General features: G+C 68.5%; 43 protein-coding genes (1 of these 43 only partly in view). 21 read left to right on the top strand and 22 right to left on the bottom strand.

Annotated features, from left to right (window positions below; all coding sequences use genetic code 11):
- Positions 1–4 precede the first annotated feature (4 nt).
- Positions 5–115: a transposase gene (locus Q9G87_RS61120; RefSeq protein WP_371825863.1), complete on the top strand. Its 111-nt coding sequence runs from the start codon at positions 5–7 to the stop codon at positions 113–115.
- A 17-nt stretch (positions 116–132) separates the two neighbouring features.
- On the opposite strand, the gene Q9G87_RS53010 is transcribed toward Q9G87_RS61120, so the two are convergent.
- The 9 genes from Q9G87_RS53010 to Q9G87_RS52970 all read right to left on the bottom strand — a co-directional run bounded on the left by Q9G87_RS53010 (position 133) and on the right by Q9G87_RS52970 (position 9,506).
- Positions 133–924, bottom strand: a complete 792-nt coding sequence (locus Q9G87_RS53010; RefSeq protein WP_305924312.1) for a PQQ-dependent sugar dehydrogenase — start codon at positions 922–924, stop codon at positions 133–135.
- Between the two features lie 46 nt (positions 925–970).
- Positions 971–1,708 (bottom strand): SDR family oxidoreductase, encoded by a 738-nt coding sequence (locus Q9G87_RS53005; protein WP_305924311.1) that lies wholly within the window; start codon positions 1,706–1,708, stop codon positions 971–973.
- Between the two features lie 168 nt (positions 1,709–1,876).
- Complete coding sequence (locus Q9G87_RS53000) at positions 1,877–2,002, bottom strand: hypothetical protein (RefSeq protein WP_305924310.1); 126 nt, start codon at positions 2,000–2,002, stop codon at positions 1,877–1,879.
- Positions 2,003–2,042: 40 nt separating this feature from the next.
- Positions 2,043–2,882: an Atu4866 domain-containing protein gene (locus Q9G87_RS52995; protein ID WP_305924309.1), complete on the bottom strand. Its 840-nt coding sequence runs from the start codon at positions 2,880–2,882 to the stop codon at positions 2,043–2,045.
- A 134-nt stretch (positions 2,883–3,016) separates the two neighbouring features.
- Positions 3,017–5,203, bottom strand: a complete 2,187-nt coding sequence (locus Q9G87_RS52990) for a xanthine dehydrogenase family protein molybdopterin-binding subunit (protein ID WP_305924308.1) — start codon at positions 5,201–5,203, stop codon at positions 3,017–3,019.
- Positions 5,200–6,183, bottom strand: a complete 984-nt coding sequence (locus Q9G87_RS52985; RefSeq protein ID WP_305924307.1) for an FAD binding domain-containing protein — start codon at positions 6,181–6,183, stop codon at positions 5,200–5,202. Before Q9G87_RS52985 ends, Q9G87_RS52990 begins: the two co-directional genes overlap by 4 nt.
- Complete coding sequence (locus Q9G87_RS52980) at positions 6,180–6,854, bottom strand: (2Fe-2S)-binding protein (RefSeq protein ID WP_371825972.1); 675 nt, start codon at positions 6,852–6,854, stop codon at positions 6,180–6,182. Before Q9G87_RS52980 ends, Q9G87_RS52985 begins: the two co-directional genes overlap by 4 nt.
- Before the next feature lie 160 nt (positions 6,855–7,014).
- Positions 7,015–8,112, bottom strand: a complete 1,098-nt coding sequence (locus tag Q9G87_RS52975; protein ID WP_305924306.1) for an NAD(P)/FAD-dependent oxidoreductase — start codon at positions 8,110–8,112, stop codon at positions 7,015–7,017.
- A gap of 2 nt (positions 8,113–8,114) precedes the next feature.
- The gene (locus Q9G87_RS52970; RefSeq protein WP_305924305.1) at positions 8,115–9,506 is read right to left on the bottom strand and encodes a cytochrome b; all 1,392 of its coding nucleotides are present in this window, start codon (positions 9,504–9,506) and stop codon (positions 8,115–8,117) included.
- A gap of 155 nt (positions 9,507–9,661) precedes the next feature.
- Here Q9G87_RS52970 and Q9G87_RS52965 point away from each other — a divergent pair, with 155 nt between their 5' ends.
- Both Q9G87_RS52965 and Q9G87_RS52960 read left to right on the top strand, forming a co-directional pair.
- On the top strand, positions 9,662–10,336 hold the full coding sequence (locus tag Q9G87_RS52965; protein ID WP_305924304.1) for a hypothetical protein: 675 nt from the start codon (positions 9,662–9,664) through the stop codon (positions 10,334–10,336).
- Positions 10,337–10,679: 343 nt separating this feature from the next.
- Entirely contained in the window at positions 10,680–11,993 is a 1,314-nt protein-coding gene (locus tag Q9G87_RS52960) for a family 43 glycosylhydrolase (protein WP_305924303.1), read from the top strand.
- Here Q9G87_RS52960 and Q9G87_RS52955 read toward each other — a convergent pair.
- A complete protein-coding gene (locus Q9G87_RS52955) occupies positions 11,975–13,972 on the bottom strand; it encodes a hypothetical protein (RefSeq protein WP_305924302.1) in 1,998 nt (665 codons plus the stop codon). The genes Q9G87_RS52960 and Q9G87_RS52955 overlap by 19 nt on opposite strands.
- Before the next feature lie 216 nt (positions 13,973–14,188).
- On the opposite strand from Q9G87_RS52955, the gene Q9G87_RS52950 reads away from it, so the two are divergent.
- Together Q9G87_RS52950 and Q9G87_RS52945 are read left to right on the top strand one after the other, a co-directional pair.
- Positions 14,189–14,743 carry a hypothetical protein gene (locus Q9G87_RS52950; RefSeq protein WP_305924301.1) on the top strand — a complete coding sequence of 185 codons (555 nt, stop codon included), beginning with the start codon at positions 14,189–14,191 and terminating at the stop codon, positions 14,741–14,743.
- A 146-nt stretch (positions 14,744–14,889) separates the two neighbouring features.
- Positions 14,890–16,290: a PepSY-associated TM helix domain-containing protein gene (locus tag Q9G87_RS52945; protein WP_305924300.1), complete on the top strand. Its 1,401-nt coding sequence runs from the start codon at positions 14,890–14,892 to the stop codon at positions 16,288–16,290.
- Positions 16,291–16,313: 23 nt separating this feature from the next.
- Here the strand turns inward: Q9G87_RS52945 and Q9G87_RS52940 are convergent, their stop codons facing one another.
- Positions 16,314–17,096, bottom strand: a complete 783-nt coding sequence (locus tag Q9G87_RS52940; protein ID WP_305924299.1) for a DUF899 domain-containing protein — start codon at positions 17,094–17,096, stop codon at positions 16,314–16,316.
- Positions 17,097–17,914: 818 nt separating this feature from the next.
- Between Q9G87_RS52940 and Q9G87_RS52935 the strand changes: the two genes are divergently transcribed.
- From Q9G87_RS52935 to Q9G87_RS52925, 3 genes are all read left to right on the top strand, one after another.
- Entirely contained in the window at positions 17,915–18,220 is a 306-nt protein-coding gene (locus tag Q9G87_RS52935; protein ID WP_305924298.1) for a hypothetical protein, read from the top strand.
- A gap of 240 nt (positions 18,221–18,460) precedes the next feature.
- Positions 18,461–19,000 (top strand): DUF4365 domain-containing protein, encoded by a 540-nt coding sequence (locus tag Q9G87_RS52930; protein WP_305924297.1) that lies wholly within the window; start codon positions 18,461–18,463, stop codon positions 18,998–19,000.
- Entirely contained in the window at positions 18,997–20,199 is a 1,203-nt protein-coding gene (locus Q9G87_RS52925; RefSeq protein ID WP_305924296.1) for a hypothetical protein, read from the top strand. The genes Q9G87_RS52930 and Q9G87_RS52925 overlap by 4 nt, the downstream gene beginning before the upstream one ends.
- Before the next feature lie 561 nt (positions 20,200–20,760).
- On the opposite strand, the gene Q9G87_RS52920 is transcribed toward Q9G87_RS52925, so the two are convergent.
- Complete coding sequence (locus Q9G87_RS52920) at positions 20,761–21,906, bottom strand: FAD-dependent monooxygenase (protein ID WP_305924295.1); 1,146 nt, start codon at positions 21,904–21,906, stop codon at positions 20,761–20,763.
- A gap of 59 nt (positions 21,907–21,965) precedes the next feature.
- Here Q9G87_RS52920 and Q9G87_RS52915 point away from each other — a divergent pair, with 59 nt between their 5' ends.
- A complete protein-coding gene (locus tag Q9G87_RS52915) occupies positions 21,966–22,568 on the top strand; it encodes a TetR/AcrR family transcriptional regulator (RefSeq protein WP_305924294.1) in 603 nt (200 codons plus the stop codon).
- Positions 22,569–22,879: 311 nt separating this feature from the next.
- On the opposite strand, the gene Q9G87_RS52910 is transcribed toward Q9G87_RS52915, so the two are convergent.
- The 3 genes from Q9G87_RS52910 to Q9G87_RS52900 are packed head-to-tail and all read right to left on the bottom strand — an operon-like array spanning position 22,880 to position 25,711.
- Positions 22,880–23,608, bottom strand: coding sequence for a MerR family transcriptional regulator (locus Q9G87_RS52910; protein ID WP_305924293.1), 729 nt, complete (start codon positions 23,606–23,608; stop codon positions 22,880–22,882).
- Between the two features lie 16 nt (positions 23,609–23,624).
- Positions 23,625–25,049, bottom strand: coding sequence for a serine hydrolase domain-containing protein (locus Q9G87_RS52905; RefSeq protein ID WP_305924292.1), 1,425 nt, complete (start codon positions 25,047–25,049; stop codon positions 23,625–23,627).
- Positions 25,050–25,084: 35 nt separating this feature from the next.
- On the bottom strand, positions 25,085–25,711 hold the full coding sequence (locus Q9G87_RS52900) for a TetR/AcrR family transcriptional regulator (protein ID WP_305924291.1): 627 nt from the start codon (positions 25,709–25,711) through the stop codon (positions 25,085–25,087).
- Positions 25,712–25,794: 83 nt separating this feature from the next.
- Between Q9G87_RS52900 and Q9G87_RS52895 the strand changes: the two genes are divergently transcribed.
- Both Q9G87_RS52895 and Q9G87_RS52890 read left to right on the top strand, forming a co-directional pair.
- Complete coding sequence (locus Q9G87_RS52895) at positions 25,795–26,742, top strand: aldo/keto reductase (protein ID WP_305924290.1); 948 nt, start codon at positions 25,795–25,797, stop codon at positions 26,740–26,742.
- A gap of 101 nt (positions 26,743–26,843) precedes the next feature.
- Positions 26,844–27,860, top strand: a complete 1,017-nt coding sequence (locus Q9G87_RS52890; RefSeq protein ID WP_305924289.1) for an NADPH:quinone reductase — start codon at positions 26,844–26,846, stop codon at positions 27,858–27,860.
- A gap of 101 nt (positions 27,861–27,961) precedes the next feature.
- Here Q9G87_RS52890 and Q9G87_RS52885 read toward each other — a convergent pair whose 3' ends face one another.
- Positions 27,962–28,390: a hypothetical protein gene (locus tag Q9G87_RS52885; RefSeq protein ID WP_305924288.1), complete on the bottom strand. Its 429-nt coding sequence runs from the start codon at positions 28,388–28,390 to the stop codon at positions 27,962–27,964.
- A gap of 109 nt (positions 28,391–28,499) precedes the next feature.
- Here Q9G87_RS52885 and Q9G87_RS52880 point away from each other — a divergent pair, with 109 nt between their 5' ends.
- Together Q9G87_RS52880 and Q9G87_RS52875 are read left to right on the top strand one after the other, a co-directional pair.
- A complete protein-coding gene (locus Q9G87_RS52880) occupies positions 28,500–28,997 on the top strand; it encodes a MarR family winged helix-turn-helix transcriptional regulator (protein WP_305924287.1) in 498 nt (165 codons plus the stop codon).
- Positions 28,998–29,080: 83 nt separating this feature from the next.
- A complete protein-coding gene (locus Q9G87_RS52875) occupies positions 29,081–29,452 on the top strand; it encodes an MmcQ/YjbR family DNA-binding protein (RefSeq protein WP_305924286.1) in 372 nt (123 codons plus the stop codon).
- 274 nt (positions 29,453–29,726) lie between these two features.
- On the opposite strand, the gene Q9G87_RS52870 is transcribed toward Q9G87_RS52875, so the two are convergent.
- Positions 29,727–30,191 (bottom strand): MarR family winged helix-turn-helix transcriptional regulator, encoded by a 465-nt coding sequence (locus Q9G87_RS52870; protein WP_305924285.1) that lies wholly within the window; start codon positions 30,189–30,191, stop codon positions 29,727–29,729.
- A 58-nt stretch (positions 30,192–30,249) separates the two neighbouring features.
- On the opposite strand from Q9G87_RS52870, the gene Q9G87_RS52865 reads away from it, so the two are divergent.
- Together Q9G87_RS52865 and Q9G87_RS52860 are read left to right on the top strand one after the other, a co-directional pair.
- Complete coding sequence (locus tag Q9G87_RS52865; protein WP_305924284.1) at positions 30,250–30,594, top strand: VOC family protein; 345 nt, start codon at positions 30,250–30,252, stop codon at positions 30,592–30,594.
- A complete protein-coding gene (locus tag Q9G87_RS52860; RefSeq protein WP_305924283.1) occupies positions 30,591–31,811 on the top strand; it encodes an MFS transporter in 1,221 nt (406 codons plus the stop codon). Before Q9G87_RS52865 ends, Q9G87_RS52860 begins: the two co-directional genes overlap by 4 nt.
- A gap of 395 nt (positions 31,812–32,206) precedes the next feature.
- Here the strand turns inward: Q9G87_RS52860 and Q9G87_RS52855 are convergent, their stop codons facing one another.
- Together Q9G87_RS52855 and Q9G87_RS52850 are read right to left on the bottom strand one after the other, a co-directional pair.
- Positions 32,207–33,187, bottom strand: coding sequence for a helix-turn-helix transcriptional regulator (locus Q9G87_RS52855; protein WP_305924282.1), 981 nt, complete (start codon positions 33,185–33,187; stop codon positions 32,207–32,209).
- A 28-nt stretch (positions 33,188–33,215) separates the two neighbouring features.
- The gene (locus tag Q9G87_RS52850; RefSeq protein WP_305924281.1) at positions 33,216–33,368 is read right to left on the bottom strand and encodes a hypothetical protein; all 153 of its coding nucleotides are present in this window, start codon (positions 33,366–33,368) and stop codon (positions 33,216–33,218) included.
- On the opposite strand from Q9G87_RS52850, the gene Q9G87_RS52845 reads away from it, so the two are divergent.
- Both Q9G87_RS52845 and Q9G87_RS52840 read left to right on the top strand, forming a co-directional pair.
- Positions 33,367–34,731 (top strand): MFS transporter, encoded by a 1,365-nt coding sequence (locus tag Q9G87_RS52845; RefSeq protein WP_305924280.1) that lies wholly within the window; start codon positions 33,367–33,369, stop codon positions 34,729–34,731. The genes Q9G87_RS52850 and Q9G87_RS52845 overlap by 2 nt on opposite strands.
- A gap of 825 nt (positions 34,732–35,556) precedes the next feature.
- A complete protein-coding gene (locus Q9G87_RS52840; protein ID WP_305924279.1) occupies positions 35,557–36,276 on the top strand; it encodes a DUF998 domain-containing protein in 720 nt (239 codons plus the stop codon).
- 166 nt (positions 36,277–36,442) lie between these two features.
- On the opposite strand, the gene Q9G87_RS52835 is transcribed toward Q9G87_RS52840, so the two are convergent.
- The gene (locus Q9G87_RS52835; RefSeq protein ID WP_305924278.1) at positions 36,443–37,207 is read right to left on the bottom strand and encodes a TetR/AcrR family transcriptional regulator; all 765 of its coding nucleotides are present in this window, start codon (positions 37,205–37,207) and stop codon (positions 36,443–36,445) included.
- A 133-nt stretch (positions 37,208–37,340) separates the two neighbouring features.
- On the opposite strand from Q9G87_RS52835, the gene Q9G87_RS52830 reads away from it, so the two are divergent.
- Complete coding sequence (locus Q9G87_RS52830; protein WP_305924277.1) at positions 37,341–38,570, top strand: FAD-dependent monooxygenase; 1,230 nt, start codon at positions 37,341–37,343, stop codon at positions 38,568–38,570.
- Positions 38,571–38,645: 75 nt separating this feature from the next.
- On the top strand, positions 38,646–39,407 hold the full coding sequence (locus tag Q9G87_RS52825; protein ID WP_305924276.1) for a dienelactone hydrolase family protein: 762 nt from the start codon (positions 38,646–38,648) through the stop codon (positions 39,405–39,407).
- Positions 39,408–39,494: 87 nt separating this feature from the next.
- Here the strand turns inward: Q9G87_RS52825 and Q9G87_RS52820 are convergent, their stop codons facing one another.
- Entirely contained in the window at positions 39,495–40,352 is an 858-nt protein-coding gene (locus Q9G87_RS52820; RefSeq protein WP_305924275.1) for a helix-turn-helix transcriptional regulator, read from the bottom strand.
- An 86-nt stretch (positions 40,353–40,438) separates the two neighbouring features.
- Between Q9G87_RS52820 and Q9G87_RS52815 the strand changes: the two genes are divergently transcribed.
- Together Q9G87_RS52815 and Q9G87_RS52810 are read left to right on the top strand one after the other, a co-directional pair.
- On the top strand, positions 40,439–41,221 hold the full coding sequence (locus Q9G87_RS52815; protein ID WP_305924274.1) for an SDR family NAD(P)-dependent oxidoreductase: 783 nt from the start codon (positions 40,439–40,441) through the stop codon (positions 41,219–41,221).
- A gap of 67 nt (positions 41,222–41,288) precedes the next feature.
- Complete coding sequence (locus Q9G87_RS52810; RefSeq protein ID WP_305924273.1) at positions 41,289–42,104, top strand: SAM-dependent methyltransferase; 816 nt, start codon at positions 41,289–41,291, stop codon at positions 42,102–42,104.
- Positions 42,105–42,234: 130 nt separating this feature from the next.
- On the opposite strand, the gene Q9G87_RS52805 is transcribed toward Q9G87_RS52810, so the two are convergent.
- A protein-coding gene (locus Q9G87_RS52805; protein ID WP_305924272.1) for an AraC-like ligand-binding domain-containing protein crosses the window boundary here: on the bottom strand, positions 42,235–42,284 show its 3' portion. The gene runs 883 nt beyond the window's last position; 50 of the gene's 933 nt are visible here — the last part of the coding sequence; the start codon falls outside the window, past its right edge; it ends in the stop codon at positions 42,235–42,237.

The raw sequence follows: 42,284 nt of genomic DNA, 5'->3' as shown, positions 1-42,284 counted from the left end.
ACACCTGTGGGGCGGCCACTTCTGGTCCCGCTCCTACTACGCAGGATCGACCGGCAGCACGAGCGCGGCCACCGTCCGCACCTACCTCCAGTCCCAGGACCGGCCCCAGAAATGAGACAAGACCAGACGTGGTCACGACCGGTTCCAAAGCGAGGGATAGGGCACGCTCAGGCCCTTGGGGGCCTTCCCGCGCGGGCCTTCACCTCCCGCCTGAAGCTTCAGGTCTAGAGGCAGTGGCTCTACCTGTTCTCGGTAGATCGGGGAGTCGGGCGAGGGGTTGTCTCGCGGGATGGAGCCGTCCGGGCGGATCCGCAGGATCTTGCCGTTGAGCGCGGCGTCGTCGGCGGCGTTCTGCGGCTCGAACGCGTCGCCGGTGCCGATCCACAGGTTGCTGTCCGGGCCGATCACGATGCGTCCGCCGTGGTGGCGGTCGGCGGTCTGGATGCCGTCGAGCAGCACGCGGTCCTGCCGCAGTGATCGGAAATCGTCGGCGATGCGCAGGGCGACGATGGCGTTTTCCCGCGCCCCGGACACATACGCGTAGACCGTGCGATCGGTGGCGAAGTCGCGTGAGGCGACGATGCCGAGCAGGCCGCCCTCGGAGCTGGCCACCACACCGGGCACCGTACCGACTGTCTGCGGCGTGCCGCCGCCGGCCGGGACTCGGACGATGTCACCGGTGATCCGCTGTGACACCAGCGCGGACCCGTCGGGAAGGAACGTCAGCCCCCACGGTGCCTTGAGGCCGTTGACGATCTCGGTGGGTACGCCCAGCGTCGCGACCTGGCCGCCACTGCGCGTGGCGCCCGGCTGCACGTTGCCGGCGTTGATGATCGGCTCTTGAAAGGCCGAGCAGGCTGTCAGGGCGAGCGCGGCGATCAGGCTCACGCCCGTCGCGGCGCGCCGAAAGGGTCGATGTGACATGGCTTCGCCTCCTTCGAGAGGTCTTTGTCGCCCGACCTGCGGTTCGTCACGCGGCGCCGCCGTTGACGAAGATGGTCTGCCCGTTGATCCACCGGCCGTCGCCGGCGAGCAGGGACACCACTTGGGCGATGTCGTCCGGGTGGCCGAGCCGTTCCATCGGGTTCTGCTTGGCGATGCTCTGGATGAGGTCGTCGCTCTTGCCCTCGAGGAACAGCGCGGTCGCCGTGGGTCCAGGAGCTACGGCGTTGACGGTGATGTCCCGGCCGCGCAGCTCCTTGGCCAGGATCGGGCCGAGGGCCTCGACGGCCGCCTTGCTCGCGGCGTACGCGGCGTAGCTGGGCAGATTGAGCCGGGTGATCGAGGTGGAAAAGTTGATGATCGCGCCGCCTTCACGCAGCCGGCCGACCGCTTCGCGGGCGACGACGAAGGTGCCTCGGACGTTGGTGCGGTGCATTCGGTCGAACTCGTCGAGGTCCAGCTGGGCGACCGGCTTGAGGATCAGGATGCCGGCGGCGTTCACGACAACGTCCACGCCGCCGAACGACTGCTCGGCGGTGTCGAACAGGGTCGTGACCGCGTTCTCGTCGGCCACGTCTGCCTGGACGGCTACGGCCCGGCCGCCGGTCTCCTCGATCGCCGCGACCGTGGATTTCGCCTCGGTCTCGTTACCGGCGTAGGCGACGACCACGTCCTGGCCGTCGGCGGCGAGCCTCAGCGCGACGGCGCGGCCGATCCCGCGGGATCCTCCGGTCACGACGGCAACCCGGTTTTGGTTGGAGGGCACCGTGTTCTCCTTCTCTGGTTTCTGTAGGTCAGGAACGCGCCGGGGTGAGCAGCTCGGCGCACGGTGGCGGCTCCGGTCATGAGGACGACAGACATCAGTGCTGCTCCTTCACATCACGGTAGCGCCGATACCAATGTATTGGGTAAAGGCGATGTGGTCAAGCTGCTATCAGAGCAGTGTTACTTTCGCTACCGTGCTCAGGGCATCAGGGCCCACGATCTCGGCGACGCGGTTGCGGGGTCCGACGATGCTGACGGCGTAGTAGTCGATGTCCTCGGCTCGGGTCTCTTTCACGGTGGCGCGCGACGCAACATCGAAGGCTTCCGCAACTGGGTCAGCCGGCGATCGGTCGCTTGCGCATGACGAACCCGGCGTGATGGAGCACTCCGTCGAGCAGTTCCCCGAAGGCCCAGAACCCGGTGTCGTCGAGGTAGGTGATGCGGTCGTCGTGGACCCAGTATCGGCCTGTGTAAGCATCAGCCCGGCCGTTGCGCGTCTCGGTGTACCGGCCGTCGGGGAGCAGGTGCTGCTCGAGCGCCCTTGACTCGTCAACCCAGACACCGTGCCATCCCTGGAGCTCGTCACCCGGGACGGCGGTCCCGGCCGGACGGGTGGGTTCGCCCTGCCACGCCTCGAGGTGTCCTGACACGACGACGGCGAGCAGGTCGGGCGGCTGGATGATCAGCATCTGCCCGATCCGGGACTCGCTCACGCGCTCTCGTGTGACGGCGAAGGTCGCCGGGTTGCCGGGGATCAGGTCGTAGACGCCGCGCCGGCCCTCGGGACGGGCGTGCACCGCGCTGTCCACGAGCAGCGGAACGACGAACGCGCCGGCCGCCTGGATCACTCGGGCCTCGGACGGAGGGGACTCCTTCCCGCGCGGACCGACGTGCGTGATCCTTCCGTCCTCGGCCCACAGGTCTCCACGTACGGTCTGTGACGGTGTGACATGGATGGTGGCGCCGAGGACCACCAGGGCATCGGAGGCATCGCTTCCTGGCATCGGCTGTGCTCCTCGTGAGACCGTGCCGACCGCGGGATCGCCGGTCGGGGCCGGGTGCGGACGTACCGCATGGATCGCGAGGACGACGGTGAACACGACGGCCAACACGGGCGGCAGGAGGCGGCGGCCGGACGTCCGTGCGGCGGCGAGCACCTTGGGCGCGTCTCTCATGCGTCCTACCCTCGACGGGATCGTGGCGCGGAAGAAGGCTGCCGTTCTCCTGGGCGTGCCGCACCCAGGCTCGCGTCGATCGGCCCCGCGCTCCCTGGCTCAGGAGCGCGGGGGCCGGGTGCCCACCTCGCTGATCAGAGCAACTTGTCCTGGGTGAAGGGAACGTCCCGGAGGCGGCGGCCGATGGCGTGGTAGATCGCGTTGCCGATGGCTGCGGGCACGCCGGTTCCCGGCGTCTCGCCGAAGCCGCGGACCCCGCGCAGCTTGCCGTCCGGGTCCGGCTCCGACCGATCCACGAACAACGCCTCCACCGACGGCGTGTCCGCGCAGACCGGAACCAGGTAGGTGGACAGGTTGGGGTTGACGACCCGCGCCGTGTTCGGGTCCACCATCGTGTGCTCCATCAGGGCGAAGCCGATCCCCCACGTCACGCCGCCGATGACCTGCCCGCGCGCGGTCCGGCGGTTGAGCACGCGTCCCAGGTCGTGCGCGGTCACGACCCGCGTCACGCGCAACCTGCCCAGCCTCGGCTGGATCCGTACCTCCAGGAACACCGCGCCGAACGAGTGCCCCGGCGTGTTGGCCTGGCCTCCGATCACCTCGACGGCACTGCCGTGGCGGGTCACGACGTCGCGGTAGGTGTCCCTGCGGTCGCGGTCGCCCCGGGCGAACAGGCGCCCGTCCTCGGTCACGACCTCCTCGGCGGGCACGCCGTGCAGCAGGGAGCGCGGGTCGGCGACGGCGAGCGCGATCACGGCGTTCCGTGCGCGCTGCGCCGCGTCGGCCGCCGAGCCGGCCACGCTGGGCATCGTGGACGACCCCGCCGACAGGGACGCGGCGGGGTACGTGGTGTCGCCGAGCAGCGTCGTGACGTGGCCGAGCGGCAGGCCGAGCCCCTCGGCGACAACCTGGCTGAGCACGGTGTACGTGCCGGTGCCGATCTCCTGGGTGGCGGCCCGCAGGGTCGCCCGCCCGTCGGGGCCGATCGCGAGGTGGGCCTGGGACGGGATGAAGCCGTAGGTGTGGGTCTCGGTGGCCATGCCCCAGCCGACGTACTCGTCGCCGTCCCTGGTCGTGCCCGGCCTGGGGTTGCGCTCGGCCCAGCCGAACGCCTCGGCCGCGGCCCGGTAGCACTCCAGCAGTTGCTTGCCTGTGTAGGGCTGGCGGGTCTCGCTCTGCTGGTCGACCTCGGTGTGGTTGCGGATCCGGAGTTCCACCGGGTCGATGCCGAGCTCGTAGCTCAGCTCGTCCATGGCGGTCTCGAGGCCGAAGTGCGCGGTCGTCTCCGGCGAGCGCATGTAACTCGACGTCGGCAGGTCGAGCCGCACGCCCAGCTGCCGCACGTGGACGTTCGGGCAGGCGTACAGGCGGAGCGTGGAGTCGCTGCCGTTGTAGATGCCCTCGTCCGTGCGGGTCACCTGCGCCGTCGAGGTGTCGACGATGGCGGTCAGGTTGCCCTGCCGGGTGGCGCCGAGCCGGAGGTGGTGGCGGTATTCGGCGCGGTGACCGTTGGAGGTGTACATCTGCGCGCGTGACAGCACCAGCTTCACCGGCCGGCCGGCGAGCTGCGCCGCCGCCGCGGTGAGCAGCGTGTGCGGATAGGTGGGGCCCTTGGCGCCGAAACCACCGCCCAGGTAGGGCGAGATGACTCTGACACTCTCGGGATCCTCCTTGCCGAACGCGAACGCCACGGCGTTACGGGCGAAGACCACGCCCTGGGTGCTCTCGTACAGGGTGAGCGTGCCGCCCTCCCAGACGGCGGTGGTGGTGTGCGGCTCGATCGGGTTGTGGTGCTGCATCGGGCTGCTGTAGGTCTGGTCGATGCGCACCTCGGCCTGTTCGAGCGCCGCGGCGGCGTCGCCGCGGGCCGACTCGTTGGGCCTGTTGCGGAACTTCTCCGGCAGGAACGCCTCGTCGAGGACGTCCGCCATCCGCGCGACCGGATCCTCCGCCCGGTAGCGCACCTTCACCAGGTTCGCGGCCTCCTGCGCCTGCTCCAGGGTCTGGGCCAGGACGTACGCGACCGGCTGTCCGTGGTGGTACACCCGCGTGTCCTGCATGGGGACGAAACGCCTGTTGAATGGGAAATCCGGCAGCTTCAGCTTCGGCATGTCGGCGTGGGTGTAGACCGCGACGACGCCGGGATGCGCCAGCGCCGCCCTGGTGTCGATCTCCAGGACCTCGCCGCGGGCGATCGTGCTCATCACCAGGAAACCGTGCAGCACGCCGGTCACCTCGTTGTCCGCGGCGTAGCGGGCCGCGCCGGTGACCTTCGCCCGGCCGTCCACCCGCGCCACGCCCTGCCCCACCAGCCCGCTCATCGAAGCCCTCCCAGATCGCTGAGGATGCTCACCAGCGCCCGCTGGACGAGCTCGACCTTGAACCTGTTCCCCTCGTACGGCTCGGCGTCCCGGACCAGGAGCCGGCCCGCCTCGGCGATCGCCTGCCCGGTCAGCGGCCGGCCCCGCAGCGCCGCCTCGACGCGCGCGTCCCGCCACGGGCGGGTGCCCACGCCGCCGAACGCCAGCCGCACGTCCCGCACCACGCGGCCGCTGGTCCGCAGCGCCGCCGCCACCGACACCACCGCGAACTCGAAAGTGGCCCGATCACGCAGCTTCAAGTAACGCGAATGCGCGGCCAGGGATGTGCGCGGCACATCCACCCAGGTGATCAGCTCTCCCGGGCGCATCGCGGTCTCCTGGTCCGGTGTGGACCCGGGAAGGAGGTAGAAGTCGGCGATGGGCACGGCCCGATCGCCGCCGGGGCCGATCAGGTGGACGGTCGCGTCCAGGGCGGTCAGCGCCACCGCCAGATCCGAGGGGTGCGTCGCGATGCAGTGGTCACTGCCGCCCAGGATCGCGTGTCCCCGGTTGTGCCCGCTGATCGCCGGGCAACCGCTGCCTGGGACCCGCTTGTTGCACACCGAGGCCGAGTCCCTGAAGTACCCGCACCTGGTGCGCTGCAACAGGTTCCCGCCGATCGAGGCCATGTTGCGGATCTGCGGGGACGCCGAGGCCAGCAGTGCCTCCGACAGCACGGGGAACTCCCGCCGCACCCTCGGGTGCTCGGCGACCTGGCGCATCCGGGCCAGAGCTCCGACGCGGAGCCTTCTGGAGTCGAAGGCGACACCGTCGATGCCGAGGCGGTTGACGTCAACGAGGTGGTCGTGGGTCTCCGCGCCGTCCCGCATCAGGTTCAGCAGGTCGGTGCCGCCCGCCACGAACGTCGAGTTCGGTGTCCCGGCGGCGATCCGTACCGCCTCGGCCGGGCTGCCGGCGACCGTGTAGCCGAAGGCCCTCACCGCCGCACCTCCTTCGCGGCGTCGGCGACAGCGGCGACGATGTTCTGGTACGCCGCGCACCGGCACAGGTTCCCGCTCATCCACTCGCGGATCTCCGCCTCCGAACCCGTGTGCCCCTCGTTGATGCAGGCCACGGCGGACATGATCTGACCAGGAGTGCAGGCACCGCACTGGAACGCGTCGTGCCGGATGAACGCCTCCTGCACCGGGTGCAGTTCCTCGCCCCGCGCCAGTCCCTCCACAGTGGTGACCTCGGCCCCACCCCGCATCACCGCCAAAGTCAGGCAGGACTTGACCCGCTCACCATCGACCAGCACCGTGCACGCCCCGCACTCACCGCGGTCGCAGCCCTTCTTGGTGCCGGTCAGGCCGAGTCGCTCACGCAGCGCGTCGAGGAGGGTCACCCTCGGCTCCAGGACGAGCTTGCGCAGTTGCCCGTTGACCGATAAGGCGACCTCCACCGACGCCCCGGCGGCGACGGCGTACGCCGATCCGGCCGCGGTGCGCCCCGCTGCGGCGGCGGCCGGCGCTGCCCCCGCGCCCGTCCCGGCCGCTGCCGCGGCCACCGCGATGGACTTGAGGACCGTGCGGCGACTGTGCAGGAGTTTCTCGGTTTCGGGGTCGTGTTCCCCGTCGCCGTGGACGAAGTCGGCGTCGTCTGAACTATCCATGGTTGCAACCTTTCGGAGCCAGACCACGATGCTCGGTACCGATGACGCTCAGGCATCAGGGACTGCTCCCCCACATCGCGGTAGCGGTGATACCACCGTATTGAGTAAAGACGATGTGGTCAAGCTGCTATTAGATTGTTGTTACTGGCGCTACCACGATTCATGCCACACGCAGCGGCTGCTCCCACGTCCGGACCAGATCCACGATGGAGTCGTGGATCCTGTGCTGGTACGGCCGGCGCGAGCCGTACCCGATGGAGGCCGCGACGTTGCCGCCCGCCAGCCTGCCTTGGCGCAGGGCATGCTGCCCGCTCATCGGGGTGATCTTGCCGGGCCTGGTGAGGTCGGGGACGGCGGCCACGTCGCCGCAGACGTGGATCTCGGGATGGCCGGGCACGGCGAGGTGCTCGTCCACCCTGATCCTGCCCTGCTCGGCCGCCAGTCCGAGGTTGGTCACGAGCGGATCCGGGCGTACCCCGAAGGTCCACACGATCGTGCGGGTGGGGATGAACTCGCCGTCGGTGAGCCGCAGCCCCCGGGAAGTGACCTGGCCGAGCGAGGTCTGCGTACGGACCTCCACGCCCCGCGACCGCAGCATCCGTGCCGTGGTTCTGGACAGGCGGTGTCGCATGTCAGGCAGCAGCCACTCGGCCGGATCGGCCAGGATCCAGCGGATCGGCTGCTCGCGCAGCCGCAGGTCGCGGCACGCGATCGCCTGAGACAGCGACTGCCCGGCCGAGGCCGCCGCCGTGCCCGCGTATCCCGCGCCGAGCACGACGAACGTGCAGTGCGCCGCGCGTTCGAAGGGATCGGTGCTCGCGGCGGCCAGGGAAAGCTGCCGGTGGATGTGATCGCGCAGCTGGAGGGCCTGGCCGACGTTGTGGAAGCCGACGCTGTGCGCCGAGACCGCGGAGACCTGGGCGACTTCGCTCACGCCTCCCGCGGCGACGATCAGCCGGTCGTAGTCCAGCACGCCGCCGTCGTAAAGCACGCGGCGGGCGTGGGCGTCGATGTGGGTGACCGTGCCGAGCACCACCCGCACACCCGGCAGCGTCTCGGCCAGCGGCACGCTCACCCGGTCCGGGCTGAGGACGCCCGTCATCACCTGCGGGAGCAGCTCCGGATGCAGCGCGGCGCCGGTCGGGTTGACCAGCACGATCTCCGCGCCATCCCCCACCCTGCGCGACAGGGTGCGCGCCGCCTGGTATCCGGCGACCCCGGCTCCCACGATCGCCACCTGTGGCCTGGTCGATGCCACGGTCATCTCCCCGAGGTGATCGCCGGCTCGCGGCGCTCCTGCTGCGCCGGCGCCAGCCGCTCGTGGAATCCGCCGTCCGGGGACCGCGTGATGATCCCGGTCTCCACACCGTGCTCGACCACGTGGTGATCCGTCTGCTGAAGTGCGAGGCAGATCGACCGGGTGATGATGAAGGCGATGACCGGGCCGATGACCACGGCGAACCTGAAGAAGATCGTCACAGCGTCGACGGTGAGGTGGAACTGGTGGGCGATCTGGTCGTTGGCCGCGGCCGCCCACAGCAGGCCGTAGAACGTGACGCCGGCGGCCGCGATGGCCGTCTTCACCGGGGTCTCGCGTGGCCGATCGAGCAGGTCATGCGCGGGCCTCTCGCGGGCCATGCGGCTCGTGGTCTTGGGCCGGCCCAGCGCGTCGCGGCGGCCGCGTCGCGAGCGGAGGAAGCGCTCGGCCATCGGGTACGCGGCCAGGGCGGTGAAGAAGACCCCGGGCACGACCAGGGTGGGGACGAGGACCGCGAGGCTGAGCGTGTAGTCCCCGAGGGTGAGTTCCCACGCGGGCATGATCCGGAGGGCGCCGTCGAGGAACCCCATGTACCAGTCGGGCACCGAGCCTGCCGAAATCTGCGTCGGCTTGGCGGGGCCATACAGCCAGATCGGGGCGATCTGGAACCCGAACCCGAGGATGATCAGCATGCCGAACGTCGCGAGCGCCATCATCGGGCGTGCGCCGCGCCGCGCCGGCAGCGAGGCGACGAACCGGGAGTGGCCGTGCCGCCGCACCAGCAGCTCACGGGCGATCAGCAGTGCGGCCATGAGGACCGAGACCAGCAAGTGCCCCCCGTACATGACCGGTATGACCCTGTCACCGGGAAAGTCCGGGCCGAACAGCAGCGACATCGCCCAGGTTCCCACCACGGGGATGGACTGCACCACTGACATGATCAGCCACAGGCTCCCGCCCGACAGCATGTCGTCAGGCAGGGCGTTGCCGGTCTCGCCCGCGGCCATGCCCAGCGCCAGCAGCGTCACCCAGATCAGCCACTGCCCGGTGCGCGGGCGGCGGAACGCGCCGGTGAGGAACATCCGCAGCAGTTGCAGCACGACGGCCGCCACGAAGATGAGCGCCGCCCAGTGGTGGGCCTGGCGGATGAGCAGGCCACCGCGCACCTCCAGGCTCAGATGCATGGTCGAGTCGAAGGCCTCGCTGACGAAGAGACCACGCAGCGGGCCGTACGAGCCGTCATAGGTCACCTGGGACATGCTGGGCTCGTAGAACACCATCAGCACCGCCCCGGTCACCGCCAGAACGACGAACGACCAGACGGCGATTTCCGCGAACATGAACGACCAGTGGGAGAACTGAAACGAGCGGCGCTTGGCCAACAACGAAAGCATTGGAACCCCCTAACCTTGCCTACTCACAAGACGTAATCGGGCCGGGGGTTTGTGACAGCGATTCGGCGCCGGTGACGGTGATTCGCGTCACTGCGCGCGCTTGAGTATGGGGCTACTCAAGACGACCTGGCGATCGGAATCACACGCTTGATCCCATGAATCGTCGCTTCGCCGTCAGCGGGCTGTTGATCGCGATCCTGTCCTTCAGCTTCCTCACCGGGTGCGAGCACCAGGGCGATCAGGCCGGCGCCGATCAGCCGCCCCAGGCGCAGCCCAAGAACCCACCGCCGGCCAAGAAGGGCTTCTGCCCCAAGGCCGGGCCGATCACCCGCTCGCTGCTGCCCTCGCTCGAGGGCGTCGAGCGGATCGCCACGAACCCCTGCCTCGGGGTGAACGGCTTCCTCGGCCTCGTGCTCGACGCCATCCCGCAACAGGAGATGGATGCAAAGAGGGAACTGCGCAGGTTCCGCACGGGGCTGACGAGCTTCGCCAAGCAGGTCGTCCTGGTGGCGGATGCCGTGGACTGCGCGTACGAGAACGACCATCTGGCGATCTCGGTCTACCAGGATCCCGCGTACGCCTGGTCGCTGGGCGTCGTGGCCGTGGTGCGAGGCGACGTGGAGGCGTTGGCGGAGGATGCGGTCTGCCTGCTGGCCAAGCAGGTGGAATTCATTCCTGGCTTTGGCGTGCGGGCGGAGGGTCCCCCGACAGCCACGTTCTGCGCCGGCACCGTGCTCCGGGAGGCCCAGGGCTACCAGTTCAGGGTCATCTGGCTGGCCAGCTCCGACAAGATGTGCCGCAGTCTCTCGGGCAGCATCAAGGATGCCTAGTGCGGTACGAGTCCTGGCCGGGTCGCCCTTATCCGAAGCCGCGCACGCGGAACTTGGCGCCGGTGTGCGTCCACGTCGCGCCCGAGCTGGTGGAGCGCCACCATCCGCCCCCGACGCGGGGCTCCTCGAAGGTGTCGCCGAGCATGAACGGGATCCGCCCGTCCGGCGTGGCATTCGGCCAGGTAGCGGGCCATGCGCCTGAGCGCCAGGTGCGCGGACCTCGGTCACGGTTCACCGTCTGACAGCGATCTTCCGGCTCTCCTGACCGGGTTCAGAAAGAAGCCCCTTCCCTGCGGCGCCGTCATGGCCTATACCCGTGATTACGGATGATCGGAGGTCCCCCATGCGGCTGCTCGGCCGTCTCTTCCTGGTGTGCACCACCGCCGCGGCCTGGTTGCCGGCCGCCGGGGCGGCGTCGGCCGGACCCGCGGGGGCCGCCGTGGCCCCGACGGCCGTCATCCGGGCCGACTTCCCCGATCCGGACGTCATCCAGGTCGGCTCCACCTTCTACGCCTACTCCACCAGCAGCTCGGCCGGGCGCATACCGGTCGCGAGCGCGCCGTCCGCCACCGGCCCGTGGACCGTACGCGGGGACGCGCTGCCCGCCAAGCCGTCCTGGGCGGGCAACGGCGGCTTCTGGGCGCCCGACGTCTCACGCCTCCCCGACGGCCGCTACCTGATGTACTTCACCGCCCCCAGCACCGCGACCGGGCGCATGTGCATCGGCGCCGCGACCTCGGCGAACCCGCTCGGCCCCTTCCAGCCCGCCGGCAACGGACCGCTCGTCTGCAACGCGAGCGAGGGCGGCGACATCGACCCGTCGAGCTTCGTCGACACCGATGGCAAGCGATATCTGGTCTACAAGAACGACGGCAACGCCGTCGGCCGGCCCACCATCCTGTGGCTGCAACAGGTCGGCGCGGACGGCGTCACCTTCGTCGGCGGCCGCACCGAGCTCATCCGCAACGACCGGCCCGAGGAGGCCGGCGTGATCGAGGCTCCCGTGCTCGTCAAGCGGCCCTCCCACTACGTGCTCTTCTACTCGGCCGGCTCCTACACAGGCAACGGCTACTTCACCAGCTACGCCGTGTCCCCGTCGCTCACCGGTCCCTACACCAAGGCGTACCGGCCGCTGATGACGACCGCCACCTTCGACGGGGCCGTCCAAGGCCCCGGCGGGACCGACGTGCTCGGCAACCGCGTCTTCTTCCACGGCTGGGTGAGCAACGCACGCCACATGTACACCGCGGAGCTGGGCTGGGCCGACGACTACCCGGTGGTCCGCGGCAGCCGGGTCCGCTACGAGGCCGAGCGTGGCACGCTCAACCATGCCGAGGTCCGCACCGGCGCGGCGGGCGCGTCCCAGGGCGCCGTAGTCGCCAAGATCGACTACGCGGACAGCTGGGTCGACGTCCGGGTGTTCGCGCCGGTCGCCGGGGCCTACACCGCGTACGTGGCCTACGCCGCCGGGTACGGCGACGCGCAGCACCTGGTGACGGTGAACGGATCGGCGCAGTTCGCGCTGAGCTACCCCAACCGCGGCTGGGACAACTGGACGCAGGTGCCCGCCCAGCTCACGCTGACCACCGGCTGGAACACCCTGCGATTCCAACACCAGACGCGCTGGGCCGAGCTGGACTACATCGAGATCAGCTGACCGGGCGCTGTCCTCAGCAGGAGAGCCAGGGCCCAGTCCTGGTCGTTGGCGAGCGGGTCAGGCCGATGGGCCGGCCGGCCATCGACGCAGCTCGGCATGACAAAGGCGCACGTCGCACCACCGTCAGTGCCGAAGTCGACGAGATTGGCCGCGAAGATCGCGTCTGCGGCCCGCTGGTGCTCGTCGGTTCTCAGTGGTGCGGGGAGTTGGCGCAGCGCCACTGCGGTGAGGACACTCCAGTAGTGGGGAAAGGTGTCGCCCCATTGCCGGTCGATGCCGAACCAGTAGCCGTCCCAGTGGCGGATGCCGATGTCGCGGGTTCTGACGTGTGGCTGCGGCCCGCCGAAGGCGCGCAGCCACACAACCGCGGTGCGCAGTGCGGTCAGGAGACGGTCGTCGGGCTGGAGGGCATACGCCGTCGCGAGCAGGCTCACCAGCGGCGCGACCATGGACTGTTCGTACGTGACCTCGTGTGCCGGCAGGTCCGTCCCCAGGTCCGCGAAGCGACCGGCGTGGTCGACCAAGGCCTTGCGCAGGGAGTTGGCGCGCTCCGCGTCGCCATGGCTGTCCAGGCTTCGCGCGACCGAGTCGACGGCTTCGGCGTGGCCGATCGAGAGGTGGTCGGACACGCCCAGGGCGTAGCTGGCCTCCAGCAGCGATGCGGCGCGGTCCAATTCGGTGGTGTCGCCGTACAGCTCGAACTGGCCGAGGAAGAAGTGCGCCAGCCAGGGCGTGTTGTAGAGCCTCAACTGCTCGGGGCCGGGACGGCTGCTCCGGTGGACGGATCCGTCCGGCTGGACGAGCCGATCCCGGGCGAAGCGCGCGAATCCAAGCAGTGCGTCATCGATCGCCTCCTGATCTCCCCAACCGCGCAGCCGCGCCTGCTGGAGCAGCACGGCCATGCCTGTGCGCTCGGCGCCGTCGGTCCAGTCGGACCAGCCGTTCTCCGTCTGGCGGAGCCCGGTGCGGGTGTCGACGGGCACGAACGCGTACCGATAGGGGTCCGGGCGCTCGGTTGGACGGTGCTCGCCGAGAATGCGTTCTATCCGCGCCTCGACGAGGTGCCGGATCGGAGCCAGGAAGGCGACTGCCGTACGACTCCGCCGGCCGTTGCGCTCGAACTCGACCTGCCTGACGCCGTGGCTGCCTCCGATCACGGCGCTGTCCTCGCCGGGAAGGATCCTCGTTCCGGCGGCGAGGTCGATGTGCAGGGCGGTGCCAACGGGTGCGGTCAGAGCGGCTAACGTCGCAGGCGCGTTGGTGGCGTCGAGGAACGCCTCACGGCTGTCGTACCATCCGAGCTCCCACGACAACGTGTGACTCTCTCCGGGGGCCAGAGCCAGAATCGGCTGCCCACCGAACGCGTCCGGATTGCGGGCATGATCGGTGGGATGGACCAACAGATGTCCCCGATTGTCCGATGACGTATGTCTGTTGCGGCTTTCCACCGAGTACGCCCACAGGCTCCCCTCCCGCACGATCACGCCGAGCAGCGGCGGCGTCCCGGACATCGGCTCGGCGAGGATCCACGACCACGCGCCCCCGGTGAAGAGGTGCGCGTGGCAGCTCCGCGCCAACGCCGTCGCCGCCCCGTCATAGACGTCACGAACCGGCACGTTGACCGCCAACCCGGTGAGCTGGATGGCATGATCGCCGGTGTTGGTCCAGGTGTAGGACTCGATGAAGTGATCGCCGGTGACCCGCCGGCCGACCTCCAGCGCGACGTCCGGGCGTGGCCGATGCCACGCGGTTACGCCGCCAGCGTGCCAGTCGACGCCGTCCGGCTCCTGCCAGCGTCCGGACCCTTTGGGCGTGATGACGAAACCGGTGCCCCAACGGTGATCCGGCCCGTGCCAGACATCCAGCGCCTCGTCGAGGAGATAGACACGGCTGGGGTCCCGCGGATGCTCGAACGACACCGGCCCGCCGTCGGGCCCCAGCCGGGCGCTGCCGCCACCGAACTCAAACCTCTTCGTCACTTCCACTCCCGTCCGGCCTTCGCAACGCCGCTTTCGATCCGTAGCGATTCGAGTAGTGTCCCGCGAATTCGTCGATGACTACGCGAGCGCACTGGCGTCCGGCCCGTTCACCAAATTCCCGCCGACGTCGACGTCGACGTCACGGAGCGAATCAACGCGAATGGCCGAAACCTGGTCCTGCTCCTCCCGATCACATGGCACTATGACCGCGTGCCCATGAGCCGGCCCTCCTTGCGCGCACTGCGTGCCGCGGTCTTCGCGGCGGCCTGCGTGCTGGTCTCGGCCGGCTTGCACGGGCTGGCCGGCGGCGGACCGGTGCGCCTCGACGTGATGCTCGGTGCACTCGCCCTGGCCTGGACGGGCGCCTATCTGCTCGGGCGCCGCCAGCGCGGCATGGAGGTCCTGCTCGCGGCCTGCTTCGCCACGCAGTACGGCATGCACCACCTGTTCAGCACAGGTGCGGTCACGCCGGTTCCCCCCTCGCACGAGCACGGCAGCCCGGTGGGCATGATCCTGGTCCACGCCATGACGGCGCTCCTGTCGGCCTGGTGGCTGGAGCGAGGGGAATCGGCCCTGGCCGCCCTGCTGCATCTGGCCGTGACCACCGTCCACCGCTGGTGGCGGATCCTGTCGGTCCTGGCCGGCACGCTGGTCGAGCTGGACCCCCAGGCCCTCCGCCCGTCCCATGACGAGCGCGTCGACTGCCCGCAGTCCTGGGGCGCCACGGCCATCCCCCGGCGCGGCCCACCCCTGCGTTTCTCCCTTCTCTGATTCCGCCTTCCGGGTCGCGGCCTGTCACGCCGACGGCCCGCGTACCGCCGCGCGCCGTGACGAGCCTGCGGCGGACCTCGAACCCTGTCGGAAGCACGCGCGCCCATCTGCGTGCGCGCGTCGCCTTGCACGTGGAGAAACGCCTGATGACCTCAACCACCGACGTCGGCAGCGCCGCCGATCACGACCACCCGCCCTCCCCCGAACGTCCGTCGTCCTGGGCCGCGTTGCGCCCCCTGGTGTTGCGCCTGCACTTCTACGCGGGCATCCTCATCGCCCCCTTCCTGCTCGTGGCCGCCGGCACCGGCCTGTTGTACGCCACCTCCTTCCAGATCGAGCAGGTCGTCTACCAGCACGAGCTGACCGCCCCCGCCGGCCAGACGCGCCTGGCCCTCAGCGAGCAGATCGCAGTCGCCCGCGCCACCCAGCCGCAAGGCACGGTCACAGCCGTGCGGCCCGCCGCCGAGCCGGGACAGACGACGCGAGTGCTGCTGGACCGCCCGGGGCTGCCGGAAAGCACGCAGCTGGCGGTCTTCGTCGATCCGCACACCGGGCAGGTGCGCGGCACGCTGGAAAGCTACGGCAGCTCCGGAGCGCTGCCCGTCCGCGCCTGGATCTCGATGCTCCACCGCCACCTGCACCTGGGCGAGCCAGGGCGGATCTACAGCGAGCTGGCCGCGAGCTGGCTGTGGGTCGTCGCGCTCGGCGGCCTGGTGCTGTGGACCACCCGACGCCGCCGCAGCCGGCGCCATCTCCTCGTCCCCGACCGGACCGCACGCGGAGCCCGCCGCACGCTGTCCTGGCACGGCTCCGTCGGCCTCTGGGCCGTTCTCGGTCTGCTGTTCCTGTCAGCCACGGGTCTGACCTGGTCCAAGTACGCCGGCGCCAACGTCGACGAGCTGCGTGCGACCTTCAACTGGACGACACCGTCGATCAGCGCCTCCGGCGGTGACCACGGCGGCCACGCCTCCCCCGCAGGACATCACGGCACCACGACGGACATCGGCGTGGACCACGTCGCTCAGGTGGCCGCCGGCAAGGGGCTGTCCGGCCCTCTGGAGATCACCTGGCCCGGCGAACCCGGCGACCCCTACCTCGTCAAGGAGATCGACAAGACCGCGCCCACCCGCCTGGACCAGGTCGCCGTCGACGCGGCCACGGGCCAGGTGCAGGCCGAGCTGCGCTTCGCCGACTATCCGCTGGCGGCCAAACTGGCCCGGTGGGGCATCGACGGCCACATGGGGCTGCTGTTCGGCCTGGCCAACCAGATCCTCCTCGCTCTGCTGGCCATCGGGTTGATCTCCCTGATCGTGCTCGGCTACCGGATGTGGTGGCAACGGCGGCCCACCCGCGGCTTCGGCAAGCCGTACACCCGGGGCGGCTGGCGGAACGCGCCGTGGGTCGTACTGGCGCCGCTCGGCCTGCTCGCCATCGTTGTCGGAGTGTTCCTGCCGCTCATGGGCATCTCGCTGGCCGCGTTCCTGGTGATCGACGTCCTGCTCGGGCTGCGCTCCCGCGCCCAGGCGATCCCGCCGCGGACCAGATAGAAGGCGCCGCCGACGAGGACCTGTCAGTGGTGGTGGCCGCGCCGGCCGAGGGTCTCCACGGGGGTCGCGCCGGGGCGGGTCCACTGCGGCACGGGGCGGCCGGTCGGGCCCCAGGTGGCGTTCCCGTCCGCGTCCGAGCGCCAGGACCAGGACGGGCTACGCCCCTCGGGCCAGCCTTCGGGGTTGTCCTCCCACGTCTCGCCGCGGCCGTAGGGCGTCATGTCGAGCAGGCCGAGGGACCCGTTGACCCGCTCGTTGCCACGGCCCGTCGTGGCGTAGGTGAGGAACACGCGGTCGCCGTCGCGCACGAAACAGGTGAGGTAACCCATGCTGCCGCCGACCGGCTCGTCCACGTCGCGCACCGAATACCAGGGCTGGGTGTAGCCCATGAACTCGACGAAGGAGGCCACCTCGTCCCACGGGCCCGTGGTCAGGACGGCGAACGAGACGCCGCGGGCGTTGAGGTAGACAGCGTCCTTCAGGTGCCAGGCCGTGGTGGTGCAGCCCTCGCACTGCCCCTGGTGCGGCGCGCCGTCGTACCACATGTGCTTGTAAACCACGAGCTCGTCGCGGCCCTGGAACAGGTCCAGGAACGGGACCGGGCCATCGGGTCCGACGACCTCGACCGTCCCGTCGAACTCCACCATCGGCAACCGGCGGCGGGCCGCGGCGATCGCGTCGCCCTCGCGGGTGTGGGCCTTCTCGCGGACCAGAAGCTCATCACGGGCGGCCTGCCAGGTGGCCAGGTCGACGATGGGCGGCCGGCCGGGCAGCGCGGTGGTCGGGTCACTCGGCGTGGTCGTCATGGTGTCCTCCGTGGTATCCGGTGCCGGGCAGCGTCGTACGACGCCCTACAACGTCATCAGAACAGACCCGCGACCCGGCCGGAACTCATCGCGCCAGGCGGCGCCTTCGGCCGAGCCGGCATCGACCACGTCCGGCTGACAAAGTTCACAGGACCGCTTGCAGTCTCGGACCGTGTTCCATGGAAAAGCAAAAGACCACCCTCGGTCCTCTGCAGACTCGTTTTCGTACAGAGCCAGCGGATCTCAGCTGTTGAAAAGCTTGCGAGGTATCGTTCGGCGAGCCTTCTGGCCTGCTCAATGTCCATGTCCACGCTCCCAGCTTGTTCGTGCGACAAATTCCTGCCCCAAGACGTTTCCGGCTCTTCGGCTAATCACGCGATCGTCACCAGCATCAACTGGGCTTCTCGGGAGGGGGCGGGCGGTCCCACTCGTAGCGATAAGGTGCTTGCGCTACGCAAGAGGCTAAGAATGCTGAATGTCTTGCATGTGGAGGTATTGCCCATGCGCATGCCGTCCACAGACGCGCAGAAAAGGGCGCGCCCCCGTCACTGCCGGAAGGAACGAGACCGTTCAGGCTAACGATCTTCGACACACCGGCCCACCAGGGTGACTTTCCTCCCCCGCACAAGACATGCCAGATCCGGACGCGATCGGACCTCCCGCCGGGGCCGCGCACTCGGCGGTAGAGAAAACCACACCCACATCGCCCACGCCGATCATCGCGAGCGTGAACCGTCTGCCACCATGTGCTCACCAGCAGTGGGAACCGGCCATGACACAGGTCGGACCCCCGTCCCACGACTGCAAAGGCAGAGTACGTGAACGTAGAGGCGGAGATCCTCGGCTTGCAGCTACGCATGCAAGCGCTAGAAGCCCAACCGTGTCCCGGCAGTGTCATCACGGCCATCGGGGCCGCCGTTGTCGTGATGACAGCCAAGGTGACAGAAGGCAGATTCGAGATCGTCGAAACCCTGTCGGCTCTGGCCGCCGACGTCGAAGACCTTCGTCGGCGGACGCACGAGCACCTCCAACGCGACAAGCCGACCTGGTACGACACCCTCCAAAACGACCTGAACGCCCTGCGGCTCAAACTCGATCGCTTGCTTGAGAAAGACGGCGTTTAGGGACTGGCGTGAGCGTCCTTTCTGTACCAGGGCTCACGCTGGAGCGCCTGAAACGACCCATCTCCGCAACGGCGACGCCTATGCCTTTGTCCGAGCAATCGCATGTTGTCCTCGCAGGCCACAGGCACGTCTTGGGGATGCTGGCCTTTCACCTCACTTGCGTGAGTAACGTCAGCCTCCCGTGAATCGAGATGTTTATGAGCAACAAGAGAGGACGTTGCATGTGGGGGTGACGCCTGCGTGAGCAAGAAGCTACCGGGGGCTCCATTGGACGAGTTGCCGATGACGACAAAGAAGGAGCAGTTCAGTCTCGCTTACGTGCATATGCTGGCATCCGCAGCCGGATGTTCGATTAAAGACCACCGAACCGACGTCGACGGTGTCGACATCACGTTGGCCTCGTCTGCTGAGTATGAGGTTTTCTACTGTCCCCAGTTTGAGCTGCAACTGAAGTGCACCTCACAGGCGCGTGCGCTGTCCGACGAGCATGTTGCCTGGCAGATGAAGGCAGCACCGTTCCGCAGGTTGACGCATCCAAAACGTCACATTCCGGCTTTTCTAGGAGTTTTGTTCGTCCCGCAGGAGTCTCAAGCATGGCTGGATCAGGACGAAGACCGCCTCCTCATCGAGAGCCGCATGTACTGGGAGGCTGCCTGCAACTTAGGAAGCATCGAAGACTCACAGGACTCGAAGATCGTGCATCTACCCCGCAGTAATCTCTTTGATGTAGAGCAGCTTGTTGGCATCATGAAGGCGATCGGAGACGGAGGTAGCTGGTGAAGCGACCCACCCCAGACTCCTCTCTCCTGGAGTTGATCACGAGCCTCACACCTGCCGCCGTCTCTCAGTTCCTGGCGACGCAATCGTGGGAGCTGGAGTCACGGCTCGAGGACGTTCGTGAGATCTGGCGCCTGCCCAAAGATCACGGCGCATTGGCTGCTCGCATCATGCTGCCGCTCTCGAGTGACTTCGCCGACTACTCGCAGCGTTTCTATGACGCCCTGAACGCAATCCGCGTCATCAACGACTGGGACGTGGACAGCCTCTACGAACGCATCATCGCCACTCGTGCCGACCTGCTGTACATCCGACTCGATCAGGCCATGCCGGACGGAACTATCCCATTTCGCCAAGCAGAAGCCACCATCAAAGCGATCCACCGAATGATGAGAGCAGCGGCGACGACAGCCGCAGACCCCGCGCACTCCCACCGAGGGCGCAGGTCGGCACTCGTGACCGAGTTCCTGAACGAGGACGTGCGCCTAGGCCACACCAAGCGCGGCAGCTTCATCTTTACTGTCGTGGCAAGACTGGAAGACGACATCAGCGGCGATCATTCGGTCGATCCACCGCGGGCGGAGGACGATCTCATCAGCGAGCCCTTCCCACGCAAGGTCATGGCGACGCTGGCAAGGGGCCTCCAGACGACGCACCGACTGGCTCGCGGGCGCGATCGGGAGGCTCTAGAAAATCCTGCGGCATGGGGACTGAGCGCTAATCTCATTGAGTCTCTGGAAGAGATGGCTGAGCCCGAAGGGCTGCGATCTCTGGACCTGTCCTTCGAATGGGCGGCTGCCGAGCAAGCCCCCGCGGTTGGCACGGAGCCGATCAGGCTTGAGCACGAGATCCTAGGAGAGCTGGCTCGCGTTCGGGAGCGCCTCGTCCGGCAGGAGGAGCCGCCACGCCGAGAAACTCTCGTAGGCGCCGTCAAGTCACTGGCCTGGGACGAGGGAAGCGATCTCGAGGATGAGGTAGGCGCGATCGTGATCCTCGCGGACGTGAACGGCCGCACTCGGAATGTGCATCTAACCCTTTCTGGTCGAGACCACGATTGGGCGATTCGGGCTTACCGGAACAAGATTCCTCTGACGGTGACAGGCGACTTGGCATATGAACGACGAGCCTGGCGCCTCCAGGGTGATATCGAGCTCGACACAGGCTTCCTGCAGCACACGCTTGGCGATCTGCCAGAACGCTGAGCACGCTCGCACTCGCAGCTCGACGCCCACACCCCGGCAGATCCGTCAACGCCGCGGACGGCAATCGCGCACCCGTCGAGCCTATTTGACCGGACCCGCTCCGGCAGGGGTGCGACGGATGCGGCGACGGAACCGATCTCCCCGAGGTAGCGCACGGCGCCCGTCTCACCGGCAGCATCTGGCCCTCAATCAACGACTGGACGATCTCCCGCAGAATGGGCAGGGCGCGCTGGCATGGTCTGAGCCCTCGCAGCCTACGACCAGGACTTATACGTCCGCCCAGATGTCATTCGCCCAAGCCCGCCCGACGGGCGCGGACCACTGCCTGGGCGCGGTCGGCCACCGGTCTCGGGCTGCTGGCCGTGGGCGTGGCATCGGCGCGTACGACCGCCGAGCCCGTCCCTGTGAACGCCTGATGTCGTCGTCCCGCCACACCCGGTGCCATCTCGACGACCCAGTCGAGGAGGTGTGGCGGGGCATCCTGCCCTGACCGCCGCCATCTGGCACAACCGCCATACCGGCCAGCCCATCACCCGATCGCTGATTGCCTACGACCACTGACTAGGCGTGCCAGAGGGCGGCAAGCTGCCGGGTGGCCAGCCGGGATGGTATGGCGCGCAGCAACGCGTCGCGAAGCCACGCGGCGACGCCGGTCTGGGAGGTCAGCCGCGATTGCCGGGACGCCGCCCGCATCATGCGGTTGGCGCTGGGCCTGCGCTCGGCGTCGTAGCGCAGGAGCCGCTGGGCGACGTCTGACGGCTCTGCGCCGCTCAGGTGGCGGGTTAGTGCGGCCGCGTCTTCGAAGGCCTGGCTGGCGCCCTGGCCGAGGTCGGGTGGCATGGCGTGCGCGGCGTCGCCGAGGAGCGCGATCCTGCCGACCGCGAACGAGGGCAGGGGTTCGGCCAGGCGAGCGATCGGGTCGACGTAGATGTCGGCGGGCAGGGTGGCCTCGATCAGTGCCGTGACGAGGGGGTGCCAGTCGGCCATCAGGGACAGCATCTGCCGGCGTGCCTCCTCCGCGCCGGGCGGCGTGCCGTGCAGGACGGAGTCGGTGAACCAGTACAGGCGGTGCTCGCCGACGGGGAACAGGCCGAACATCGCCCCGCTGCGGCGGTCGACCAACTGGCTGGCGAGGAGGTCTGTCACCGGGCCGGGAGGGCGGGGCAGCATGCCGCGCAGGTCAATCCGGCCGGTCCGCCGTAGCCCGGGGTGGCCGGGAATGAGCTGTTCGCGCAGCTTGCTGCCGATGCCGTCGGCCGCGATCACGGCGTCCGCTCTCGCGACGGGGTTGCCGTCGCTGATCACGGTTACCCCGGTGGGGTCGGGCTCCAGGCGCTCGACCGGGGTCGCGGTACGCACCAGGTCGGCGGGCAGCGGGGCGCGTAGCGCCCGGTGCAGCTCAGCCCGGTCGATGATGGCGGGCGTCCCGACCTTCTGCTGCGCCTGGACCGCATCGGTGATCAGCAGCGGGCGTCCGCGCCAGTCCCGCAATCCCGCGCGGGCGGCAGGCATGATGTGCCCGCGAACGTCTTCAGCCAGCCCCAGCGCGTCCAGCGCGCGGAGCCCGTTGGGCATGACCACGATCCCGGTGCCTGCTTCCCGGAGCTCGGCGCCCCGTTCGAAGAGTGTCACCTCGTGGCCCAGGCGATGCAGCCCCACCGCGGCCGTCACTCCTCCGAGCCCGGCACCGACCACCACGATCCTCATGAGACCTCCTCGCCGATTCACTACGATCGTACTAGTACGGCTATTGGTAGCATGGTCGCATGCCGCCCACCAACCCGGCCCGTCGCCGAGCCCTGACCGATACCGCCATCGAGCTACTGGCGTCGTCGGGCGTGCATGGACTGACCCACCGCGCGGTGGAGAAGGAAGCAGACCTTCCGCCGGGAACGGCCTCTAACTACTTCCGCAGCCGGGAAGCGCTGCTGGTGGCCGCCGCGGAGCGCATCGCCGAGCTGCATCACGCCGACACCGACCGGGCCACCGAGCAGCCCGCGACGCTGGTCGACCTGCTGACGGAATCGCTGCTCACAGCGGCGACCACACTGCGCAACCGCTATCTGGCAATCTTCGAACTTCAACTGGAGGCCGTGCGCCGGCCGCTGCTCGCCTCGGCGCTCGCGGGCCTGCAGGACATGTCGGTGCAGATCACCGCCGGGCACCACGACAAACTCGGCCTCGCCATCCCACGCGAGAAGATCCCCGCGCTGATCGCGCTCTACGGGGGTGCGCTGTTCACCCTGGTCACCGCGCCGCCAGGGAGCGTCAGCAGGGACGTCGTCCAGAGCGTGGTTCAGGCCATCGTGCATGGCTGTGCCCCACACGATGAAAATCCTGAATCGGTACGGCAGGGCCGCCACACCTAGCGCACCTTCCGGACCCCGGCCCCGTCATTAAGCAGCCTTCATCAGCCTGCGGACGAACTCCCGATGCGCTAGAACCCGCTGGGCTCGAATACTCCGATGTCGTCGGCCGAAGGGCCCTGGCTCGGGGAGGTCCGGTTGAGCGACGCCTCCACAAGCTTGACCAGCCCTTGACGGAGGCTGCTTACCGACATCCGCGAACTGGTGGCGAGAATCGCGTGATTCACAGGAAAGCGGCGACTTCGGTCGATCGCCGTCCCCGCTGATGCCGACGCACTTGTCCGCGCCCGACCGAGCGGCGCGCACGATCGAGGCTAGCTTTTCATGAGTTGAGCGAGGCGGTCCCAAGCTGGGGATGAGGCTCCGGGCTGGGATTGCGCGGCCAACCGGGCGATAGTCGGGTTGTGGACGGGGCGGGTCTCCGTTCGGCTGTGGTGGTTGGTGAACCAGTTCCGGGTACGTGCGGCAAGGGCTGGGAGGCGGGGATCGTCCGGCGACCAGTCGTAGGCGGCGTCGTGTTCGAGGTAGAGAGCGCGGAACTCGGGATCGGTCATGAGCTCGCGTTTTTCGGCAATCCACAGGGAGCTGTCCTCGGGTGAGGCGGTTTGCATGAGGATCCAGCCGTCGCGTTCCAGGTGTATCGCTCGCTCACTGACGCCGAGTTCGCGCAAATCCTCGAGATAGTCGGCGACTTCCGGGGAAACGAAAAGCCGGTCGTCACCGCGCAACTGGGCGAGTTGATCGCGGGTTCGCTGCAGCTGCGCGATGCGGTCTTGGAGGGTGTGGTCGATCTCGGCGATGGCTGCCGTGAGCGTGTCCGGGTCGGCGTCAAGAAGGTCTTTGATGCGGGCCAGTGGTACGCCCGCATGGGCCAGGGTTCTTATCTTGACGAGGTCGACGGCATCTTTGGCGGTGTAGCGCCGGTAGCCGGAGGAGTCGCGGTCGGGCTCGGCGAGCAGACCGCGCTCGTGATAGTGGCGGATGGCCTTGATGGTCACTCCGGCGTAGTCCGCGAGCTGGCCAATCGTGAGCATGCCGGACATCCTCCCACTCCAGTGATCAGACCCGCCGGGTCAGGCGGCCGCCGCCATTGCGGAAGCGCGCTTGGCCGTCGCGGACGTCGTGGTAGGAGACGAGCAGCAGGCGGAGATATCCGTCGAACGTCTCCAGCGGGTATCCGGCGGGCGCGAAGAGGCCGGGCCGGATCGGCACGTAGCGCTGCGGCGGGGCGGAGGTCATGCCGCCGGCGAACGCGGTGAAGATCCGCTCCTGCGCCTCGTCCGCCGGTTCGTAGGTCATCCGCTCCTCGAGCTGGCCATCGACAATGCTGACGTCGATGCGGAGCTGGTTGGAGCGGTAGGTGCCCACGTAGGGGGTGAGGTCGACGTCCTGCTCCACTTCGGTGACCAAAGTGGGGATCTGGACGCCGAGATGCTCACTCAGCAGCCACTGCAGGATCTGGTCCTGCAACATGATCGCCCCCGGGGTATTGCCGAAGGCGGTGAAGACCAGGTCGTGGTCGGGGACGACGCACAGGATGGACACGCCGCCGGGCGACGCGCCCGACATGGCGAGCACGGTCGTGTCGCCGAACGGGTACCGCACCCAGCCCAGGCCCATCGGCGGGACGTTCGGGGTCGCCATGTCGTGCGAGACCTGCTGCATCAGCGCGGTCGACTCGGTCGACAGGACGCGCGTGCCGGTGGGAGACACACCGCCCGCCAGGTGGGTGCGTCCGAAGGCGAGCAGGTCGGCGACGGTGCCGATCGGCGTGCCGCCGGCCGGCCCCCAGGTGTCGGGCAGCATGAACATGCTGGTGGGTTTGGCCGCCATGGTCTCGGGGTCCAGGAAGTGGCCGATGGCCGTGCTACGCAGGATGGCCTGCTCGGCTGAGGTGCAGGAGTCCTTCATGTCGGCCCGTGCGTAGATGTCGCGCTCGAGCAGGTCGGGGAAGGGCATGCCGGTCACCACTTCCAGCAGGCGGCCCGCGACGATCATGCCGCCGTTGGAGTAGCTGAGCTGCTTGCCGGGTTCGAACAGACTGCCGCAGCTGCTCGCGAGGCCGTGGACGTAGGTCTTCAGAGCCTCACGGCCCTTGGCATCGGGGAAGAACAGGTCCGCATCGATGCCGTTGGTGTGTGAGATCAGGTGCCGGACCAGGATCTTGCCCGCCGCGCCCGGTGCGGTCAGGGCGAATTCGGGAAGGTACGTCACCACCGGCATGTCGAGGTCCAACAGTCCACGGTCGACCTGCTGCAGGACCAGCGTGGTGGTCAGGACCTTCGTGACGGAGCCGAAAAGGAATCCTGTGTCTTCGCGCATCGGCGCGCCGGTGGCGACGTTCGCCGTGCCATGAGCGACGACGATCTGCTCGCCGGCGTGGTAGACGCCGGCGACGAACCCGGGGACGTTGTCGGACTCGGAGGAGGCGGCGGCCTGCTCGCGGATCTGGGCTTCGACGGTGTGCAGTGCGTTGTTGTTCATGCGAGCCATCGTCGAGCCTTGACCTAGGGGCAAGGTCAAGACGTACCGGCACTCGTTCGCGGGCGGACCGCATCGATGAGGAGGTCGAGCAGGCGATCGGTCTGCTCCTGGGGGGCGCCGGCTGTGATGGCGAGGAACACGCCGATGAGCATTGTGGTGACGTCGTCGGGGTCGACGTCCGCGCGGAGCGTGCCCGCTGCCACACCGTGTTCGAGGATCGTGGCGATCGTGCTGGTGACGCGTTCCCGTGAGGGGGCTGCGATACGCCCGGAGGCGAAAGCGGCGCGCAGCGTGTCCATCATTCCGCGTTTGGTGGCGACGAATGTGGCGTAGCGGCCCATCCAGGCCCTGAGCGCGACGTCGGCAGGGTGCTGTTCGAGCAGGGTGGGGACGCTCGCGGTGACGTCGTCGAGCTCGCCGGCATAGACGGCCTCGACGAGGCTCTCACGGGTGGGGAAGTGACGGTACAGGGTCCCGATTCCGACTCCGGCCCGGCGGGCGATCGCCTCCAGTACGACCGGGCCGTCGGCGGCCGCGAAGGCGGCCTGGGCGGCGGCGATGAGCTTCTCGCGGTTGCGCCGCGCATCGCGGCGGACCGGCTGGCCGACGGGATCGGGCGAGCCGGCGGGTACGCGGGCCGGCGGCGTTTCGGACCGACTCAAAACGGAGGCACCTCCGGTAGTGCTATGGTGGATGTAACGGAGGCTCCTCCGTTTCTTCCATTCTCTCACGGGAGCAGGTAGCCATGACGTCCGAAGGCACCCCCACCCACGAGGCCGCTCCCGCCGGGATCTCGCGTCCTGGCGGCCCCGGACTGATGGCAGGCCGCACGGTCTCGCGCCTCGGATACGGCGCGATGCAGCTGGCGCGCCTGCACGGCGACCGCGACGCCGCCGTCGCCCTGCTCCGCCACGCGATCGACCTGGGTGTCGACCACGTGGACACCGCCGAGTTCTACGGCGACGGCTTCGTCAACGACGTCATCCGTGAGGCGCTCCGCTCCCGGGACGACGACGTCTTGGTCGTCAGCAAGGTCGGCGCCACCGCCGACCCGGGCGGCTCGCCCCCGCTGCGTCTGGCACAGCGGCCCGAGGAGCTGCGGGCCAGCGTCGAGGAGAACCTCGCCACGCTGCAACTGGAGCGGATCCCGGTGGTGAACCTGCGCCGCGTCGATGCCGGGATCACGATCCCGGTCCCGGAGGGCCAGGCGGTCGACCTCGACGACCAGCTGGCGGAGCTGATCGCCTTGCGCAGCGAAGGCAAGATCGGTGCAATCGGGCTGAGCAGTGTGACCATCGACGGACTGCGCCGCGCCCTGCCGGCGGGCATCGTCTGTGTGCAGAACGCCTACAGCCTCCTGGACCGCGACGACGAGGACATGCTCCAGCTCTGTGCGGACGAGCACATCCCCTGGGTGCCCTACTTCCCCCTCGGCGGCGCGCTCCCAGGCCTTGCGAAGGTGACCGACGAGCCGACCGTGCTCGCCGCCGCCCAGAACCTGGGATGCACCCCGGCGCAGGTCGGCCTGGCCTGGCTGTTGCACCACGCCCCCCATGTGCTGCTCATCCCGGGCACCGCCGACGCTGGTCATCTCGAAGCGAACCTGGCAGCGGGCGCGATCACCCTCGACGAGGAGACCCTCGCCACCCTCGACGCCATCGAGTCCCACTCCAACGACGTTGCCATCGGCTGACCGAAAACCACGAGACCCGAGTCGCGCCCACAAGCCGGGCACGTGACGGACCTCCAGGTCGCGCCGGGAAACCCCTCTTCACCAGACTCCAAGGACGGATCTTGAAGGCCATCATCTACCGCGACAATGGCGGCCCCGACGTTCTCCAGCTCGTCGACCGCACCCTGCCCACGCCCGGCCCCGGTGAGGTTCGCGTCCAGGTCGCCGTGTCCGGGGTCAACCCGACCGACTGGCAGACCCGCTCCGGCGCCCACCCCGGGCAGTTCTCCGAAGTCACCCCGCACCTCGACGGCGCCGGCGTGATCGACGCCGTCGGTGAGGGCGTCACCCAGAGTCGGGTCGGTCAGCGTATGTGGCTGTTCATGGCCGCCGCCGGACGGCCCACCGGCACCGCCGCCGAGTTCACCGTCGTGCCCGCCGATCGGGCCGTGCCGCTGCCCGACGAGGCCAGTTTCGACGTCGGCGCCTCGCTCGGCGTCCCCGCGCTCACCGCGCACCGCGCGCTCACCGTCGCCGAGGACGGGCCGCGCCGCCTGCGGCCCGGGGCACTCGACGGCAGGGTGGTGCTCGCCGCGGGCGGCGCCGGGGCGGTCGGGCACGCGGTGATCCAACTCGCCCGATGGGCGGGCGCCACAGTTATCAGCACGGTCAGCAGTCCGGCGAAGGCCCGGCTGGCCACCGCCGCCGGCGCCGACCACGTGATCAACTATCGCGAGGGCGACCCGGCCGCCGACATCCGCAAGATCGCCCCGGACGGCGTCGACCTCGTGGCCGAAGTAGCGCTCGGCGCGAACCTCGCACTGAACCTGGCTGTGCTGCGGACGCGCGGCACGATTTCAACCTATGCCAACGACGGTGGCAAGCCGGTCGAACTGGACGTGCTGCGGAACATGGTGCTGAACACACGCCTCCAGTTCCTGGTGCTCTACACGGCCGGTCCGGAGGCGCGAGCCGCAGCCGTTGAGGACGTCGCCGCCGCGGTCCGCAGCGGTGCCCTGCCGGTCGGCGAGGAGCACGGCCTGCCGCTGGTCCGCTTCCCGCTCGACCGTACCGCCGACGCGCACCGGGCGGTGGAGAGCGGCGCGGTCGGCAAGGTCCTGGTGGACGTCACGTCGTGACGCTTGGACGACATCCGCGAACCGCTCGTCATCCGTGACGACGAAATCCCGCCTTGCTCCACCGTCCGCGCCCGGGTCCCAACGGGGCGAGAATCGGAGCGTCAGGCCAGGCCCTGGTCCTGCATCATCTTCATCGGGTCCTCATGGCTGAGCGCGAAGACCATCTTGGGACCGTCCTCCTTGAGGAAGAGGATGTAGGACGCGTCGTGCACCAGCTCCACGACCTCCCCGTCCTGCTTCTTGATCGCCATCCGGCCGCGCGTCTTGACCAGCGTGTAGGTCTCGTTCAGCGGCACCTCTTCGTACGGATAGACGTTGACCGAGACGAACCCCATCGCCTCGAGGTAGTCCTTGCGCTCGTTGATGCCGGCGAGAAATTCGCCCTTCTCCAGCGCGAGCACCTCACCGTTCGGGTCGGCGCCGACCAGCGTGCCGCCGATGCAGTCGCCCAGTAAGTCGGGGTTGAAGGCGTTGTTCGCCGCGTTGTACCGCTCGAAGAAGGCGCTGATCTGGTCACTCACTGTCGCCATGCCGTACCCTCCACATCGCGACAGCGGACCGCTGCCGCACTCGATGAAATTTATCTTAGTCACTAAGATAGTTCGTACCCTAGGGACCGCTCAGACGGGATGTCAAGCAATGCCTGCCGACCGCGATGACCTGCTGCGTGCGCTCGAGGCGGAAGGTCGCCGGAGCACCACGGATGGTGTGCACTTCATGCAGGCGATCGCCGAACGAAGCGGCATGAGCCTGACCGACCTGCAGTGCCTCAACATCCTGGCGGGCACCGGCCCCATCACCGCCGGGCAACTGGCGCAGGAGATGCGGCTGACCACCGGGGCGATCACCGGTCTCGTCAATCGGCTGGAAAGGGCGGGCTACGTCCGGCGCGACAAGGACCCCGCGGACGGCCGGCGCGCCGTCATCAGCCTCGTCACCGAGGCCATGGAACGTGACGGCGCCAACCTCCTCGGCCCGAGGGACCAGATCATGGAAACGCTCTTCGACGGCTACGACGAGCGCGAGCTGGCCGTCATCCTCGACTTCCTGCGCCGGACGAACGCGATGCGAGAAGCCGAGACGGCGCGGATCCGCGCCGAGATCAGCGCGAAGATGAGCGAGCAACCGACGCACTGAGGCGGCCCAGGGGTCAGGAGCTACCTGCCGGGAATTCGGTGTTTGCGAAGGAGCCATCGGGCGATCCGCCATGGTGAGATGTGATGGTGCGCGACTCACGACGTGACCAGGTGATCGCAGCATGCGGCGCGCTGCCAGGATCCGTGGAGGACTACCCGTTCGGCGATGAGGTGGCGGTGTTCAAGGTCGCCGGCAAGATGTTCGCGCTGGTGGTGCTGGGCCCGCCGCCCGGCACCGTCAGCCTCAAATGCGACCCGGACCTCGCGGTCAGCCTGCGCGGCCAGTATGCCGCGATCATCCCGGGCTACCACCTCAACAAGCGGCACTGGAACACCGTCACGCTCGACGGCTCCGTACCCGACGATGAGCTTCTTGACCTGATCGATCATTCCTACGAGCTCGTCGTGGCCCGCCTGCCCAGGGCCGAACGGGACAAACTGAAACCTGACCGGTAGTCCCTGGGCCGCGGCAACCCGCTGGGCCAACGTCTCCAGCGGCGTCGGGCGCCTTCAGGTACTGACAGCGCTCTGCGCGCAGCACACCCGCGTTGAGCTCGAAGCGTCGCTGCTGAATTGAACTCCAGACCGAGAAAGACGCTCGGCCGGGAAACCCTGGCCGAGCGTCGTACGGCGCCTTCTCCTGTCGGGAGGCGATGGTGACGTCACTGTGGGAACGCGTGGCCCAGGCCGAGACGGCTGCGCGACGGCAGGCCGCGTGACGTTCTGGTTCTCAGGGCTGTGTGACGGGCTGGTTCGCGACCGCAGAGGCTGCGCAGGAGGCAAGGTCCTCGCGTAGCCGGCGCTGCCGCTCCTGCGACAACGGCGCGAAGATCTGCCGTTCGACGGCGCGCACGGCGACACTGGCCTCGTGCAGCGTCGATTGTCCGGCTCCGGTGAGCTCGGTTGGCAGTGCACGCCCATGAGCGGCGTGAGCAGGCCGGGTGAGCAGGCCCCGTTCTTGTAGCCGGCGAAGGACGACGTTCATCGACTGGCGCGTGACGAAGGCGCGGCGGGCGAGTTCGGAGTTGGACAGTCCCGGATGCTGGCCGAGCAGTTCGAGGCATGCGTATTGGGCAACGGTGAGACCCAGTGGACGCAGCACCTCATCCATCGCGGTGTGCAGTGACGCTTGCACCTGCTTGAGGACGTAGCCCACCGACTGGTCAAGGTCGCCAACGGCCTCTTCTTGCGTCATGTCAGTATTATGACATAGCTTGTATGTCAGAAGGACTGACATGCAGAAGGGATAGGCCATGAGTGGGCAGGTCACCTACTTTGAGCTGCCAAGCAGGGACATCCAAGCAACCCAGCGGTTCTGGGGCTCGCTGTTCGGCTGGACGTTCTATGAGGGCAACTTCCCGGGTTACTCGATGATCCAGGGACCCGAGCCCATGGGCGGATCGCCGCACGATGATTCGTCACGACACCCGCGCATCTTCTTCGCCGTCGACGACATCACCGCCGCTGTCGCTCGGGTACGCGAACTCGGAGGCACAGCAGAAGATCCGGTCAATATCCCGTCTGGTGCCTACGCCCACTGCACCGATGACCAGGGCGTGGAGTTCAGCCTGTCCCAACAGGCAGGTAACCACGATTGAATCGCACCGAGACCACCGGGTCAGGACCGAAGGGGTCCGGTCGCCTCCTCAGACCGCTACTTCCGCTGGCGCTGGCCACCTTCGCGGTCGGCACCGACGCGTTCGTGATAGCCGGTCTCCTGCCGGCCGTTGCCGCCGACCTTAAGATAGGTCTGCCGGCCGCTGGCCAGTTGGTGACCGTGTTCGCGTTGACGCTGGCTGTCGCTGCGCCGGTTCTGAGTTGGCTGTTGAGCCCACTGGATCGTCGCAAGGCTTTGCAGCTGGCGCTGATCGTGTTCGTCGTCGGCAACGTCGTGACCGCACTCAGCCCGACCTACCTGCTGGCGTGGCTGGCCCGGATTCTCACCGCAGTCGGGGCGGCCACCATCACGGCCACCGCGTCGAGCGCGGCTGTCGCGATCATGCCTGCCGAACGGCGGGGACGTGCCATGGCGCTGGTCATCGGTGGGCTGACCTTGTCAACCGCGCTGGGCATGCCTCTGGGCAACTTGATCGGCGGCGTCGACTGGCGCCTCACGCTCTGGGCCGTCGCGATCCTGGGCGTCGTTGCCGCGATCGGCATCTCGGTAGCGTTGCCCAAGGTTATGCTCCCGGCGACAAGCCTGACGGCCCGCTTGGCACCGTTGCGCCAGCCCAAGGTGCTCACCATTCTGGTCGTGACGCTGCTGGTGATGGCCGGGCACTATACCGTCTACACCTACATCGGAGCCGTGACCGCGGGCGCCACGACTGGGTCCTTACCTCAGGCCATCACCATGATTCTGTTCGTCTGGGGCGTCGGGGTCCTGGTCGGCAACTTCCTCGCCGGCCGTCTCGCCGACAACCTTCCGGGACGCCAGATCGCGGTCGTGGCACTCACCGGCGGCACTGCGCTGCTCGCGATCAGCCCACTCACCGTCAGCCACCTGGTTGTTGCGTGCGTCTGGGCCGCGATATGGGGGGCCACCGACGGGATGGTCTCCGTCGTGCAGCAACACCGGCTGGTGATCCTTGCACCCGCCTCGGCACCAGTTCTCCTTGGCCTCAACTCCTCCGCGATCTACCTCGGAGTTGCGATGGGTGGTGGACTTGGCGGTCTGGCTCAAGACTGGCTGTCGGTCACCGTGCTCGGTGTTCCCGCTGCCGTCCTGGCATTGCTCGCCACCACCATCACCCTCGCCGAGGGGAGAATCGACACGGTGAAGGCCTCACTTAGGGCAGCCGAGAACCGCCGCTGACGCAACCAATGGGCTGTCCAAGACGCCAGTGGACAAGACCAGCAGGGGTGGAACTGTTCGCCGCGATCCGGCACGATGCCCGGTCGGGTCTGTCGAACCGTGCGCTACAACGCAAGCACGGCGCCGGGTATCGCACGGTCGCCACCGCGTTGAACTCGGCGTGGCCCGAGCCAGGGTGCCCGGGGCTGGTGTTCCGGTTGAGGATCCCCTTACGGAACACCAGTTCCCTCCGCTCTTTACGCCTGTCTCCCTCACGAGTCGTCTCGTAAGAGAGGTGCGCGCGATCTACCTCGGTAGTATGCGTCCGTTCAGAACGGTGGGAGATGCCGAGAAGATAGGCTGGCTGGCCAGTCAGGTGAGTGGCTGATGGGGAACGCGGACACCAGATGTATAGGTCACCGGTGAGGCCGGCCGGGTCCGAGTCCCTTGCTGATCCGGGTGCGCAAGGAGTGCAGGGCTTGCCTGAGTTCGCCCGGTTCGATGTCTGTGATGTCGGCGTCGAACGTGAGCAGCAGTCCTGCCAGTCCTGGCCATGACCATGCGCCGAGCGTGAGCCGGCACGTGGTTTCGGTGTCGTACCGGACTGTTGATCCGCCGGGGGCGAACCGGGCGACGGTGGAGGCGGGCAGGGCGAGGATGGCTGAGCCGCGGCATGGCCATTCGGCGGCGGCATCTCCGCGGTCGTGTGCGGTCATGACGAAGGTGACGGGATCGCCGTGCGGGATGTCACGGCGGTCGAAGGGGATGTGCGTGGGCGGGTGTGGTTCGATGCGGTCCACCCGCATCGCGCGCCATCGGCCGGCGTCGGGGTCGAAGGCGACCAGGTACCAGCGTGCGGCCCAGACCACGAGGTCGTGTGGTTCCAGCGTGAGCGTGATGGTTTCGGCGTCGCCGGTGTAGTCCACGCGAACGAGGTGCCGGCGGTTGATCGCGGTGCCGACGGCGCGGACGCTCTCGGCGTCGATCGGTGGCGCGGGGAACTCCCAGTAGTTGCGGGCGGGAGAGATGGTGAATGCTTCGGCCTGCAGGCGACTGCGGGCGGGCATCGCCTGGTGCAGCGTGGCGAGAGCACGGGCCGCGTTCTCGCGGATGCCGGACAGGACCGTCGGCACGGTCTGGAGCGCGACGGCCGTGGCGACGGCCTGGTCCTCGTCGAAGACGACCGGCGGCAGGCGGCTGGCGCGACCGAGCCGATATCCTCCGCCCGCTCCGCGGACGGCCTCGATCTCGTACCCGAGGTCCCGAAGCGTGTCGATATCGCGACGTACGGTTCTCACCGACGCTCCGAGGCGGGTGGCGAGTTCCTCGGCGGTCAGAGTCGCACCGATCCCGAAGATCGACAGCAGTTTGAGCGTCCGTGCGGAAGTAGCAGCCATGATTCTCCGATTCTCTCGCCGATAGCGGTCACTCGATGGCAACTATGCCGGTGATGGTGGCCGGCATGACCGCTTCACCGAGCCCCCGAGAGGGCATCCGCACAGCTGGGGCTTCCCCCGCACCCATCGCCGGCGCCGGCGCGACCACGGCGATGTTGGTGGTGCTCTTCGGTTCCTTCATGGATCTTCTCGACGCGACGATCGTCACCGTCGCGGCCCCGGCGATAGCCCGGGACCTGGGTGCCGGCGACGCTCAGATCCAGTGGACGATCGCCGCCTACGTCCTCGCCCTGGGAGCGGGCCTGATCACCGGCGGACGGCTCGGTGACCAGTACGGCCGCAAGCGGCTGTTCATGATCGGGCTGGCCGGGTTCATGGTCACCTCGGCGCTGTGCGCGCTGGCCGCCGGTCCGGGGATGCTCATCGGCATGCGGGCCGGGCAGGGACTGACCGCCGGGATCATGGTCCCGCAGGTGTTCGGGATCATCCGGGCGTCATTCGCCCCGGGTGAGCGCGCCAAGGCGTTCGGCGCCTACGGAGCGGTTCAGGGCGTCGCCTCGGTCGCCGGCCCGCTGCTGGGCGGGCTGCTCGTCGACGCCGGCCTGTTCGGCCTGGGCTGGCGCACGATCTTCTGGATCAACGTGCCCGTCTCGATCCTGGCGCTCGTCCTCGGCGCGAAGGTCCTGCCGGAGTCCCGCTCCGCCTCGACCGCGCGACTGGACCTGCCCGGCGCGCTCCTCGCGGCCACGGGCATCCTTCTCCTGCTGCTGCCGATCATCCAGACCGAGACATGGGGATGGAGCTGGGCCGGCTACGCCCTCCTCGCGGCCAGCATCATCGTGCTCGCGATCTTCCTCGCCTACGAGCGCCGCCTCACCGGACGCGGCGACGAGCCTGTCTTCGACCCGGCTCTGCTGAGAATCCGCGCCTTCGCGGTCGGCCTGGGCGCTTCGGTGCTCTTCTTCGGCGGCATCGGGTCGTACTTTCTCACCCTCTCGGTCTACCTCCAGAACGGAACCGGCCGAACCGCGTGGGAGACCGGACTGGTGGTCCTCCCGTACGCGCTCGGCTCGATCATCACCTCCGGCCTCGGCGTCGCTCTGGCCGCCAAGGCGGGCAGAACGCTCCTGATCATCGGCTCGCTCACCATCGCGGCCTCTCAGCTCGTCCTGTGGGTCATCGTCAAGGACGGCAACGATCCCGGATACTGGCTCCTTGCCCTCGCACTCTTCATCGGTGGCCTCGGGCTCGGTCTCGCCGCACCCATCCTCGTCAACGTCGTCCTCGCAGGCGTCCCCGCACGCAACGCAGGCGCCGCGGGCGGGGTGCTCTCCACCGTCAACCAGATCGGCGGCGCCGCCGGCATCGCTGTTCTCGGCACGGTCTTCTTCACCACCGTCACCGGTTCAGCCACCGGAGCACCGATGCTGCCCGACTACAGTCACGCGCTCAGCATCGTCCTGATCGCCTCCTCCGCGCTCTACCTGATCACGGCGCTCGTGATGCTGGCACTCCCGAAAGCCGCAGCCGAGCACGCCGAGTAGAGAACCCATGCCGCCCCACGTCACGAGCGGCTGACCGGTCGGCGAGCCCGTACCTAGAATCGTCCTTCATGTACGTGATCAGCCCCATTATCACGTACATGATCGATCACGAGACGGCGGCAAGCAGGGCATCGACCCGCCGGACCGCTGCGCGACTCCGGCACGTTATCCGGTACATTGCCGCGCCCGGTCTCGCACCGGCGCGGCGGCCGGCATGAGCACCGCGGTGCGGGCCGCTTCGCGGAAGGTCACCACTCTGCGCGGCGAGCACGTCGATCTCACCGCGGCCGCCGACGCCTACCTGTCCACCACCCGCGTCGACAACCGCCGCCCCACCGCGCCTACGCCTCGGCCATCGGCCGCACCATCACCCTGCTCGGCACCGACCGACACCTGGCCGGCATCACCGACGACGAGATCGGCCATGCCCCGACCGAGCTGTGGGCTTCCCTAGCGGTGCCGCCCGGGGAAGCCGCCCTGCGCCAGCTCGTGCTGCAAGCCCCGGCCCCGGTCGGCCGAGATGCTCGGCTACACCCCTCAAGCCACCACACGCCACGCCGCAGCCGCCGACGGCAGAAGCCCTTCGTGTCCCTTCCGGATGAACTTGGTACAGGGGCGAGTGCCGAGCGGTGGCACGGCACCTTGGTATGGACGGTTTTGAGGGGAGTTGTTCAGGGTTCCTGTCGGCTAGAGGGACAGGCAGGCGCCTGGTGCAGCACTCGGCCAGACCTCGAGCTGAACCCGTCGGCACGAGGCTCATCGGGTGGGCGTATTTTTGTCAGGCTGGATTGACGGCATCATGCCTGTCAATCTAGCCTGACAGACATGCGAACCATCACACCGTCCGCGCCCGGCCACGGCGCGCCACAGGCGGACCCCCATGACAGGATCACCAGACGCTTACTGCTGTGCGGGGCGGTCGCCGGACCGCTGTTCGTCCTCGCGCTGCTCCTCCAGGGCGCAGTCCGCGCCGACTACGACCCGCTGCGCCACCCGGGCAGCTCCCTCACGCTCGGCGAGTACGGCTGGGTCCAGGCGGCCAACTTCATCGTCGCCGGCGTGCTGTCGCTGGCCTTCGCCTTCGGGCTGCGCCGGGCGCTCGGGGGCGCGGTCTGGGGGCCGATCCTGGTGGGGATCTGGGCGCTCGGATTCATCGGCGCCGGAGTGTTCACCAGCGATCCGGTGAGCGGGTATCCCCCGGGCACCCCGGCGATGTTGCCGGAGCACAGCAGTCTGGAGGCCGCGCTCCACGATCTCTTCTCACTGCTGGGGTTCGTCGCACTCGTCTTGGCGTGCGTGGTGCTCGCGCGGAGAGGGGGAGCCGGGTGGGCTGTTTACTCGGTGGCCAGCGCGGTGGCGTTCGTGGTGGCCATGGTGCTGGCCTCGGCCGCGTTCGCGCAGAATCCCGCGCTGGTCGCCTACGGCGGGCTCCTGCAGCGCACCGCGGTGATCGTCGGGTGGGCGTGGCTCGCCGTGCTGGCGGTGCGCCTAGCATTCTTCCCGCCAAGATCAGAACTGAGGGCGGAATCCGTCAACTCGACCTGAACACCGACACGAGCACGCGGACATCGACAGCTTCAACCGCAACTGACACCTTCGTGTCCCTTCCGCCTGAGGTTGCCGGAAGGGGCACGCGCTGATCTGGGACACGTCACCTTGGTCCGGACGGTTTCGAGTGGAGTCGTTCAGTTCGTCCTGTCGCTGGGTGTGCTCAAAGGTCCGGGTCCGGGAAGTCCTGCGTGTGACGCTTGCGCATGAGCACGTGTATGCCATCAAGGATTCGCTCGAGGCCGAAGGTGAACTCTGCGTCGGCGTCGTCCTGATCGTCGTCAATGGCTCCGCCGGCAATGGCCGCACTGACGGCTGGGAAGCGCTGCTCGTCGATAAGTTTCGACAGCGTGCTGCCGTAGCGGAACGTCGCTCGTTGATCACCGGCTAGGGCTGTGCTCACGGTGAGGCTAGCCCAGTTGCGGACGAAGCCCGACAGCAGCATGATCACCGACAACTTCTCGCTCTCGGTCAGGCCGGTGTCCCGTAGGTCGGCCAGGCCGCGCTCCAGCCAGGCGATCTGATTGGGTGTGATCGGCGGGCCCGTAATGGGAACTTGCAGGATCCATGACTGGCGGCGCAGGACAGTCAGATAGTCCCAAGCCCAGCGGGAGAGCCCCTGTCGCCACCCCGTGGGGTCGTTGCCCTGGCCGGTGGGCGGCAGACCGATACCCGCGTCCATCATGAGATCGACCAGTTCGCCTTTGGCCGCGACGTACCGATACAGCGCCATGGTGGAGACGCCGAGTTCCTTGGCGATGCGCACCATGGACACCGCCGCCATGCCCTCAGCGGCGGCGACCTGGACGGCTGTCTCGACGATCCGCTCCAGGGTGAGGCCTGGCTTGGGTCCCGGGCTGGTGCGGCTGCGCATTCCCCACGCCGCCTCGAGGCTCGCCGGCAGCCCTGTGCCGCTGTCGTCGCTCATTCGCCCCTCCACGTGGGTGCCGCAGTCTCCATGATTGTGTATATCATAAGCAATCATGTATAAGGTCTACGCAGTTAAGCGTGACCCTTACGCGATCGGCGGCGGTAACTTGAGCTCCAGCAGGGAGAGCCCCATGAAGAACACCCGCATCCTCATCTCCGGCGCCAGCATCGCCGGTCCAGCGCTGGCCTACTGGCTACGCCGGTACGGATTCACTCCGACCGTGGTCGAGCGGGCACCGGCACTGCGGCCTGGCGGTTACAAGGTCGACCTGCGCGGTGTGGCGGTTGAGGTGGCCGACCGCATGGGCATCGGCCCGCAGGTACGCCATCGCGCCACCGACATGCGCGGCGGCACCTGGTTGACCGGAGCCGGCAAGGCCGTGGCCACCCTCGACGGCGACCTGATCGGGTTTCGCGACCCCGGCGACCTGGAGATTCTGCGCGGCGATCTGGCCGAGATCCTCCACGAGGCGACCAGCGGTGAGGTGGAATATCTTTTCGGCGACGCGATCACCGCGATCAGCGACGACGGACACGCCGTGCACGTCACCTTCGAAAAGGCGCGACCGCGTACCTTCGATCTGGTGGTGGGCGCCGATGGACTGCACTCCGGAGTGCGCGCGCTGGCCTTCGGCCCGCAAGCGCAGTTCGCCGAGCAACTCGGGCTAAGCGTCGCGGTCTTCAGTGTCCCCAACCACCTCGGTCTGGACCGCTGGGAGATGGCCTGCACCACTGCCGGTCACATCGCCAACCTCTATGGTCTGAGGCCGGCCGCCGACGCCACGGCCCAGTTTTTCTTTCCCACTCCCGATCGTCAGCCCGAACGCCACGACAGGCACGCTCAGCATCAGGCCGTGGCCGAGGCCTTCGCCGATCACGGCTGGGAGGTACCCCGGCTGCTGGCAGCCATGCCGGCGGCCGACGACTTCTACTTCGACTCTCTGGCCCAGACCCACATGCCCAACTGGTCGAACGGGCGGATCACGTTGCTGGGCGACGCCGCGTACTGCCCCTCCCCAGCCTCCGGGCAAGGCACCAGCCTCGCACTGGTGGGTGCCTACGTGCTGGCCGGCGAACTCGCCGCGGCCCACGGCGACCACCAGACCGCCTTCGGCCGCTATGAGCAGGAGCTGCGCCCATACGTGGAGCTGAATCAGCAGCTCGGGCGCGATGTGGTCAAGCAGCTTGTCCCTGCCACGCCTCTGCGGGCCTGGGCGCAGCTGGCGATGATGCGCATGATGCCGTACATGCCGGGCAAAGCCAGGGTCATCGAGAAGATCATGAAGCCAGTCCGGGAGGCGGCCAACGCCATCGCTCTCAAGGACTATGCCCGAAGCATTGCACTGAAGAAGGCTTTGTGAGCCAACCCTGCGGTTCATCTGACATAGGTGGCCTTGGGAGCGCCCGCAGGGCATCCCCAGAAAGGCAACGAACCTATGCGCTTCACCTCGGAGACGACCTCGAACGGCGTCTCGGAACGACTCTTCACCCTCGGCGACCTCTCCGGCGTGCTCTGGTCACCCGCCGATGCCACCGGCAGCCGCCCCTTGATGCTGCTGGGTCATGGCGGCGGCCAGCACAAGAGGGCAGCGGGCCTGGTGGACCGCGCCCACCGCTATGTGGCGGCCTGCGGTTTCGCGGTGGCGGCCATCGACGCGCCCGGACACGGCGACCGGCCAAGAACGGAGCAGGACGAGCGGTTCATCGCAGGCATCAGGGAGCGGATGGCGGCAGGCGAGCCCGTCGGCCCGCAGGTCTCCCGCTACAACGCCGCGCTGGCGGCGCGGGCCGTTCCCGAGTGGCAGGCCACCCTGGATGCCCTCCAGGAGCTTGACTGCGTTGGCGCGGACGGACCGGTGGGGTACTGGGGCATCTCGCTGGGCAGCGCGATCGGCGTGCCGTTCGTCGCGGCCGAACCGAGGATCACCGCCGCCGTCTTCGGCCTCGCGGGGCATCAAACCCTCGCCGAGGCGGCGGCGCTGGTTACCGTGCCGGTCGAGTTCCTGCTGCAGTGGGACGACGAGTTGGTGCCGCGCGATGCGGGCCTCGCGCTGTTCGACGCCTTCGCCTCCCGCGAGAAGACACTGCACGCCAACCCAGGCCGCCACCTGGGTGTGCCCGCGTTCGAGCTGGACAGCTCACAGCACTTCTTCACCCGCCACCTTGTCCACGGCGGCGCTTTCACGCCGGCCAGGTAGTCCACCGGCGCCGGGGCGTACACATGACCCGGGGGTGGAAAGAATCCCACCCCCGGTCATGATTTTTCTCCTCGGGGAAAGATCGACTCAGAGCGACCTGCTCGCCTTGACGCCCTCGGGTCCAAGGACGTTCAGAAGCGCCAGAGACTCGGCACTAGAGGATCCTGGCGGCGCGCTGTAGAGCACGAGGTGCTGGTCGCGGTCCGTGAGCGTGAGCGCGTCGCAGTCGACGGTGACCTCCCCGACGACCGGGTGACGGAAGGTCTTCGTGAGCATCGGCGCGGCCTGCACGTCGTGCCGCTCCCAGAGTCGGGCGAAGTCGGGGCTGCCGTCGCGGAGCTCGTCGACGAGGCCGGTCACCGCGGGATCGGACGGGTATCGGGCGAGGGTGGAGCGCAGCTCCATGACGACGTTCAGCCGAAACTCCGCGGCGTCGGAGATCCCGTACATGGTCGCATCGGCGCGCGCCGACCCGAGGAATGTCCGGCGCGCGAGATTGCGGTCCTCCGGGGCGAGCTCGGCGAAGTCCTGCATGAGCGCGGCCGCGAGGTCGTTCCACGCGAGCACCTCGAACGCGGCGGACGTCACGAAAGCTGCCGTCTGCGGCAGCCGCTCCAGGAGCGCGAGGATGCTCGGGCGTACGTCGCGCCGGTGCAGCCGGGTACGGCTCGGCGCCGTGCCCGCCACTACGTGGAGGTGATCGGACTCGGCGTCCGTGAGGCGCAGCGCGCCTGCGATCCCGGCGAGGACCTCGCCCGACGGCCGCGGCGCCCTGCCCTGCTCGAGCCGGACGTAGTACTCCGTGGAGATGTGCGCAAGAACCGCCACCTCCTCGCGGCGCAAACCCGGTGTCCGGCGTCGCGGGCCCGAGGGAAGGCCGACGTCCTCCGGCCGGAGCCGCTCGCGACGGCTGCGGAGGAACGCCCCAAGTTCCTGCTTGTTCATACCCCGAGTCTGCACGCTGCGCGGCGACGGATCCTGGTACAGCTTGTGCCTACATCCGGTCTGGAGGCCAGCCTGACACTGGCGTCATGACGAACAACATTGGCATCGCACCCATCGGCCTGCTCACCGGCAAGGTGGTGTTCATCACCGGCGCCAGCCGCGGCATCGGGGAGGCAGCGGCCCGGCTCTGCGCCTGCGAGGGCGCCGCCGTCGTGCTCGCCGCCCGCGGCACCGACGCCCTCCAGCGGATCGTCACCGAGATCCGCGCCGACGGCGGCGTCGCCGACGCCGTCACCCTGGACCTCGCCGACCGTACGAGCATCCGCGCCGCGGTCGACCGCGTCGAGGAGCTGCACGGACGGCTCGACGGCGCCTTCAACAACGGCGCGGCGATCCAGCAGCCCGGCCCGCTCCACACCACGAGCGACGAGGACATCGACGTGCAGTTCGCCGTGAACTTCCGCTCGCACTGGACCGCCATGACCGCCGAGGCCGCGCTCATGCGACGAAGCGGTGGCGGGGCGATCGTCAACACCTCGAGCATCGGCAGCCGCCGCGCCAACCCCGCCCTCCCCGCGTACGGCGCCATGAAGCGCGCACTCAACAGCATCACCGAGACCGCCGCCGTGAGCTGGGCCCATGACGGCATCCGGGTGAACGGCATCACCCCCGGCGGCACCGCCACGGAGATGATCGACATGTGGGAGGCGGCGACCCCCGGCGTCGTCGAGCACATCAAGGCAGCGATCCCGCTCGGACGGATGGCCGAGCCTCGCGAGGTCGCCGAGGTGGCCGCGTGGCTGCTCAGCGACCGGGCCTCGATGGTGACCGGCGCGATCGTGCCGGTGGATGGCGGCGCCGGTGCCTGAAAGACATCCCGGGAGCTAAACGGATGAATTAAGATCTTTTTGGCTGAACCGGAAGTGAGGAGACGGCATGACGGAGCACGAGCAGGCGCCGGCCGGGGTGGACGTCACGGTGCCGAGCGTCGCTCGCATGTACGACTACCTGCTCGGCGGCAAGGACAACTTCCCCGCCGATCGTGAGGCCGCCGCTCATATCATCCGGCTCTCCCCCAATGCGAGAGAGGTCGCGCGGGCCAACCGGGCGTTCCTGGGGCGAGCCGTGGCCGCGGTCGCCGAAAACGGGATCCGCCAGTTCCTCGACATCGGCACCGGCCTGCCGACCCAGGAGAACGTGCATCAGGTGGCCGGGCGGGTCTCCCCCGGGTCCCGGGTGGTCTACGTCGACAACGACCCGATCGTCCTGGTGCACGCCCGCGCCCTGCTGGCCGAGACCGCCGACACCATCGTGGTCGAGGGCGACATGCGCGACCCCATGGCCATCCTCGGCCACCCGGACGTCGCCCGCCACCTCGACTTCGGGCAGCCGCTGGCCGTGATCATGGTCGCGGTGCTGCACTTCATCCCCGACGACGACCTGGCCCAGACCATCGTCCGCACCGTTCGCGAGTCCCTGCCCTCCGGAAGCCACCTGATCATCTCCCATGTGGTCGTGGGCGAGCTCGACAGTGACGTGGTGGGCGAGGGCCGCGACGTGTACCGCAAGACCAGCGCGGGCAACGTGACCCCGCGCACGCGCGAACAGATCGCCGGCTTCTTCGAGGGCATGGAGATGCTGGAGCCGGGTCTGGTCTCGACGAGTGATTGGCGCCCGAACGTCGCCCTGGACCCGTCTCTTGCCGGTCCGACCGGCGCCGACATCATCTGCGGCGTCGCCCGCGTACCCTGACGGTCTTCACGGCATGTCCTCGAGGAGGGCGCGAAAGGTACGCGAGGGCCGGCCGGTGATGCGGTCCTCCGCGCCCTCCGAGATAGCACGGTCCATGCCCGCCACCTCGCGGCCTGGTCGCCGAGTTGGCCTAGCGGGGGTGGTTGTGGTCGCGCCAGGCCCGAGGCGAGATTCCGTATG

Source organism: Nonomuraea turcica, assembly GCF_030718205.1.
Classification (GTDB): domain Bacteria; phylum Actinomycetota; class Actinomycetes; order Streptosporangiales; family Streptosporangiaceae; genus Nonomuraea.
This window is presented reverse-complemented; position numbering and strand designations above follow the sequence as displayed.

What these genes read in the sequence shown, in the direction of transcription:
- Q9G87_RS53010 (WP_305924312.1), bottom strand. Translation starts at nt 924, where the DNA reads ATGTCACATCGACCCTTTCGGCGCGCCGCGACGGGCGTGAGCCTGATC.
- Q9G87_RS52995 (WP_305924309.1), bottom strand. Translation starts at nt 2,882, where the DNA reads ATGAGAGACGCGCCCAAGGTGCTCGCCGCCGCACGGACGTCCGGCCGC.
- Q9G87_RS52990 (WP_305924308.1), bottom strand. Translation starts at nt 5,203, where the DNA reads ATGAGCGGGCTGGTGGGGCAGGGCGTGGCGCGGGTGGACGGCCGGGCG.
- Q9G87_RS52980 (WP_371825972.1), bottom strand. Translation starts at nt 6,854, where the DNA reads ATGGATAGTTCAGACGACGCCGACTTCGTCCACGGCGACGGGGAACAC.
- Q9G87_RS52970 (WP_305924305.1), bottom strand. Translation starts at nt 9,506, where the DNA reads ATGCTTTCGTTGTTGGCCAAGCGCCGCTCGTTTCAGTTCTCCCACTGG.
- Q9G87_RS52965 (WP_305924304.1), top strand. Translation starts at nt 9,662, where the DNA reads ATGAATCGTCGCTTCGCCGTCAGCGGGCTGTTGATCGCGATCCTGTCC.
- Q9G87_RS52960 (WP_305924303.1), top strand. Translation starts at nt 10,680, where the DNA reads ATGCGGCTGCTCGGCCGTCTCTTCCTGGTGTGCACCACCGCCGCGGCC.
- Q9G87_RS52950 (WP_305924301.1), top strand. Translation starts at nt 14,189, where the DNA reads ATGAGCCGGCCCTCCTTGCGCGCACTGCGTGCCGCGGTCTTCGCGGCG.
- Q9G87_RS52945 (WP_305924300.1), top strand. Translation starts at nt 14,890, where the DNA reads ATGACCTCAACCACCGACGTCGGCAGCGCCGCCGATCACGACCACCCG.
- Q9G87_RS52940 (WP_305924299.1), bottom strand. Translation starts at nt 17,096, where the DNA reads ATGACGACCACGCCGAGTGACCCGACCACCGCGCTGCCCGGCCGGCCG.
- Q9G87_RS52920 (WP_305924295.1), bottom strand. Translation starts at nt 21,906, where the DNA reads ATGAGGATCGTGGTGGTCGGTGCCGGGCTCGGAGGAGTGACGGCCGCG.
- Q9G87_RS52915 (WP_305924294.1), top strand. Translation starts at nt 21,966, where the DNA reads ATGCCGCCCACCAACCCGGCCCGTCGCCGAGCCCTGACCGATACCGCC.
- Q9G87_RS52910 (WP_305924293.1), bottom strand. Translation starts at nt 23,608, where the DNA reads ATGTCCGGCATGCTCACGATTGGCCAGCTCGCGGACTACGCCGGAGTG.
- Q9G87_RS52905 (WP_305924292.1), bottom strand. Translation starts at nt 25,049, where the DNA reads ATGAACAACAACGCACTGCACACCGTCGAAGCCCAGATCCGCGAGCAG.
- Q9G87_RS52895 (WP_305924290.1), top strand. Translation starts at nt 25,795, where the DNA reads ATGACGTCCGAAGGCACCCCCACCCACGAGGCCGCTCCCGCCGGGATC.
- Q9G87_RS52885 (WP_305924288.1), bottom strand. Translation starts at nt 28,390, where the DNA reads ATGGCGACAGTGAGTGACCAGATCAGCGCCTTCTTCGAGCGGTACAAC.
- Q9G87_RS52880 (WP_305924287.1), top strand. Translation starts at nt 28,500, where the DNA reads ATGCCTGCCGACCGCGATGACCTGCTGCGTGCGCTCGAGGCGGAAGGT.
- Q9G87_RS52875 (WP_305924286.1), top strand. Translation starts at nt 29,081, where the DNA reads ATGGTGCGCGACTCACGACGTGACCAGGTGATCGCAGCATGCGGCGCG.
- Q9G87_RS52870 (WP_305924285.1), bottom strand. Translation starts at nt 30,191, where the DNA reads ATGACGCAAGAAGAGGCCGTTGGCGACCTTGACCAGTCGGTGGGCTAC.
- Q9G87_RS52865 (WP_305924284.1), top strand. Translation starts at nt 30,250, where the DNA reads ATGAGTGGGCAGGTCACCTACTTTGAGCTGCCAAGCAGGGACATCCAA.
- Q9G87_RS52855 (WP_305924282.1), bottom strand. Translation starts at nt 33,187, where the DNA reads ATGGCTGCTACTTCCGCACGGACGCTCAAACTGCTGTCGATCTTCGGG.
- Q9G87_RS52845 (WP_305924280.1), top strand. Translation starts at nt 33,367, where the DNA reads ATGGATCTTCTCGACGCGACGATCGTCACCGTCGCGGCCCCGGCGATA.
- Q9G87_RS52850 (WP_305924281.1), bottom strand. Translation starts at nt 33,368, where the DNA reads ATGAAGGAACCGAAGAGCACCACCAACATCGCCGTGGTCGCGCCGGCG.
- Q9G87_RS52840 (WP_305924279.1), top strand. Translation starts at nt 35,557, where the DNA reads ATGCGAACCATCACACCGTCCGCGCCCGGCCACGGCGCGCCACAGGCG.
- Q9G87_RS52835 (WP_305924278.1), bottom strand. Translation starts at nt 37,207, where the DNA reads ATGAGCGACGACAGCGGCACAGGGCTGCCGGCGAGCCTCGAGGCGGCG.
- Q9G87_RS52830 (WP_305924277.1), top strand. Translation starts at nt 37,341, where the DNA reads ATGAAGAACACCCGCATCCTCATCTCCGGCGCCAGCATCGCCGGTCCA.
- Q9G87_RS52825 (WP_305924276.1), top strand. Translation starts at nt 38,646, where the DNA reads ATGCGCTTCACCTCGGAGACGACCTCGAACGGCGTCTCGGAACGACTC.
- Q9G87_RS52820 (WP_305924275.1), bottom strand. Translation starts at nt 40,352, where the DNA reads ATGAACAAGCAGGAACTTGGGGCGTTCCTCCGCAGCCGTCGCGAGCGG.
- Q9G87_RS52815 (WP_305924274.1), top strand. Translation starts at nt 40,439, where the DNA reads ATGACGAACAACATTGGCATCGCACCCATCGGCCTGCTCACCGGCAAG.
- Q9G87_RS52810 (WP_305924273.1), top strand. Translation starts at nt 41,289, where the DNA reads ATGACGGAGCACGAGCAGGCGCCGGCCGGGGTGGACGTCACGGTGCCG.